The sequence below is a fragment of the Anabaena azotica FACHB-119 genome (genome assembly GCF_014697625.1).
In the GTDB taxonomy this organism is placed as follows: domain Bacteria; phylum Cyanobacteriota; class Cyanobacteriia; order Cyanobacteriales; family Nostocaceae; genus Trichormus; species Trichormus azoticus_A.
In genome coordinates, this window is sequence record NZ_JACJSG010000018.1 from 1 (window position 1) to 57671 (window position 57671).

Consider the following 57671-nt stretch of genomic DNA (forward strand, 5'->3'; position numbering starts at 1 on the left):
GGATTTGTGATGGATAGAGATTAGAACGCAGCGATTAACATTCTGAAACTAGCCTTGGGTACTACGGGTCACGTAGGAACCTGGATCTATGATCCGAACGCTTCAGGAGATTCGACCTCTACTCATGCTGGAGAAATCTTGTGTGAGCAAGTTGGGTCTATGAATGAAGAATCTCCGCACTTATAGGGCGGAGAGTGTCAACATCTTGAGATTCAATCGCCACAACAGAACCTTCTAGGGTTTCTGCTTCTTCAATTTGCACCAAATCATCAGACCGGACATCACCATAAGCTACGTGATATGTCAAAATCTTTTTTAACTTGGGGATGTCTTGCAGAAGAGAGTCGAGAGTTCCCTCTGGTAACTTTGCAAAAGCCTCATCACTAGGTGCAAACAAAGTAAAAATTTCATTACCCTTAAGAACATCTAAGATTTGTGCTGCTTGTGCCGCCTGCACCAAATTCTTGAATTTTCCTGCATTAACAGCCGTTTCCACAATGTTAGCCATAATATTTGGTTAATTTCTTAACTTCACAATTACACCCAACTTATAAACAGACAAAAGCATTTAACCTCTATCGAGAGTATCAGTTATCAGTTGACAGTTGACAGTTGACAGTTTTTCTCCCCCATCTCCCCGTTCCCCTCCAAGGAGGGGCTAGGGGTGGGTTACTCCCTCACAAGTGTAGGTTTTTAATATAGCAGTGAGTAAGGACTATAAAACTAACGAGAAAATCATTGTTTCATCCACCCCTACACCCCTACACCCTTACACCCCAAACCAAGGTTTTTGGAACACCAGTAAAAAACCTACACCTGTCAGTGGGTTACTCCCCCATCTCCCCAGTCCCCAGTCCCCAATCCCCAGTCTCAATGAGTACTGCTAAACTAGGGTATGTCCATATGAACCCATTACTATGCTTAAGCGTTCTAAGTTCGAGACAACCCAAACTCAGATTATGCACCGTGCTGAGGATTTAATTAGTGCAGCTTCAAATCGCTACCGCATTACGGTTCAGGTGGCAAATCGTGCTAAACGTCGGCGTTATGAAGAATTTGAAAGTGCTGAAGATGCGATGATGAAGCCAGTACTTAGGGCAATTATTGAAATGTCTGATGAATTGACACAACCAGAAATTATTGGTGAACTTTAAAATACATAGCAGTCGCCACATAGGTTAGGACATTGATGAATCATCAGGTCTTTACTGCAAGAGCTTTCTCTTGCCTATCCCCTGTAACCTATCACCTGTCCCCTGCTATACTGCTGAGTTGAGAGTGCTAAGTGTTAATAACCAATCATATCATGTCCGCTTAATCACCTATCATATCTTCGGGGTTGGTAATTGGTAATTGGTAATTGCTAATGGTAGAAAACAATTACCTATTAGCTATTACCCATTACCGACCAAAACAACCATATTATAAGTAATTAGCCGAACTTGATATCACTTGGCATTTTCTCCTCAAAGTATTTGTTTTATCAAGAACCAGCAATTGCTTTAGTCAACCCTTCAGTTTCTAGTTGTGAAGTTTAAATTAGCGTTAATAACTACCTTTGTGGCGGCGGGTATTTTTGTATTTAGTGCAGGTAATTTGGCAACTATACAACCTGCTGTAGCCCAAAGAATTAGTCCTGGTGAAGTTTGGCAGTTAGTTTATCAGCAATTGCCTGACTTTCCTAAAGAAAATCAGTACGTTAGTAAAGAAACTGGGAAAGTTGCTGAAAACAATACCTTAGCAACTCGCCTAATTAGATATCACATATACGTCAAAGAACGCGCCCCTAGTTATCGCTTAGATTGGAAATTAACTCTAGCCGATTACTTGGATGCCAATGAAATTATGTACGATAATATCTATCCAGGTAATGATACATTAAGGCAAAATCCTTTGGATGGCGATCGCGCTGCTATTTCTCGCCTCACTCGCACTCAACGCAATGCTTTAGTACAAGTTTTAACCAACATCTTTAACTCCAATACCCCCACTCAACCAACTCCACGCCCCAACCCCAAACCCACCCCAACCCCAACCCCACCCCCAACAGGAGGCGCAGAACTTCTAAAATAACCATCACAAAGATTATCCATTGAGACTGGGTGTAAGGGTGTAAGGGTATAGGGGTATCGAAAAGCATAGCTTTTATAGCAGTAACCACATAGATTAGGACATCAACAAATCATAAAACCGTAACTTCAAACCGCTTTCAACCCTGTACCCTGTCCCCTGTTACCTCTCCCCTGTTATACTCACTTGCGCCCCTGTCCAAACCGATATATGTCCCATACCTGAGCAAAATTGTTATGGAACGTCTGATTAAAAGCGGTGCTGGCTGGCGTATTGGCTGGAACCCTAACGCCACAGAATTTAAGGGTTTAGTGGGTACTGATGATTGGGCTATTGAGTTAACTGAAGCTGAGTTAGATGATTTTTGTCGCCTCTTAGCCAAGCTCGTCAATACCATGCAGCAAATAAGCGCCGAATTAATGGATGAAGAAAAGATTGCCTGTGAAGCCGAAAGCGATTTATTATGGATGGAGGTAGAAGGTTATCCCCATGAATACAGTCTGCACTTTATCCTCAATACAGGACGTTGTGCAGAAGGTAAATGGAAACCCTCCGCCTTGCCTGGTCTTGTGCAAGCTGTGGGAATGCTAAAAGTTTTTTAAGCTGACCCCTTGATTCCTCCGAAAGTTTGCGCTAACATAATAATTCTGACCGGGGCGTAGCGCAGCTTGGTAGCGCGCCACTTTGGGGTAGTGGAGGTCGTGGGTTCGAATCCCGCCGCTCCGATTGATGAAAAGCTTGCTATGAGCTACATTCAATCGTTATTTTTGATTTAGCAGATAAGTAAATAGTTCCAGAATTAGCTTTTGACTAATGATGGAATCTGTTTGTAAATATGCACCCATACCAATGATGTTTAGGCGTTGCTGAATTGGAATATGAAATCGCAAAATGACCTTCCTTTTTCTTTGTAACTTAGCGCCTTTGCGCCTTTGCGTGAGACAAATTCATATCTTGATTCAGCAACGCCGATGTTTACGGCATCGATAATTTTAGTGCGGTTGACTAATTGTTGCATGGTTGCAGTATTCATATTGGCTGGAGTAAGTAGAACGACGTGGAAAATGTCATTAAACAATCAAAACTGTGATAAATCTTGCTGCTCATAGCGATCGCGTGATGCTATAACCTCACAAAAGTGTTTTCTTGACCAAGAAGCGATCGCCAGTAACGGATCTATTAGTGTTTCGCCCAAAGACGTTAGCGAGTATTCAATACTTAGAGGCATCTGTGATAAAACTTTACGTTCTATTAGCCCATACCTTTCCAGTTTCCGCAATGTTTGCGTGAGTACCTTTTGTGAAATTCCTTCAATGCGACGCTGGATTTCGTTGTACCGTCGTGAACGGTAGGCTAGACAGTACAGCACAATCACGCTCCACTTATCTGCAATGATATCAAGAATTTGTTGAGTCGGACAATTGAGTGTGAATAATTCCGGTTCTGGAAAGTCGTCTAGCATTTCGCCCACGCACCAAATGGTTCCTTATTGTGTTTGTGCAGCAGTTATTTTAACCTGAAGTAGCAAACCGCTCAAACCATTGTAGATAATCCGAATCACAGGTTTCTCCCAGCCTCAACACACCTAAATTTAATAACTGTACAGTGAGTTAACCATTATGAGTTCAACAATCAATTTGTTTTTACCCATTCAATTAGGTAGATATAAATTACCGAACCGCATTGTGATGGCACCGATGACTCGCCTGCGTGCCGTTGGGTCAATTCCTACCCCTTTAATGGCAGAATATTATGCCCAAAGAGCTACAGCCGGATTAATTGTTACTGAATGTACGATGATTTCACCACTCAGTAACGGATATATCAACTGTCCAGGTATTTACTCACCTGAGCAGGTAGTTGCATGGCGACAAGTGACAGATGCTGTTCATGCTAAGGGAGGTAGAATTTTCCTGCAATTGTGGCATAGTGGACGGGTAGCACATTCATCTCTTCTTAATGGTGAGTTACCTGTTGCTCCCAGTGCCATTGCTGCCACTGGAACAATTCACACTCCTATAGGAAAAGTGACCTTAGAAACACCCCGCGCTCTAGAAACTGAAGAAATTCCCCAGATTGTTGAGCAGTTTCGCCAAAATGCAGAAAATGCTCTGAATGCTGGGTTTGATGGAGTTGAGCTACATGGTGCATTTGGTTATTTAATCGACCAATTTCTGCAAGATGGCTCTAATCAAAGGACAGACCAATATGGGGGAGCCATTGAAAACCGCGCTCGATTCCTTTTAGAAGTGGTAGAGGCAGTTTGCGGGGTGTGGGAGGGAGATCGTGTAGGTATTAAATTATCTCCTAGTAATACATTTTATGGAATGCAAGATTCAAATGCCAAAGATACATTCAGCTATGTGATTGAGCAACTTAATCAATTTCAGCTTGCCTATATTCATTTGATGGAACCGAATGAACAAGATTTAGCAACCCGTGATGTTATTAATCCAGTTATTTCAACTTTTCGTTCCTTCTATCAAGGCTTAATTATCACGAACGGAGGGTATGATAAATCCCAAGGCAATCAAATTCTAGCTACAGGTGAAGCGGATCTAGTTTCCTTTGGCAAGCTTTTCATCGCTAACCCTGATTTACCTGAGCGTTTTGCAATTGATGCCCCGTTAAACTCCCCAAATCTTGCAACATTTTACGGCAGAGAAGGTCAGGACTTAGATAAAGGTTACACCGATTATCCATCTCTGGAACTGCAAGTGAGCTAGGTAGATGTCGCGGTTATAAAGCTCAAGAAAATTAGTAAGGGTGCAAGGCAAGAGCGCCCTTACTGGTATCTTGCATTCTTTTTTCAAATTGGTATTAACTTTGCGATTTCAGGTGTTGCTAATATAGCAGGGGACAGGGGACAGGTGACAGGGTACAGGCAAGGGAAGCTTGTTAATATAAGGGTTTTACGATTTACCTATGTCCTAACCTATGTGGCTACTGCTATAAAATCCCATATAGCAATAGCCAAGACAGTTAGGACATCACAAAATGAGAAAACTTATACAGTAAAAGGTTTTTAACTCTGTCACCTGTGCCCTACTATATCTCCCAAAAATATCGGACTGAAAAACTCACCAAAACTTTTGGCACAGTCACCTTTTCTTTTTTTCAACCAGCCCTAGATAATTTTTAATTCCCAATTAAAACCGGAGAAAATACATTAATTGTGCGATCGCTTCCCCGGAAAGCTGCAATCTTTGCTGAAAATCAACTAAATTACGATAAGGCCCATAGGATACACGATTCTGTACTACTGTTTGAGCTAGTGAGATATCGATATATGGGGTTTGCGCTAACTCTTCAACTGAGGCGGTGTTGGGATTGATTAAATTTGTCGAACTGACTAAAGATTCTTGATCATGGTAAGTAAAATTTAATACTGGTTTTAATGGTTCTAGTCTTAATGGTGGTAGCCCCAAAGCCGCAGCAACATCTTCAATACAATAAAATTTAACACCAGAACGGGAAAGTTCTACGAGCGATCGCGCTTGGTGAATTGACAAACCCGGTAAGCGCAACCAATCATCAACAGTTGCTTGGTTAGCATCAATACGCATACCCAATTGTGCCGCAATTTGAATCTCCTCTCCAGACTGTAATCGATAGTAGGGATCATTCAGCAGCTTGGCACGCAATTTCTGTAAGTTAGAGTTCCAAGGAAGCCAGTTAGTCATTAGTCAGTTGACAGTTGACAGTTGACAGTTATCAGTTATCAGTTATCAGTTGACAGTTATCAGTTATCAGTTATCAGTTATCAGTTATCAGTTATCAGTTGACAGTTATCAGTTATCAGTTGACAGTTATCAGTTATCAGTTATCAGTTGTTCTCCCTCATCTCCCTATTCCCCTCCTGGGAGGGGTTAGGGGTGGGTTACTCCCTCATCTCTCTCATCTCCCTCATCTCCCTCATCTCCCTCATCTCCCTCATCTCCCGACTCCCCAGTTCCATCAAGAAATCTGATCTAACAACTGACGACGTTTTTGTTCAAATTCGTACTCGGAAATTAAACCATCTTGACGTAGATTATCTAATTCACGTAAAGCATTGGCGATCGCACCCACATGATTACCAGCATACTGTGATTTTTTAACTACGGGCTGACCTAAGTTAAAATTTTGATCAAAAGCTTCTTCATCTTGGCTTAAGTACCAAACTGCCTCCATTGCACTGGCTACCTTGGGAATCGGTGTCCAAGAGAGTAAAACATAGAACAAGCCCCAAATATACTGTCCTAAATAAAACTTATGCCATCCAGAGATCGGTGATACCGTCCCAGCCAAAGCTAAAATAGCGGCAACACTGCGACTTTTACGCTTAGTTAACATATCGCCCATGAATCTACTACCATTACCACAGTTTTATCATGGGCAAAGGGTAAAGGGTTAAACTAACAAATTCTTTGCTTTCATCTTTCCGTTTTTCCCCTCTGACCCAGTACCCACTCCCCACTGCCTGATGTTATCTTAAAGTTTTCATCTGCCAACTTTAGTAAAATGTCACAGACTTCCTTCTTTGCAGAACCACTTAAACTACTCTCTGATCCCTACGCTGTGTTAGGGGTGGCTGTGACTGCTGATGAACGTCAAATTCTTAATCGTTACCACTTTTTAGCGAAACAGCTACATCCAGATCGCTACACCAGCAGTAATAATTTAGAGAAAAAATTAGCAACAGAAATTTTTACCCGTATAATTAACCCTGCCTACGAGCAGTTGAAGCACAAGCAGCACCGTCATAGTATTTTAGAGTCACTGAGGGCAGAGGCGATCGCCTGGAAAAAGCAGGCTAAGGCTGTACAAAGTTCTGTAGCCGAGCAAATGCTGACAATGTCTGCAAGAGAAGCCGATTTATTCTATCAAGAGGCGATCGCTTCTTATGCACAAGCCCAATATAAATCTCTGCAAAAAGCGCATCAAATAACCCGACAAATATTTATATTAAATGTAGTTTACCTGAGCTTGCACAGAACTGAACCCATGATTTTGCAAGTCAGTCCGCCTGTAAAACCACAGGAAAAACCTCAACCAGCGCAGGTGCAGGTACAAGAAATTACACCCACCGAGAAAACTAATGTCAAGCCCGCAGTCATCAACTATGCTCAAAAACATTATCAGCGTGCTATTGAGTATGCTAAACAAAGCCAATGGACTATAGCAGTCCAAGAATTACGGGATGCGATTAAAATAGAGCCGAATAACGGCGATTATTATGCCTTATTAGGCTTTGTGCATCTACGACAAAATCTGCCAGGGATGGCAAAAGTTTATATCCGCCAAGCATTAAAACTTAATCCCCAGCAGCAACTAGCTTTAAAATATGCTAACTATTTAAACATTAACAGCATAGATCACGTTAATCCGCCATCACTGGCTAAAGCTTTAGGTATTGCAGCTTTATTAGGCAAATTTGTCACCAAAATAGAGACTGATATCAGTCAAGTGTTGAAATTTCGGTAAAAAACCGTACTTAAACGAAGTTTTATATATAAGATTAATCGCCTAAACTAGAATAAAAATAGAGGCAAAACTATAAGCTGCTGAGTGATATTACTCAGCCCAGTAGAGACACATGGGATTCTTTGACTCTGAGATAGTTCAGCAAGAAGCAAAGCAGTTGTTTGAAGATTATCAAGCACTGATTAAACTAGGCAACAACTACGGCAAATTTGACCGTGAGGGTAAAAAGTTATTTATTGAGCAAATGGAAGCGATGATGGATCGCTATCGTATCTTTATGAAGCGATTCGAGCTTTCAGAAGATTTTATGGCACAAATGACCGTAGAGCAACTCAAAACCCAATTAGACCAGTTTGGTATCACTCCCCAACAGATGTTCGATCAGATGAATTTTACTCTCCAGCGTATGAAAGCTGAGTTAGAAAAACAGCCTTAAAAGGGACTGGGGACTGGGTATTAGGGACTGGGGACTGGGTAAGCTAATTGTCATTGACTTTTCCAGACTAATTCGCTTGTAGTAAGGGCTACCCTACGGGAACGCTGCGCGAACAGCCCTGGTTTTATTTAGGGATTGGGGACTAGGAAATAGACGAGATATAGGGCTAGCTTTGCTGAGGAGGCTTAAGCCTACCCAGAAGGTAGAAAACGTAGAAATCAAGGAAATAGGTAGACAAAAAAGTTAAGAATATTTTTTCCTGTCTCCCTAATCCCCAGTCCCCAGTCCCCAGTCCCTAATTAGACTTAGGACGAGTAAATTGAGAAGGTGGCTTGAAGTTTTCAACTGGTACACCCTTGAGCGCCCTAGTCATAAAATCGCGCCAGATGGGAGCCACCTTACCGCCACCAGTTGCACCACTGGCTAATTGTCGGTTGTCATCTCTACCGATCCAGACAGCCGTTGTTAATTGTGGCACAGTACCCACATACCAGATATCTTTTTCCGATGAAGTTGTACCGGTTTTACCAGCAGATGGGCGATCGATAGCAGCAGCTTTACCAGTACCTTCCGTAACTACTGAACGCATCACATCGATAGTGGCTGCTGATGCCCAAGGATCTAAGACTAGCTGGGGTTTGGGAGTATTATCTAGTATGACATTACCACTGCTATCGGTAATCCGGGCAATAACTGTTGGTGGTGATTGCCAACCATAATTGGCAAAAGTAGCATAAGCACTAGCCATTTCTAGCGGCGTGACACCAATAGCACCGAGTGGAAGAGAAGTTACAGGTTCCATCGGACTCATAATTCCTAAAGTGCGGCAAGTTTCCACAACTTTATTCATACCGACGGTTTTACCCAGTTTAATTACAGGGATGTTACGTGATTGCGCTAAAGCTCTGCGAATTGACATCGCACCGCTAAAGCCACCATCGTAGTTTCTCGGAGTGTACCAATTATCACCATCACGATATCTAACTGGGGAATCTATTACCGTACTATCTGGCCCAAATTTCCCAGTTGCAAAGGCAGCATAATATACAAATGGTTTAAAGGAAGACCCTGGTTGGCGTAGAGCTTGGGTAGCGCGGTTAAACTCACTTGCTTTAGAGTCTACACCACCTACTAGAGCTTTAACAAAATGAGTCCTGGGGTCAATTGACACCAGCGCCATTTGATTTCTACCTAAACCTTCACCCAGTAGAGTTTTGTGCCACTTTTTCACAGTCTCTTCTGCCATGATTTGGAAATCGGCATCAATTGTGGTTTGTACGCGCATACCGCCCTTAAGCAGGGTATCACGCCCAAACTTTTTAGCTAATTCCTGTGCCACGGTGTTAGTGATATATGGCAGCGCGCTACCTTGGAATGACCTAATCCTCCCCAGTTTGATTTCTTCGGTGAGGGCATCATCATATTCTTTTTGGGTAATCCAGTTCAACTCCAGCATCCGCCCCAAAACTTCCCTTTGTTTTTGTTTTGCTAGCTTCATGCTGGCAAATGGGCTAAATTCCTCCGGCGCTTGGATTAAGCCCGCCATCATCGCGGATTCCGCTATAGTTAAATTCTCGGCTGACTTATTAAAGTAACTACGTGCTGCTGTTTGCACACCATAATTATTATGTCCCCAATACACCTGATTGAGGTACATTTCTAAAATTTGGTCTTTAGTGAGAATTTGTTCTAAGCGAATTGCCAAAACTGCCTCGGCTAGCTTACGAGTAAAAGCACGCCTACGGGTCAAAAAGAGGTTTTTTACCAACTGCATGGTAATAGTAGAGCCACCCTCTTTGACACCACCAGCCGCTAAGTTAGTGACGACAGCACGACCCACACCAGTAGGATTAATACCGTGGTGATAGTAGAAATGACCATCTTCACTGGCTAGTACAGCCCGTTTCAGGTTGGGGGAAATACGATCTAAAGGTACGACTTCGCGGTTTGCCTCCCCGTGGACACTAGCGAGTAGTTTGCCCTTAATGTCATAGATATATGTTGTTTCTGACGGGAAGAAATTGCGTAACTGTCTGACATCTGGTAAATTGCGGAAACTGATTGCTAAACCAACCAGCCCTCCGGCTACAATGGAACTTGTCAACATCGTCAGTGATAAGAGAGTCCCGCCAGCTACCTGGCCTACTCCTTTGAAAAACTCAAATCCGGGCGAAGTACGACGTTGAGCTTGCTTTTGGTCAAAAGTCCTAGACGACACGGTGATTTCACTTCCTCACTTGTAAATAGTACTGTAATTCATTCTTTAAAGCAGGGCGGTTAATTTTTTGCAATTATATTAGTTTGGCGGATGAAATAGCGGACAATTTGTCTGTAAACATCATTAACCCAATTTCTCTAGTAAAAACGTAGTAATGCGCGAATCTTCTAGTATGGCGGATAATTTTTCTTGGCTGCATCGGGGAATAGCGGAAGTTTTTCCACAACCTACTGATGCTGAAAGCGACATTGAGAGTCTAGAGAAACGCCTAGCAACTACGGATCGACCTCTACGGGTCAAATATGGTATAGACCCAACAGGAGCCGATATTCATCTTGGTCATAGCATACCAATGCGTAAACTGCGAGCGTTTCAAGATGCTGGTCATACGGCAGTATTAATTATCGGTGATTTTACGGCACGCATCGGCGATCCTACAGGTAAGTCGGAGGTACGTCGCCAACTGACCGAAGCAGATGTAAAACAAAATGCTCAAACCTACCTCGACCAAGTGCGTCCTATTTTGGATTTTGACACACCTGGGAGATTAGAGGTGCTTTATAACTCGGAATGGCTTTCCCAACTTGATTTGGGGAAAATTACTGAGTTACTGGCGACGATGACTGTGGGGCAAATGTTAGCTAAAGAGGGCTTTGCCGATCGCTATAAAAAAGAGAATCCGATTTTCCTGCATGAGTTCCTTTATCCTTTGATGCAGGGGTATGATTCGGTGGCTATTGAGGCAGATGTGGAATTGGGCGGTACAGACCAAAAGTTTAACATTGCTGTGGGTCGTGATTTACAGCGTCACTTTGGTCAAAAGCCCCAGTTTGGCTTGCTGTTACCAATTTTAATTGGTACGGATGGGGTGCAGAAGATGTCCAAGTCTTTAGGTAATTACGTGAGTTTGTCGGAACACCCTGGACAAAAATATCAAAAGTTACAAGGTGTGCCAGATACAATGCTGGAAGAGTATTTTGAACTGCTGACAGATTTACCCATAGACAAGTTACCAGACAATCCCCGCGATCGCCAACTTTTACTCGCTTGGGAAGTCGTCAGACAATACCACGGCGAACAAGCAGCTAATGAAGCCAAGGAAGCAGCTAAAAGTGGCGGTAAGGAAGGTGCAGTTCCAGAGTTCTCCCTGGCTGGTGTGTCCCAATTCCCTGTGAAATTATCTTACTTACTCAACGCCACTGGTTTGTGTAAAAGCACCGGGGAAGGTAAGCGAAAAATTCAAGAAGGTGGAGTCCGCTTAGACGGCGAGAAAATTACCGATGCGGATACTACCTACCAAAACCCTGATGAACTCCAAGGGCGAGTTTTGCAAGTGGGGAAAAATAAGTTTGTTCGCTTAGTTCCTTGATTAGAGACAGTGAACAGTTATCAGTGAACAGTGAACAGTGGAAATAACCTGATAACTGATAACTGATAACTGATAACTGATGACTGATAACTGATAACTGATAACTGATGACTGACAAAATAATTGTGGCTTTGGATGTGGGGGATGAGGAAAGTGCGATCGCTCTAATTGATAGGTTGGAGTCGGTGACTTTCTGGAAGGTTGGGCTGGAATTGTTTACTAGTGCGGGGCCGAGAATTTTGCAGGTGCTGAAATCTCGGCAAAAGCAGATTTTTCTCGATTTAAAGTTTCATGATATCCCCAATACTGTGGCTGGAGCTTGTCGCAGTGCAGCCCGTTATGGGGTGGATTTGATGACAATTCATGCTACCTCTGGTAAAGATGCCCTGAAGGCGGCGAAGGAGGCGGTAGAGGAGGGGGCGGCACAAGCTGGGGTCAAACCAACCAAGTTAATTGCTGTGACGGTGCTAACGAGTATTTCTGCTAGACAGTTGGCAATGGATTTGAAAGTGCCTGTAGAATTGCCTGAGTATGCCTTGGATATGGCATTGATGGCGCAAGAGGCGGGGTTAGATGGGGCTGTATGTTCACCCCAAGAGGTGACGCAGTTACGGCAAACTTGCGGCGATGACTTTGTGCTGGTATGTCCGGGGGTACGTCCGACTTGGGCGGAACAGGGCGACCAAAAGCGATCGCTCACACCAGCCCAAGCCATCCAAGCTGGGGCAGATTATTTAGTCATCGGTCGCCCAATTACGGCTGCTGCTGACCCTGAGTTAGCCTGGCAACGCATTTCTCAAGAATTAGCGACGGTGACATGAAGGTGGATATAAGAAGGCAGAGGAAGAAGGAAGCAAGGAAGCACAAGCACTTTCTGTTTTCAGTGGCTGATCGTTGGCTGATAGCATTGGGATTGTGGCTGATTGTCATCAGTAGCTTTGAAACAATGGCATTCTCACAAACTCCCTCTCCTCAACCCTCCTTACGTACTGAAAAAAAGTTTATTTGTAGAGAACAAAGTTTAGAAACATTAATCACTCAACTATTGCGCGATTTACCGAGTTATGCTAATCGTGCCACTCAACGCGGTCGCCGCCTCCGCCGAAGTAGTGATATTTTTAGCTATATGTTAATAGCGGGTAGACCTGAATTTCAGCCCTTACCCCTAAAAGTTGATGGTTCCAACAGTGATGAACAAAAAACCACGGCATCAGATGTAGAACAAGTATTTTTTACTACTTTAGAAAGACAGTATATAGATAAAAAAGCGGTAGAGTTAGAGGAATTTCATTGGTTGTTGTTGACAAAAACTGGTAATGATTGGCGTTTCGTTATGATGTTTAGCCAAATTGGTACTTATCCCCTACAACAGCCACCATCACCGCCACGGGATAGTAGTAGCGGTAGTGTTGCTCAAGGTATCAAAGCTTGGTTACGCGACTGTCAGGCGGGAAGTGTGCTTGTGCGATGACAGTTGTAATTTGTTAACTGTTGACTGTTAACTAACATGATGAGCGCATCGATAATTGAATCATAGTAGATTCCTCAATCTCATTGACCTACCTCTGAAGTTATGATTTTTAAGTGATTTCAATAATTACAGCCTTTCTCATCTAGCTGAGAACTAACCTCCCCTAGTCTCTAGCCTTTATGACTGAGTGAAAAACGCTGTATTAAATGATTTCTCTCAACATTTGTTAGGTTAATGAAATGACTTTTGAGAAAAAGCGCTGGGTTCAAATAGCTTTTCAATTTAGAGGTTCAGTTATTAGCACAATTTATCAACGTGTTATTTGCTGTGGCATATTTGGATTGTTTGTTACTTTACTTTATCAACTCAAAGTTCCTGTATCTCAACCTATCTTAGGTACTGTAATTCCTAGTATCGTGTTAGGTTTATTGCTGGTTTTTCGGACGAATACCGCTTATGAGCGATTTTGGGAAGGGAGGAAATGTTGGGGTTCTATAGTTAATAATACACGTAATATAGCTAGACAAATTTGGGTATCAATAGAGGAAGTATCACCAAAAGACAGAGAAGCTAAAATAGCAGTTTTAAATTTACTAGTAGCCTTTGCTGTCGCTACTAAATTACATTTGCGCGGAGAAACTGTAAATCAGGAATTAGAAGAGTTAATATCAACTTCTCGATATTACACACTCAAGAATATGAATCACCCTCCTTTAGAAATTGCTTTTTGGATTGGAGATTATTTACAATACCAACATCATCGTAATTGCTTAAACAGTTATCAATTAACGTCTATACAAGAATTATTAAACAATTTGGTAGATAATTTAGGAGCTTGTGAACGAATTCTCAGAACGCCTATGCCTTTGGCTTATTCGATTCATCTCAAGCAATTATTATTACTGTATTGTTTCCTCCTCCCTTTTCAGATGGTAGAGAGTTTAGGTTGGTGGACAGGTTTAATTGTAGGATTAGTGAGTTTTACTTTATTTGGTATCGAAGCTATTGGCTTAGAGATAGAAAATCCTTTTGGTTATGATGCTAACGATTTACCTTTGGATGCCATCTGTAAGACAATGAAGCGAAATATTGACGATTTAACTAGTTTATCTCCCAATGTACGCTCTCAAGAGTTGAATGATATGCCGAATATTAGCAGTATATTGGGAGGAAATAGGGAATAGGCTCTAAGTTAGCCTGGGCGAAAAGAGACGTTAGAAGCTCAACATCTAAAAATTGTTTCAATGGCTAGAGGATGAGAGACAATTGATAAAGTAAGTGTTAAGTTTGTAGGAGTAGAGAAATTGTCACTTAAATGACTATTTAGCTAATTTAATTAGCCAATCTTACCAATTCAGATTAGTTGTTAATTTTAGCTAGTTAATTTGGGAGAAAATAACACTTTAGCTACAAAATATACAAAATATTATTGAGGAATTAGGTTATGTTCATGTATCTTACCGCAGGGTTTTTCTAAACTAAATCTCTAATCAGATAAACATAGATTTAAATTTCATGTTGATTGATTAGTGTAAAATCCCCATGTTCTTTATTTTCAGCTGGAGTCTACAAACAGTAACTAAACCCTATAACAACAATTAGCGTTCCTAGAATTATGTGGATTCATATATAGCATTTTTAACTGTATTGAGGTAAATACCCAAGGCTTGAGCCTCTTGTTTCAGGAAAATATACCTCAATCCTACAAGAAACGCTATATAATATTAGCGAGTTTAGCAAACAATTTGACAACAACTTGGTTAACAACACTATGGATCAGCAAGTACAAGTTATTAAACTCAGTGGCATTATCAATACGGCAAACTCACAAGATGTACGAGAAAATATTACTCATCTTCTCAAGAGTGGTACAAAAATCGTTTTGGTTGACTGTGAGGATGTCACTTTTATGGATAGTTCTGCTTTGGGCGCTTTAGTATTAGCTTTTAAAACCTTGAGGGCATCAGGTACAAAACTATTCTTATGTTCGATTAATGAACAAGTGAGAATTTTATTTGAATTAACTGGTATGGATAAAGTATTTGAGATTTTTAAAAGTCAAGATGAGTTTAATCAAGTAATACTTGCTAGGAATTAATCAAATTTAATTAGTACAATTGATAAATCATCTTCAAAGGTATCTTTGGAGTTTAAAGCGGTGAGATAATTCAATACCTGCTCTAGTTGATAATCTTCATGATGATGTACGCTAGCGAGTATTTGAATAAAGGCATCCAAACTCCAAAGTTTGCCATCTGATTTAGTTATTTCATAAGCGCCATCACTGAAGATATATAGACTACTCAACTGTTCAACATGGCAACAGTTATCAACATATTGCGCTTCAGGAAACATACCAACTGGCATTCCGGGAGTTCTTAAAATTTGTATTTCTGTATTAGTTGGTGATGAACCAGAGATTAAAATTGCTGGTGGATGTCCTGCACTAGCATAGGTAAGTCGGCGTTGAATACGGTTGTAAACTCCATACCAGATAGTAAAGTATTTATCATTTTGATAATTCATCTGGAAGGTTTCATTTAAACTTTTAAGTACTTCGCTTGGCTGGTAGTAATTGAGATTTTTGAGGGCGCGGGAACGCAGTAAATTTAAAACCGAAATTGAAGGAAGTGCAGCTTTTAGCCCATGTCCGGCTGTATCTAAGAGATATATTGCCAAGCAATCTTCATCTAACCAATAATAATCAAAACAATCGCCGCCGAGTTGGCGTGAGGGGATGAATCGAGAGGTGATACTGATAGGTTTATCTACGGGTTCAGGTAGAAGCGATCGCATATATTCTGCTGCTTCGGCTAGTTCTTCTTCTAAACGCAGCTTTTGAGTCCGCAAATCTTGACTTAATTGATGTAGCCTTAATCCGGCTCTTACCCTGGCTTTTAGCTCGTTTTGCTCAATCGGTTTGGTGATAAAATCATCAGCACCAGCATCTAGTCCTTTGACGCGATCGGCTACAGAATCCAAAGAAGTTAATAATATAAAAAATGTAGTGGATAAATCTGGGTCTGTTTTAATGTGATGACAGACTTCCAGTCCGTTTAAACCTGGCATGATCCAGTCACAAATAATTAGCGCCGGACAACAAGCTATTGCTTGAGATATTCCTTCTTCACCATTACTAGCAGTGACTATTTGATAACCTTGTTTTTGTAAAATTCTCTTTAATAATATTTGAATTGATAAATCATCATCAATTATCAGGATTTGAAACATAGTTATTGGTCATTGGTCATAAGTCATTAGTCCATAGTCAACAGTCCATAGTCAACAGTCCATAATTCAAAGTTATTATTTCTCACTTTCACCCTGCGGGTTCGCGTAGCATCTGTTTACGACAGGCTTCACTACGTGAGGCTACGCCAACGCTTTCGCGTAGCGTCCTGTAGGGAACGTAACAGAAGCAAGCTACATCTCCCTCATCTCCCTCATCTCCCCTACTCCCCCACCTGCTTACGGTGGTGAAAGAGGATTCAACCACAAAAGTATGGCACGGTTTAGCTGATTTAGGTCACGATATACTTCTTGTTTGAACCATTGTCCTAAAGCATCTAAGGGGGTGAATGATGACCCTGTTTGCCATTTGACATCTTGACTTAAGGGTGTGGTATGCGTTCCTGGTAAGGTCTGGGCTGTGACCATTTCTGGAAAACGTACTTGTAAGATTTTGGTTAAGGCTGCTGACTGGTCAAGAGTATCGTTATTAAATTTAATCAATAAGTTGCGGCGGACGTTATAGCCTTCCTGTACGAGTTTGTTTGTTTCCTGGGGTGAAGGAGTAAATTCGATCGCAAAAGTATTGTTTAACTGCTCCACTAAGGGTATAGCATCTTTAGCTGCATAGTTGTTATAGGAGATTAAGATATTACCTGCCCGTTCTACAGGGAAAAGGCTACCAATGAGTAAATGCAATTTACAGCCCATACTATGCCCAATACCGTAAGTGGGCAGATATAGCTTGCGTAATGTACCAGAGTCATGCAATCGTTCTACTGTACGCTCAAAGTTCAATAGTACAGTTTTGGCGATCGCTATATGATCCAAAGTATTCACAAAAGGCGTGGCGATAACTACATACCCTTTATTTCCTAACTCTTCTAGTAACGAACGGTAAGTCAGATGGGGTGCAGTGGCTACAAATGCACCGCCTAGAAAATGAATGATCCCGACTGGTTTTTGGGGAACCAACACCCAATTACCTCTAATTTCTTTCCAATCCATGCCTGTAAGCGATCGCTTATTTTACACTTCTTTATATTAGACCTTGGATTCGTAATTAGGTGTTGAGGCTGCTGATTATCTTACAAGATAGGAAGCAGTGCTTCTCCTGTGCAAGGGCTTGCGCCATTACACATAGTATCTGTAACATTCTTTTTTCTAATTGATATCATGTGGAATTTACTTAATGACAATCTTGAGAATGGCGTGTTAGAACGATTAATGAATGTGTAACTAATATTACATTAAATTAGCGATCGCCTTTGATCTGATTTTTAGCCACTAAGCCAACTCTGACAAATTATTACCAGCAATGTCTATACAAACAGATTTGCAACCATTGGAATCCCAAGATGTTAAAGTTCAACTGCTGTTAGTTGGAGGACATCAATATACTCTTTATTTAAAGTCAGATGCACCCATCTTAAATAGCCTGATAACTACAATTGTGACTCGTGCTGCTAAACAAGAATCAGCTAGTCATTGTGTATTTCAAATTCCTATAAATGAAGGTCGTTCTGCTTTATGTTTTTCCAGTGAGCAACTTGTTGGCCTAGTTACAGAACCCCCTATATGGGTACAACAAGTAGAAAATATCCAACCTGTAGCCACCAATATTTTAAATTCTCATTATATTCAAATAGATAATTTTCTCTCTTCTGAAGAGCATGAGCGATTAATTAAATACGTACTAGCAAAAGAATCAGCGTTTACACCAACTAATACTTCCACTAATGATAAAAATTACCGTCGTTCAATGGTTCTCTACTCGTTCCCTGAATTTTCTGAGCTAATTGTGAATAAAATTCAGAAAATGTTTCCCGACATCATTAGTAAATTAGACATACCATCATTCAATATATCGCAAATAGAAAGTCAACTCACGGCACATAATGATGGTAATTTTTACAAAATTCATAATGATAATGGCAGCAAAGAAACTGCTACAAGAGAACTCACATATGTTTATTACTTTTATCGAGAACCTAAAAAGTTTTCCGGCGGAGAGTTACTCATCTACGATAGTAAAGTAGAAAATAACTTTTATGTAAGTGCTGAATCTTTCAAAACTGTTGAACCGCGTAATAACAGTATTGTGTTTTTCCTCAGCCGATATATGCACGAAGTTCTAAGAGTGAATTGTCCCTCGAAATCTTTTGCAGATAGTCGCTTTACCATCAATGGCTGGGTACGTAGAACAGAAGTTTAAGTATCACTGCATTAAACGAATTATTGCAATATATTTTTATTGTAAAGAAGGCGCTCCTCAGTGTCTTCTTTTTGTGTTTATGTTTTTAATAAAAACTACTGTTATCTTTATATAATTCATCAATATAAGTAATTGTTATATTTTACGCAAATATACATAAAATGTTTAGGTAAGTTTTTCAAAACTTGAAAATATTTGCATAAAAATAGTGAATTTTCTCTCTAGTTGAAAATACTTAATGTTTATATAAGCACATAGATTATTTTTATTTCATCTTAGAAAATAAAGTTACTATAAAAATCTAAATAAACTATAGACTGTATAGAACTTGCTGTGGCAAATTATATCTACTGATACTTAAAAAATAAAAGCTTCAGAAATTGCTATTAAGTGCATCCCCAGTTAAAGTCCCTACAGAGTTGAAATGGCGGTAACAAGGTAAGTGAGTAAAACACTGATACTTAACTCACACAGATAAGCTGACTTTTTAATAAAAAAATAAACTCATTGTGTGACTGCTTCAAAGTTTTATTTTGAAGGGATTTTTGCAGCTGAAATGTGATTTATCTGAAGCTTTTGACAATCAAAAGGAGTGTATAAGTAAGTGGCTCAAATGAATACACAGCAACTAATAGGTTATTTAACCTGTGGTTTGTCGTCATTAGCTGTAGTTATGGCTGGGCAAATCTCCCAAGCAAATGCAGCTTCAATGAGTTTTGACATTACTAATTTTACTGGCGATCCGTTACAAGCTAAATTTACGCTCGATGACACAATAGCGGGTGCTGGAAAAGTTCAGTTTACAGTAGCAATTGCGCCTAACTCAACCTATAACAATATCGGCGATATACGGGGAATTTTCTTCGATATTAAGGACAACAATCTGTTATCAGGTCTGAGCGTCACAGCTATAGCTCCTACAATTATTACAGGAAAACCTGAATATAGCCTGAGCGATCAACTTGTCAAAGTTGGTAATGCTAATCTAGCGGGTGGTGGAAATACCCGTAGTTTTGAATTTGGTATAGAAATTGGTGAGAATGGTTTAAAAGGTGGAAAAGATGACTTTCAAGTAGCAACCTTTGTGCTATCTCACAGTTCATTACCTTTAACTTTAGAGCAGTTTTATGGTCAAGAGTTCGGTTTGCGTGTAACGAGTGTAGGGGTTGGCTCTAATCGTGAAGGAAGTAGTAAACTTGCAGGGATAGCCTCACCAGCGCCCACTCCAGCACCAACTCCAGCACCAACTCCAGCGCCAACTCCAGCACCAACTCCAGCACCAACTCCAGCGCCCACACCAGCACCCACACCAGCGCCAACACCCGCACCGACTCCAGCGCCCACACCAGCGCCAACACCCGCACCGACTCCAGCGCCAACTCCAGCGCCAACACCCGCACCAACTCCAACACCAACTCCAGCACCTACGCCTTCACCCGCACCTTACTATAATCCTCCTACTCCAACACCAGAACCTAAGAGAGTACCAGAACCTAGTGCGATCGCAGCTTTAGGATTATTTGCAGCAGGTGCTTTTAAAATTAAAAAGAAAAACAAAAAGAATAACTCACAGCTTTAAACAGCACCATTGAATAATCAACATCAATAGTTTGGGTTGAGGAGTCTATTAAAACTTCTCAGCCCAATTTCTGATTTGGTGAATTGTTTCTCCAGCATGAGAAGATAGCGCTTAAATCACCATAAGACCGAGCAAAGTTCTAAAATTGAGAATTAAGGAGTATGAAAACAAACTGAGGAACTTATGGCAGCTAAAGTAGAAATTTATACTTGGGCAACTTGTCCATTCTGCATCCGAGCTAAAAATTTGCTGAATAAAAAGGGTGTGGAATTTGTAGAATATGGTATTGATGGCGACGAGGAAGCAAGGGCTAAAATGGCTCAGAGAGCTAATGGTAGACGCTCAGTACCCCAGATTTTTATCAACGATCGCCATGTAGGTGGTTGTGATGATATCCATGCTCTGGAAAGTAAAGGTAAACTAGACGAGCTATTAGCGTCTGGATAATCAAGCCACAGAATTAAGCTTTTCCCCCAACAGTAATTGTGAATCTGTCAGGATATCAAGGGATAATTTATCAAAGAAATTCCTGGCGTTGAGGCAAAAGGCGTGAAACTGGCTTTTATTATTGATCCCATCCATCAGCTTGACCCATGTCATGATACTAGCGTGGCGCTGATGGAAGCAGCACAAGCTTTAGGTCATGAAGTTTGGGTAACACAAGCCAATTGGTTGAGTGTGGTAGACAGCAAAGCTTGGGCTATCTTGCAACGGGTGGAACTAGTACCGATACAGTTGGTTGATGGACGTTGGCTAGCAACCAATCCTTGGTACAAGTTAGGCGATCGCCACTTCAATTCTTTGGAAACGATAGATGCCGTATTTATGCGGACAGATCCCCCAGTAAATGATGCTTACCTTTATGCTACCTACGTATTGGATTATATTGACCAAACTAAAACTTTGGTGATTAACAATCCTGATGGTATCCGTAAGGCGAATGAAAAAATGTACGCCCTTCAGTTTACCCAAGCAATTCCCGAAACCATTGTCAGTGCTGATAAACAGTTCATCCGCCAATTTGTGGAAGCTAAAGGCGCTACTGTCCTCAAACCCTTGGGTAACAAAGCTGGGGAAGGGATTTTATTTTTACAAGCAGGCGATCGCAATTTTAACTCCATCGTCGAACTTAGCACCCAACAGGGTCGATTACCCGTCATGGTGCAAACCTATCTACCAGAAGCGAAAGAGGGCGACAAACGGATTATAATCCTCAACGGTGAACCTATCGGCGCTCTCAATCGTTTAGCCAGCAGCAGCGATTTTCGCAACAACATGGCGACAGGCGGAACAGTCGCCAAAACGGAAATTACTCCACGAGAGCAAGAAATTTGTCGCCAAATCGCCCCTAACTTACGTCGAGATGGGTTAATCTTTGTAGGTATTGATGTGATTGGTGGCTATTTAACAGAAGTTAACGTCACTAGCCCCACAGGGATACGCGAAATCGACCGCCTAGATGCAACTCGCTTAGCTCATCAAGTAATTCAATGGGTTGAACAGAATCTATAGCAGAGGAGAGGGAATAGGGTACAGGTGAGTCCAGTCCTGTAGGCTTGTCGCCCACCGTAAGGAACTGGCGAACCCGACGGGGGACAGGCGGGAAAGCCGCTTGTTATCTTTTTCCTGTGAGTTTGCATCCTCATCTATCCAAAGATATAGCAGTAGCCACATAGGTTAAGACACTGAGGAATCACAAAATATTTATAGTCAACGGGTTTTAAACTTATCACCTGTCCCCTGCTATAGTTCCAACCTTTACTCTCTTATTTGCTCTAAAACACATTTGAGTGAAAAAGTCAAGTTGCTTTTGCCCCATTGTATAACCGTCGCCAGATGGATTATAACAATGTTAATCATCAGACTTTGACACTCAAAGGCTTTCCTACTATTTCCTATCCCCTACTGTATTTCTTATAAGAACTTATTTTAAACAGCAACAAGATTTACCAAAGATCGCAAACGTACCTCTGGTGAAACTTGAAAATAGCAGTTTTTATACAGCATTTAGCCTGACTAGAGACTACAAACTTTAAATAATCTCAAATCGCCAACCGCTTAATTTTTTGGTGGTCGCCGTCTTTGGAGAAAATCAGGAATATCTAGCCCAGATTTTTCTTTCGGTTCGGGGGTAACGACTGGGGGAGTTGTTGGTGTTTGTGGTGCAGTGCGTTTTGGCGGAACAGATACCACCCGTGAATTGACAGCATTTTGTGGAGGTGCGGCTTGTACTTCTCCAGTAAATCCAGTCGCAATGACGGTAATTCTCACCTCTCCTTGCAACCTGTCATCAATCACTGCACCAAAAATAATATTGGCGTTGGGATCAACCACTTCATAGATTGTTTCGGCGGCGGCGTTGACTTCGTGTAGGGTGAGGTCGCTACCACCAGTGATATTGAAAACCACACCTCTAGCACCTTCAATAGAACATTCTAGTAGTGGTGAAGAAATAGCAGCGATCGCCGCCTCTCTCGCTCTTGATTTACCTGAACTCACGCCAATACCCATCAACGCCGATCCTGCATCAGCCATCACCGCCCGCACATCAGCAAAGTCAACGTTTACCAAACCGGGAATCGTGATAATGTCCGAAATGCCTTGTACCCCTTGACGTAGTACATCATCAGCATAACGAAAAGCTTCTTGCACTGGCGTTTGTTCGGGAATCACTTCCAGCAACTTATTATTAGGAATAATAATCAAGGTATCAACTCTACTTTTTAATCCCTCAATACCTTGTTCAGCCTGACTGGTGCGACGACGACCTTCAAACACAAACGGACGTGTCACCACACCCACCGTCAAAGCGCCCATTTCTTTAGCTACTTCCGCCACAATTGGGGCTGCACCTGTACCAGTTCCGCCTCCCATCCCCGCAGTAATGAAGACTAAATCCGCACCTTCCAATGCTGTAGCAATCTCATCGCGTGATTCCTCAGCCGCCTTTTGACCAATCGCAGGATTACCACCTGCACCTAAACCGCGTGTCAGTTTCTGCCCGATTTGTAACCGACTAGGAGCGCCCGCCAGAGTTAGAGCTTGAGCATCAGTATTAATTGACCAAAACTCTACACCAGAAACATCCGACTCAATCATGCGGTTAACAGCATTACCACCACCACCACCAACACCAATCACTTTGATGTTGGCTACTCTTCCAGGCACAATCTCACCAATGCGGCTACTTTCCACTGTTATCTTTTTGCTGTCGTTGTTTTGTCCAAAATTCAGTCCTGAGTGATTGAAGGGATTGCTTGAGTTTACTGCCAGTGATAAACTCGGCTGTCCCATCGATTGGGAGTTTCTATAGGTAAGCTCTTGGTTATTATCAATTGTCATTGGATTTGTGAAAGGTAGATAAACGACTTTTTTAGGTGTTACGCATTTAGGAGTCAACTATAAGTTTAACGGTGCTGTTTTTCGCACTGTTCTCTATTTTTATCACTACTGCCAACCTTAAGAAGATTGTAAGTGTGAAAATCTGCTACGAGACAAGCCATCAATATAAGTGAGTGCTTCCGTCCTTACCTTGGGTGATGGCGTAGCGCCCCCTTAGTGCAGATCCTTCCTTTGGGAAGCGTAGCAAAGAGAAGGAAACGTAGAGATGGCGTTTTGCTCACCAAAGGTGAACGCACAGCTAATTCTAGAGAAGTATACATACATTTACCTAAAATTGATCTGTATAGCTTCCAGAAGTTATTAATATTGTCTCCACATTGCAGTTTTTGCCTAGTATACCTTTGGTATATAGAATACTCTGCTAACAATTCTCTTAAGAGTTTTAGTTGGTAGTTAATTTGACCCACAATAGTATTCGTTTTCCTAGCAATAGCAGCAAATACTGATAACATTTTGTATAGTATGCTATTTTTATCTGTAAAATAATACCGAATATACGCTGTATTTCCTCTGGGATAATTAGTTTTAACCGCTAACTCTAGGCAATTAAACATACACTTAATAAAGATACAAGTAATAACATAACTCAAGGTTGTCAGCCGATCACTTCATCTGTAAACATACGCTACAGCAAGTGTTCACTGCCTTAATAATATAGTTGATAGGTTTCACAATTGGGGATAATTCCCACATTAACCACAAAATCAGGCTGTGTTATTTTTCCTCAGACTTCAGAGATAATCGAGACAGGACTCACGCAACTGGCACTTGGGGTAGGGTGCGTCAGATGTGGAAAATCCTTGAATCTGTACGAAATTATTGGGGCTAACGCACCCTACAGTTAGTTTGATGATGACAATTGCGTAAGTCCTACAAGAAAAACCTCAAGTCTCGGTTAGTTTGTTACTTTTTGTGACTAAATAAAATTTTAGTGACAACGTTATATAAGCCTATCAAGCTTTTCAGTCATTAAGTTAGAAGATTTTAATATTGTCTCAGGACTTAAGATTCGCCTCTGAATCATAGCCTTACGGTGATAACAAGTTGCAAATGTTTCTTGTATTACCTAAGTAATGAACGCATAAATAGAGACTTTGCACAAGCATTCTGTAAAGGCATAAAGCAAACAACAAGATTTAGTTATGAAAATAAAATTTATTAATATATGAGGAATTTTTGACACATTGCTAGGGAGTTGGCGTTTTAGGTGGCTCTGCCTTTTGGATCATATGTACTAAAGGAGAGTCAGGGTTTTTGAGATCGATGTAGTCTATTTCCGCAGGATTTAATTTTGTATTGATGTGGCGCAATTGGGCTAGTAAATTAATCTGGTCAGGTAATTGACTAGTGATAGCACCAAGAGAAACTTTGCCTAATTCGGTTTTGAGAATTAAATTATTTGGGTCTCGGTAATCAACTTCCGTAATTTTCACAGAACTTGTACTTAGATAAGGATATACTTTACTCCAGTACCGAGCGTATTGTTCTGGTGTGCCGATTACTTTTAGGCTAGGCAGTTTGATCTGGGGATTGACCAATTTATATTTGTCCAATGGTATCCATACTCCATTGGCATCGATCAGACCTGTAGTGGACTGTTTATTGCCACTATTATTAGACTGGGCTTGTGTCCTTTGCGCTACTGCTACAGGTACTCTTTCTGCGACTTCGATAATTAGCCCTGGTGGAAAAAGACGACGGCTGACGGTAGCTTGGGAAATGGTTGGTTGTTTCTTTAAAGCATCTGCGATCGCACCAGGTTGAATCCGCCATAAAGACTGAGGATAAGATAAATTTAGCAGAGACTTCATCGCTTCTTGTGACAGTGGTTGATTGCCAGATTTCATCAGCACTTGGTCAGGAGTCTTCAGCACCCATATCGGTTGCAGCGCCACCCACAATAAACCACCAGCCAAACCAGTAACCGCCAAAGTGCGCCAAATAGCCTGAATAATTTTCATCTGGCGTTGTCTACGTAGTTTTTTCCGCCTTTGGGCTAATTCCTTTTGGCTAACCGAAACGATATCTGGCATCAATACCTCTTTTTGCTTTCAGTCTAAATTCCTTAACTAGGCTTGGGCGATTTGATAACTTCACAGCGACCACATGAGAATCATGGCATAAGTTCCTTGTACCTGCCAGCAAAACCTGAAAACAGTTTCAGTTATCAGTTATCAGTCCTGACGGATAAAGAAGCGTGAGATTTAGGTGATGTGGAAAATTCCTGTGCAGTCAGGCGGATATCTCAACCATGACCAACTTTGTACGCCAAAGTTAGTCATAGCTGTACTAGCGTTAAGAGCGATCGCCTCGTAACAAATCTACACTGCCATCCTGTTGGTTGTTTTCTTCCGTTGCTGCTGGTAGTAAATTTCTTAAAAAAGCTTGCAATCTCATACGTTCAATGTATGGCCAACCTCCCTCCGCTTCAATATCTTTCAGCAAAGCGTAGAGTTGCTGGCGATTATTAGGCAAACTCTCTTGAAATGTGCCATCACGAATCTCTCTGTGTAATAGCTCTAACTGACGCAGCAATTGTAAAAGAGCCGTGGTATTTCCTTGGCAACTTTCAGCCACATCCTGCACTACAGTTGTAATTTTGTGTAACTGCTCAGATAATTGCCCTGATTCTGTAATACCGTTGTTGCTCATGCAACCCTCTCTGTTTAGATGAAGTTTACTTAAATTTACCGAATATAGCTATCTTTTCTGTTCCAATACAAATTTACAGATATATTCGCCTGTTTTTCCCAATCCCCAATCCCCAATCCCCAATCCCTTTAATACTAAATTGGCGCAGTGACGTTTCACACAGACTCAAAACAAGCCTGACGGGATCAACGGCAGCTACTCAAGATTAGAGTGCTTTGATTTTGCGTTAAAAAAAATCGTATGATCTGGCTGATTTCCCTAATAAAGCGATCGGCTGTATTTAGTGGTAACACATACATAATACAGAACGACTTGGGCGACCCTGCCGATACCTGCGGCAATCGCACAGTGCGAAGAGAAAATAAATCTTCGTGTTATTTGAGGTAAGTAGTGATGCCACTTTAGCGCAAAATGTACTTATCCCTATGCCCAAATCCTTTATATATCGATTTTTGACATTGAGGTTGATCATGAGGTATCGCGCTTTAATTGTTGCATTCTTGGCTGTGTGCTTGGGGCTACTCACTGCTTGTAGTGATGCTCCATCTGCTAGTAGTAAAGATGTATTGACTTACGAACAAATTCGTGGCACTGGTTTGGCAAACAAATGTCCCCAGCTGACAGAAACAAGCCGTGGCTCAATTCCTTTGGATTCCAGCCAGTCCTACGTCATCAAAGAACTGTGCTTGGAACCAACTAGTTTCTTCGTCAAAGAAGAACCTGCTAACAAACGCCAAACAGCAGAATTTGTGGCTGGTAAATTGTTAACTAGATACACATCCACCATTGATCAAGTGTCAGGTGATCTCAAGTTCAACGATGATAACAGCTTGACCTTTGAAGAAACTGATGGTCTTGACTTCCAAGCCATTACCGTGCAACTACCTGGTGGCGAGCGAGTACCTTTCCTCTTTACCATCAAAAACTTAGTTGCTCAAACACAACCTGGCTTAACCAGTCTCAACACCTCCACAGACTTTGAAGGCACATTCAAAGTACCTTCTTATCGTGGTGCGGCGTTCTTAGATCCTAAAGGTCGTGGTGTTACTAGCGGCTACGATAATGCCGTGGCTCTTCCAGCTCAAGCCGATGATGAAGACCTTACCCGTACCAACATTAAGCGTGCGGAAATTCTCAAAGGCAAAATTTCTCTTCAAGTAGCTAAAGTTGATAGCGCTAGTGGTGAAATTGCTGGTACTTTCGAGAGCGAACAGCCTTCTGATACCGATTTAGGGGCTGATGAACCCAAAGAAGTGAAAATTCGCGGTATATTCTACGCTCGTGTTGAAAACCGTGCTTAAATCCTCTTGATTTACTCAAACCATTCTTTGTTTATCGAAAATTTGGGTTGAAAAGCCCGTCGTCAAACGAGGGCTTTTAGCCCTTTTTTTATTGGGTTTGTCTCTTATAGCAATAGCCAAGACAGTTAGGACATCAGAAAATGAGAAAACTTATACAGTAAAAGGTTTTTAACTCTCTCACCCTCCGGGTTCGCCAGTTCCCAGGGCGGGGGAAACCCCTCCGGGTACTCTTCGAGAACGCCAAGGGCGAACGGCAGTCCACCCGGCGGCTGAGCCGCACGTGTGGCTGCACTCACCGCCTACAGGACTGGACTCACCTGTCACCTGTCACCTGTCCCCTGCTGTATCTTAAAAATTATTAATAATAATGTATAAACTTTCTTACTGAGATGTCAGTAATTATGATTTTTTGAAATGTTACTCTAACTACACTTAACTTTTTTCAAAATTTCTCATAAATATTATTATTTACATTTTATTACTGGACAGTTTTTAAATCTACATAAATTTTTCTAGTCAATACTAGTAATTTCACTGAAAAATAGATGTTGTTACAGCCAAAAATAGACTATAAATTCTACTTAAAAACTTCTTAGCAAAGTTAGGTACAATCTCGGTTTGAAATTTAACTGAAAATTCTATATTTTGTCTGTATGTAGCTTCAACAAAGCTACACAAAATACCAAAACCTATAACAATAAAAAACTTTTTTCCTTCAGTTAATTACTACTTAGTTGCTTGATACTTAGCATCTTGATTATAAAACCTGTGACTTCACCAAATTTTCACAGTGTCAATGGTATGAAATTTGTCTCAGTTTCCAGCTTCTATCAAAGATGGTGTCATGTTGCATCCCAGGCTCAATTAAGAGCGCTTAACCAAATAATTATCTCCCTAATAATGCAGTGCTATGCCTACAACAGCTACCAACGAACTAAAGTACGAAATTTGGCAGTTGTTACGAGAATATCAGCAATCTCGCTCAGAAAATATTCGTAATCAACTGGTACAACTTAATTTTGGGTTAGTCAGGAAAGAAGCCCACTACTGGATGAATCAATGCCGGGAAAGCTACGATGATTTAGTTCAGGTTGGTTGTTTGGGTTTAATTAGAGCTATTGAAAGATTTGAAATTTCCAAAGGTCACGCTTTTAGCTCTTTTGCTATTCCTTATATTCGCGGCGAGATTCAACACTATCTCCGCGATAAGGGTGTGACAGTCAGAATTCCTCGGCGTTACTTGGCAATACAACAACGGGCTATCGGCGTTTCCCGTTCTTTGCGAGAATTGTATAATCGTCAACCAACTGATGCAGAACTAGCATCAGCTTTGGAAATTTCTCCAGATGAATGGCAAGAAATCAAATTAGCTTGGGTAAACCGCGCTCCCTTGAGTTTGGATGTGCCGGTGCTGGATGGGGACGAGGGAGCTACTAGCCTGGGAGAATTGGTTCCTGACAATCACTACCGCAGTTTTCAATTAGCGCAAGAAGACCAAATTCGTTTACAACAAGCATTGTTTCAACTAGAACAACGCACCCGTGAAGTTTTAGAGTGTGTATTTTTGCAGGACTTGACACAAAAACAAGTAGCAGAACATTTGGGGATCAGCGTAGTTACAGTTTCTAGAAGAGTCAAAAAAGGGCTGGACTTGTTGAAAAATCTCATGTGTACGATGGATGATTAAGTTTCAGTTAAGTCATCAGCATTTATTCTGAATTATTAGTGCTAAAAACAACCCTTGAATTTCCCAAAATTAGGTTATAAAGGAAACGACAACAATGCCTGAATCACAAACAGGCATTTTTGATTTCCATCAACCGCAGTTTCCTCTAGTTTTTGAGAACGGCTAATGGGCAGAAAATTTAAAATTTTACTTGCAGCTCTTGTGACAGTGGCGATCGCCGGATGTGCCTCTGAGGACACACAACAAGCTGCTAATCCAACCCCCTCTCCACCAACTGCTGCGCCTGTAGCGAATGCGCCAGCTAAGGCTGAATCCTTTAATAATCCTGTCGTGCCTGCCAAAGCGCCTGTAAGAGTTGCCTCGACAGCTCCTAGTTTAATTCAACTAACTAATAGTAACGAGCGGGTAAATATAGTCACAAAAGGACGAAATGACCCGTTTGCCGGCATTGTTGGACAGCCAGTTGCCCAAATTTCAGCAAATGTACCTACTAAAGTAGTTCCTTCATTACCTCCTCTACCCCCTGCTGCTAAACCGCAAAAGGTAAAGCCGAAAACTACAATTGCCAACACAAACAAGAAAATATTGGCAGTAAAACCACGTCCTACTTTGATGCCGGTTTTACCTAAAGTCTTACCTCAAGTCGTTCCCAATCCGACTTTAGTCTCAGTATTACCACCACCAGCACAACCAGAATTAGCTAGAGCAGTCATGGTAACTGGTGTAGTTCTCATTGGTAGAGAACCCCAAGCCATTATTAAGATACCTAATGAAACTGGCAGTCGTTATGTGCAAGCAGGACAAAGATTAGCAAATGGTCTGTTGGTGAAACGAATTGAAATGAATGCTCCTTCCAATCCGATCGTAATTCTGGAACAATATGGTATTGAAGTTGCCAGAACAGTAGGTGAAGCACCTGTCGGATCAACACCAGGAAATACAAACCCTGCTGCTACTCCAGTTTCAGTGGAAACACCTACGAACAATATTCCTGCTGTTGGAGCCTCATAAGGATGGAGATAAAAGAAAAAATTGCATTTACTGGTTTACCGTTAGCAGTATATCGAGAGATAGCGGCACATCTACGCCAAGTCGAAGGCGTAGATGTGAGTTTCATCCCTCAATCATCCTCACAGTTTGATTACTATCAAAGTCAAATTGATAGTATATCTCTGTGTTGGACGGAAAACGCTAACTCCGAGAGTCGACAACTTGTAGAGCAAATTTTGACATACTATAAAAATCTTTATGGTGTTGCTTGATTTGGTTTGATGAGCCATATCTACAACACCAGATTGTTCATTTTTTTATGGATGATGATCCTTGTGGTAAATATTAGATGGCTTGAATCCATTCTTTAACAGAATATTCAGTCCAGATACCATTTTGCCAGTAGGGATCATTTTCAATTAACTGACGTACAATAGCTTCATCTTCGGCTTCGTAGATACCAAAGACTTTGGTGACATCTTTAGTGGGGCCGATGGTGATGAGTACACCCGATTCTTTTTGTTTTGCTAATCCATCTAAATGTGCTTGACGGTAAGGTGTGCGCTTTTCTAAAACGTCGTCGCAGTAGGTTCCCCACACAATATATTTAGGCATAGTTATACAATTCAAAATTCAAAATACCCTACGGGAAGGCTTACGCCTACAAAATTCAAAATTAATAAAGCCAGACATCATAAGGGTTTATGAGTTTGGCGTTATTGCTGAATTTTGAGGAATTGGTTTAAGACAAATTCAATTCCTAGACTCATATTAGTGAAGAGATGAGTGAAATATCAACTCATCTCTTCAGTTATCAGTTAACAGTCAACAGTTAACTCCTCAAATTCACACCGAATTTTTCTACTAAGGCTTCACGGACTTTGTTGTGTACTGGTTCGACTTCGGTATCTGTGAGGGTGCGATCGCTCGCCCGATATACTAGTCTAAATGCCAAACTCCGTTGTCCTTGAGGGACGTTTTCGCCGCGATATTCATCGAATAACTCTACTGACTCTAGTAGACCTTTACCAGCCTTGTTAATAGCTTTTTCGATTTCCGAGACGGAAACCTTGACGGGTGCGAAAAAGGCGATATCGCGATCGCTTGCGGGATAGGTGGAGTAAGGTTTGAATGCTGGTACAAGTATTTCATCTTGGTCTAAGGCATCCAATAATACATCCAAATCAAGCTGGAACAGGTAGACTGATTCGGGTAAACCTTTGTCGCGCCGCAGTTGGGGATGGAGTTGTCCAAAGACACCTAAGTGATTACCCCCAATCCATAATGAGGCGGTGCGTCCAGGGTGTAAGCGTGGGTCACGACAATCAGGTTGATATTCTACCACAATACCTAATTGCTGAAACACACTTTCTAAAATACCTTTGGCTTCAAACCAAGTCAGGGGTTGTTCACGTCCGCCTTTTGACCATTTGCCAATGGTGGTATCGCCTCCTATGATACCGGCGATCGCATCTTTTTCTTGCAAGCCGTCTTCTTCTTGCCAGAAAATCCGCCCAATTTCAAAACCATTGAGGGAACCGTTACCTTGTTCGAGGTTATATTGGAAAGCGTCTATTAACCCTGTGAGTAAATCGGTACGTAATGCGGAATATTCGACAAATAAGGGGTTACTCAAGACTATCTGTCTATCTTCCCCTGGCTTAACTAAGGAGTAGTGGATTAATTCTGTCAAACCTTCCGCCCGCAGAGAAGCCCGTAATTTCCGCAGCAATTCCTGGTCTACGGGTAAATAACCAGCTTCTGCTTTGTCTGGCAAGGTATCACAGAAATTATCGTAACCGTAGAGACGGGCGATTTCTTCAATTAAATCAATTTCCCTTTCCAAGTCGCGGTAACGATAGGGGGGGACAGTAACATTCCAAGTTCCTTCGCCGGCTGGAGTTAGCTGACAACCCAATGCAGTCAGGATGCGTTCTACATCCTGTGCTTCTACTTCGCCAGTTTCCCCAAAATTGACTGGCCCCAGTACCTCATTTACCCGGTCTAAACGCAATATAATTGAATGGCTCCAAGTTGAGCGATCGGGACGAGTATCAGAGATTTCCTGATGGACAATTACGCCACTAGCCAATTCACTAATTAGGGATAAGGCGCGACGGTTAGCTGTCTCTAACTCTGCACGGTTCACGCCACGTTCATATCTCCCAGAGGCTTCACTACGTAACCCCACGCTACGAGAGGAACGGCGAATGGCGACAGAATCAAATAATGCGGCTTCTAAAACTAAGCTTTGCGTCCCGTCATGAACTTCGGTTTCTTCACCACCCATAACACCCGCTAAAGCTACGGGTTTATCGTTAGCTGTGATTAATAAGTTTTGTGTTGATAGGTTGCGAGTTTGCCCATCTAGGGTTTTCAGTGTTTCCCCTTGATTGGCAAAACGCACACCGATAGTTAAATTATCAGCGCTAGCAACAGATTTTAATCGCTCTTGGTCGAAGGCGTGTAATGGTTGTCCCCATTCCAACAATACATAGTTAGTAATATCAACTACATTGCTAATTGGACGTACCCCTGCCGAACGTAAACGCTGCTGCAACCATTCAGGAGAGGGGGCAATTTTTATCTGTTCAATTACTGTACCAATATAAGCAGGGCAGGCTTGGGTGTCGGCAATTTTTAAGGCTAACTTTCCGCTATTACTGGATATCGATACTTCTCCAGGTTCGGGGATACTTAATTTTCCGCCTGTTAAAGCTGCGACTTCCCGCGCTATCCCTACCATACTTAAGGCATCTGCACGGTTAGCGGTGGCGGTGACATCTAAAATTACATCATCCAAACCCAACAATGGGCGCACATCACTACCCAAGGTGAGGTTTTCTTGAGGGAAGATATGAATACCATCTACGTCGGTGGGTAAACCGAGTTCTTTTAAGGAACAGATCATGCCCTGAGAAGGCACACCGCGCAGTTTTGCGGGTTTGATTTTCAAATCAATGTTGGGCAAATAAGCGCCGACGGTGGCGACGGGTACATAAATATCCGCCCGGACATTAGCAGCGCCACAGACTATATTTAAAGTCTCGGCTGCACCGACATCTACTTGGCAAACACTCAACTTATCAGCGTTGGGGTGGGGTTGACGTTCAAGCACTTTCCCCACAACAACGCCATTAGCCCAAGTGCGTCGGTCTTCTATATCTTCAACTTCAAACCCAGCCATTGTGAGGGTTTGGGCTAGTTCTTCTGGGTTAAGTTTGATTTCTACTAGTTCGCGCAGCCAGTTTAAAGAAATACGCATCGGATTGTGCTTGTTTGAGGAATCGTCTTTGCTCTAATTTTAGGTTGCCTAACTGTGAATGAGTCACTATGCTAGGCTTACCTGAACAATCCTACTACGTTCAACGGGCAGAACGAAAAATATGTTTATGTCATACCCGTTTAAACACTTATCATATCGTGGGGTTTGGTAATGGGTAATGGGTAATAGGTCATAGTAGAGAACAATTCCCAATTCACTATTACCCATGAGCAACCAAACCAAGCATATCTGAAGTAATTAGCTGGATTTGAGATGAGTAGTTCACGCCTGTCCAACATTTAATACTTGTGCTGCTGTTAAATCTAGCATGGGAATAATGGTTGAGTTGATAGAATCTGTTCCTTGAAATACTGTTTCTTCGTACAGTCCATCTACTAGAGTTAGTAAGGTGATTTTGGCTTTATCTGGGTCAACAATCCAGTATTCAGAAATACCGCGTGCTGCATATTCAGAGCGTTTATAGCGGTAGTCTCTATCTTCGTTGACCTTTCCTGGGGAAACTACCTCTACTACCAATGCTGGGGAAGGCATATCAGGTGTTATTGTAGCTCGTCCACCAGCGATCGCTTCTAATAATTCCTGAGTCAATATCATTAAATCTGGTAGCCGCACACGAGTTCTACTCCCTGTAACTACCAGTTCTGTATCTTTATGGCGGATGAGTTGAATTGGCACAAACCTGAGAAACTGGGACAGCAAATAGAGAGAGATTAAGTTATTTCTATCAGTTTCTGGCGGCATTTCCACCAATTCTCCATCCACAAGTTCGTAGCGAATATCTGTCCCATCATCATGGGCAAGATATTCTTCTAAATTGAGTTTTTTGACTGTTGTGGTCATAAACTCTATTTTTTAATCTCCACTGTGAACATAATTGTATCAAGAAAGGCAGAGGGTTGTATTCTTTCTGCCTTCTGTCTGCTTCAAGTTCTTCTTACAGGTGCATTTGCATAGGTTGTATTGCTGTTTGTAGGTTCTTGAGGTGTTAACAATTCCCGAATTAGACGGGCTGTGGCTTTTTGTAGTAGTTGATTAACTACTTGCTGTCCTAAACGTTGCACGCCTGGGTTAAATAGCAATTGGGTAATTTGGGGTGCAATTTGGGCTGGGTCAAAACCACGGGTTTCTTGCAAAATATTGACGATGTTTTTGATGTGCTGTAGGGTCTGTTGTTGTTCTACCGTCGCGGCTGGGGTCTGGTTGACGGCGGTAATACCTACTTGTTCTCTTAATAGGTAGGTGAAGTTATGTAGGACATTTTTACCTAAAGCATTAATCCCGGTTAAAAACTCATCTACTAACTTGTCGCGAATGAATGCGCCGCGTTCAGATGAGAGAAAATCAACACCTTGATTTAGGGCTAAACTGAGGTCGTAGTCTTGACTTTTCCGGGCGTTGCGTAATAAATTTTCTAAACGATTCCACCGAAATCTACCATCTTTAAAAAGTAAGTCTTTGAGTGATGTTCTTAATTCTGGTGCGGGGTCGGTTAATAAGCGTTTAGCAACGTAAGGATAAGCTTCACTCAACACTTTGAAGTTGGGATCTATATAGATAGCAATTCCTTCTAAGGTGACGAGGGAGCGAATGATTAAAGCATAGTATGGTGGTACGCGGAAAGGATACTCATACATCAATTCTGATAGGTCATCAGTGATGCTTTTAATATTAAATTCCGCGACACTCGCGCCTTGGGCGTTGGCGAAAACTTTGGCAAAGGCGGGGATAATTGGAGTTAAATCTGTTTCTGGGGATAAGAAGTCTAGTTTTACGTAGTCTTGGGCTAACCCTTCAAAGTCACGGTTAACTACATGGACGATCGCCTCAATTAAGCCATAACGTTGTGGTGGTTTCACCTCGCTCATCATACCAAAGTCAAGGTAAGCTAATTTACCATCTGTTGTGGCTAATAAGTTACCTGGATGGGGGTCGGCGTGGAAAAATCCATGTTCTAATAGTTGTCGCAAAGAACACTGCACACCCACTTCAATCAGATAACGCGCATCTATGCCTTGGGCGCTAATCTCTGCTGTTTGAGTAAGTTTTGTGCCGTTGATCCATTCCATCGTTAAGACACGACGGTTAGTATATTCCCAGTATATTTTCGGTACGTAAATGTCTTGAATATGACCATATAGTTGGAAGAAGCGCTCGGCATTTTGACCTTCGTGGATGTAGTCCATTTCTTCAAAAATGCGATCGCCTAATTCATCCAAAATCCCAACTAAGTCACTCCTTACCCGTTTGACTTTCTTCTGTACCCAACCAGCCAATCCTCGCAATATATATAAGTCAATTGTAATTTTTTCTCTTAAGTCGGGGCGTTGAACCTTAACAGCTACTTCTTCGCCTGTTTTCAGTCTACCTTTATAAACCTGTCCCAAAGATGCCGCCGCAATTGGTTGGGCGGAAAGTTCTGTGTAAATCTCTTCTGGCGACTGTCCTAGTTCTTCCTGAATGAATTGGTAGGCAATTTCGTTAGGGAAAGCTGGTAATTGGTCTTGTAGCCTGGTAAATTCTTCTAAATATACCGGGGGAACCAAATCTGGCCTTGTCGATAAGGCTTGTCCAATTTTGATATAAGCTGGCCCCAGTTTGGTTAGTAATTCTCTTAACTGAATCGCTCGACGGCGGTCATTTTTGACGACTATTCCCCGTCTACTATCCCACCACAACCCAAAGACAAAGGTGATAGTAGGTCTGAGTACAGCAAAAATCCTATTGAGAACTTGCAGTGGTCGATTACGATAATGCTCTGCTACCGCCACAGGGTCATAAACTATTGTCTCAGATGTAGGATTTGTAGTTACAAATACCTGGGGTCTTTCAGTTGTGACGATCTCTGGTGAGCGGACAACCAAGGCTTGTGTATCCTTTAGCTGTAGTTCGCCCTCAGTCGGTCGGGAATTTGGCGGAATTGTCTTAACAGTCATGAATAAAGCCACCGGTGGGATTGAACTTGTTAAGTATTGTAACAATATTGGGGACTGGGGATTGGGGAAGGGGGAAGAAGAGGGGGAAAGGGGAAGCTTTCAAGGGCAGGTTTTTTACACTTCGACCCAAAAACACTGATTTTAGGGTGTAGGGGTATAAGGGTGTAGGGGTGTAGGGGTAGATGAAAGTCTGATAATTTACTGAATCTTATAGTCCTCACTGATTACTTTATGAAAAACCTGCCCTTAAGAGGAAAGGGGAAGGGGGAAGGGGGAAAGGGGAAAACTGTCTGTTCTGCCTCTTTTACCTCCTGATAACTGATAACTGTCAACTGATAACTGACATTTGTTACACTTGGATGTGCCTGCTATTTCAATGTTAGTAGGTATCGCTGGTTGCCGAAAGTGGGAAATATCCGGCATCTGCCCTTGTAGGAGATTTGGTTTGATGTTGCTGTGCCTACGGATTGAGAATTTTGCCCTGATTGATCAACTAGAACTGGATTTCGGCGCGGGACTGAATGTTTTAACAGGCGAAACCGGTGCGGGAAAATCAATTATTTTGGATGCGATTGATGCTGTTTTGGGTGGTAAAGTCTCTAGTCGGGTAATTCGGACTGGGACTGTAAGAGCAATGGTGGAAGGAAATTTCACTGCGACACCCCCGTTAGCGGCTTGGTTGACGGAACAAGAAATAGATTTGATTGATGATAATTCTATAGTGATTAGTCGAGAAATTACCTCGACTAGTAGTAATATCCGCAGCCGATCGCGGGTGAATGGGGTTTTAGTGAATCGCCAAGTGATGGTAGCATTGCGCGATCGCTTGGTGGAAATTACAGCCCAAGGTCAAACTGTACAAGTAGGGGAATCCGCACAAGTCCGTGATTGGCTGGATATGTACGCTGGGGATGCGTCGCTGCAACAGCGTCAAGTCATTGCTACGGCTTTTAGTGCATATCAACAAGCTCATACAAGTTTAGAAAAGCGCCGGACTTCGGAACGGGAACGGCTGCAACAACTGGATTTATTGACTTACCAAGTTCAGGAATTATCTACAGCCAACCTCAGCGATCCCCAGGAATTAGAACTACTCCAACAAGAACGGGAACGCCTCAATCATGTGGTTGATTTACAACAGATGAGTTACAAAGTCTATCAGGCTTTGTATCAAAGCGAAGATGATGCGCCATCTGCATCGGATTTGTTGGGGGATAGTGAAGCCGCCTTAAATGATATGGTGGAATATGATTGTGGGCTGCAACCATTATTAGATTTAATTCGGGATGCACAAACAGCATTAACGGAAGTTGCTAGGCAAATTAACACTTATGGGGAAAGTTTAGAAGCTGATCCCCAGCGTTTGGAAGAGGTAGAAGAACGGATACGAGAGTTAAAACAAATCTGTCGCAAGTATGGGCCTTCTTTAACAGAAGCGATCGCCTACTACGAAAAAATTCAAGCGGAATTAGCAGCCCTCAATGATCACGAACAATCTATAGAAAGTTTAGAACAGCAAGAAAAAGCCTGTTTTGATAAACTAACTCAAGCTTGTCATAAATTAACCCAATTACGCAAGAAAACCGCCGCTACTTTAGAATCGCGGTTGATAGCTGAACTTAAACCTTTGGCGATGGAAAAGGTAAAATTCCAAGTCGAAATTGCCCCAATTCCCCCAACTGCAATGGGTGCGGATAAGATTACCTTTATGTTTAGTCCCAACCCCGGCGAACCATTGCAACCATTAACTCAAATCGCCTCTGGTGGGGAAATGAGCCGCTTTTTACTGGCGCTGAAATCTTGCTTTACTCAAACTGATGCGGCGGGAACGCTGGTATTTGATGAAATCGATGTGGGAGTTTCGGGAAGGGTTGCACAGGCGATCGCTGAAAAATTACACCAGTTAAGTAACTACCATCAGGTATTATGTGTTACACACCAGCCTTTGGTTGCAGCGATGGCTGATAGGCATTTCCGGGTAGATAAGCAAATTATTACCCAAGGCAAAGGTAAAAAGGCTGACAATGGCAGTACCGAACAGCGTACTGTTGTCCGGGTGACTAGCTTGGATGACTTAACCAAACGCCGGGAAGAACTAGCACAACTAGCTGGGGGAAAATCAGCAAATGATGCGATCGCTTTTGCAGAATCTCTCTTACTACAAGCCGCTAATCATCGTCATAGCCAGCAAAGTTAATTAGTTAAGTAAACAGACTTAATAAAACATAAGTTCGTAGTAAGGACTTTAGTCCTTTCAAGCCCAACAACACAGCCATAAACCCCACGAATAACAACACATTTTACATTTAATTATCTCTACCTACTTAGCAGCATCAAAAATCTGCTGTGCGGTTAAATTTAATTGAGGAAAAGTTGGGGATACGATGACAGTATTTTCTTGAAACGCTGTCATCTGATATTCCCCATCTACTAATTCGCAGACAAAAATAGTAGGTTGTTTAGGATTACCAATGAACTTTCTTGCACCCAATGCAGCATAATCAGCAATCCAATATTCAGGAATACCCATCTCCTCATAATCTCTCAACTTATTATAGTAATCGTCACGCCAATTAGTTGATACAACCTCAACCACCAAAGGAACAGATGCAGCTTGGCTTACTGTTGACTGCTTTTGAAAAAGCGGTTCATTGTCGAGATTATCAAAGTTTAACAGCAGCACATCAGGCGAATAAGCAGATTCGGCAGAGGGAGTCTTGACGAGTGCAGTTTTGGGAATACCATAGGGTAAATTCAGACGATCAAACTCTACAGTTAGTTTACGTGACAAAAACGCGATAACTTTTTCATGCTGTCCGGTTGGGAGTGGCATTTCAACAATTACTCCCCTGTGCAATTCATAGCGTTTACCATCATTAGGATACCATTCAATAAATTCATTGAAGGTTACTAATTTGGGCAAGGCTTGGGTCATAATCTTACCTCTACATATCGCTGATTATACATTTGTATAGATGAAATATCTATTATTAATTAGGCATGATATAGAAATCCTATTTGAATTTTGAAAAAAAATCTGTATCAGTAGGCCGATGCACTGCCCACCAAGACCATGATATGGTGGGCTAAATTTAGGGTGCGTCAGCCACAATAATTTCGTACATATTAAAGGATTTTCGACATCTGACGCACCCTACCCCAAATGCCAGTTGCGTAAGTCCTGATCTATTATCAATTAGGCATGATATCATCAAGTTTCAGTTTTAAATTTGGGAATAGATAAGAATAAATAGTATCTCCTAAACGATATTGTTGTTGTTCATAAACACCGTTTACTAAATGGCAAGCAGTGAATGTAGGTTGTTTTGGATTGCCGATAAATTGCCAACCACCTAAACCCCGAAAGTCTACAATCCAATATTCGGGAATATTTAAAAAAGCGTATTCTTCTACTTTTCTGGCGTAATCATCCTGCCAATTTGTACTCACAACTTCCGCAACAAGTTTGATGGTACTACCGTTACAAATTACAGGTTGTTTTTGCCAAAGTGGTTCTTTACTCAGTTCTATTTTATCTAAAACTATGACATCAGGACGTAATGCTGTGGCTTCAGCCGCAGGTGGTTTAATTAGACAAGTTTTAGGAACTAACCAATTAAAATTTTCATTAAATATTTGCACATAGATTCTACCTGCAATACTCCCAGCCACAGCTTCATGGGGGCCTGTAGGTTCCATGTCTCTTAATTCCCCATCGATGAGTTCGTAGCGATTATTATCACCATACTGGGCGATAAATTCCTCAAAGGTGAGTATTTTCGGTGGAGTGTAGGTCATCTAATTTTGTGACGACTAATTAGTTTTTTGCAGCACTCAATAAGAACAAAATATATTGATTCAGACTGACACCTTCTCGTTCAGCCGTCTCTGCTAAACGACGATGTAAAGATTTGGGCATTCGCACCAATAATTTACCACTATAACTATCATCACTACTAGGTAAAGGAATATCATCACCAGCTTCATAAGCTGTTTCCATCCACAATTCCCGCGCCTCATTAATATTTGTCATTGTTTCTTCTAAAGTTTCACCTTGGGTAAGACATCCAGGTAATTCTTTAATTTGCGCTACATATCCACCTTCTGGATCGGGATAAAATGTTATGGGATATTGAAGATTTAGGTAGTATTCTAGAGGCTGCTTTTTATTCTGCTTGTTCTTCTGGTTCAGTGTCTTCAGAGAGCGATAGTATCATATATAGTATCACATAAAATTCAGCGATCGCACTTGTGACAACCCAGCGAGCAAATTAATAAATTGGTTTTGTTATTGAAGTTTCAAAAATTTATCCAAAGCAGCCACCAAACTCGGAGGCCAGCGACGCACATTTTTCACCCAGTCCATATCTTTATAACGACTATCTAAACCATAAGCCGCAACCCAATTACTTTCTGCTTCTCCCTTCTGTCCATTCACCCAATAAATAGCGGTCAAAGCCGCACGGACATCAGCAAAATTAGGATATTTGCGAAGAATATTCCGCATTTCATGAATTGCCTCGTCTTTTTGCCCAATTTCGTACAAGGCAATGGCATAATTAGCACGGGCAAAAGCAAAGTTAGGGGCTATGTCAAAGGATTTTTTATAATCAGCGATCGCATCTTCCCACTTCCCTAAACCAGCTTTAGCATTTCCCCGATTGTTATAGGCCATTGCATCGTTAGGGTCGAGTTCTAAGACATGATTATAATCGGCGATCGCATCTTCCCATTTGCCCAAACCTTCCAAAGCTGTACCGCGATTCAAATAAGGATCAGTGACATTCGGCGCTAATTCTATCGCTTTGTTATAATCTGTCAGCGCCGCTTCTAGTTTATTTTGACTCACCCGCGAATTACCTCGGTTACTCCAAGCGCCTGGGTTCGTGGGGAAGTTGTCAATTATCTTTGTCCAATATTTTTCTGCTGTGACAAAATCACCCTTATTTGTCGCCGCAAAAGCCTGATTTTTCCATTCCTCACCTTGTTCTATTTGTTCCTGAGTGAAATATGGTTGAGATTCTGCCATGACTGGTTTAACCCAGCCAAATACAAGTAACAAACACAGAACAATACTAATTAACTTCATCATCATTCGGGATTGGGGACTGGGGACTGGGGATTGGGGATTGGGGATTGGGGACTGGGGACTGGGGATTGGGGACTGGGGATTGGGTACTAGGTATGTTGGAAGAAAGGGAGAAGCCTTTGTCCTTTACCCTTTCTATCGACCAATTACCAATTACCAATTACCAATTACCAATAACTACAGTAAAGACAACTGTTCATTAGGTGGTGTAAAACCCATGTGTTTGTATGCGGCTTTTGTGGCTATGCGACCGCGCGGGGTTCTACTTAAATAGCCAATTTGCATCAGGTAGGGTTCGTATACTTCCTCGATGGTTTGACTATCTTCACCTGTGGCGGCGGCTATTGTTTCTAAGCCTACGGGGCCGCCGTTAAATTGTTCAATAATCACACTTAGCATTCGGCGGTCTGTCCAATCTAGTCCACATGGGTCTACTTGGAATAACTGTAATGCTTCGGCGGCGATGCTTTGGGTGATTTCGGAACAGGATTTGACTTCGGCGTAATCACGGACACGTTTGAGTAAACGATTGGCAATTCTTGGTGTTCCCCGCGATCGCTTGGCGATTTCTGTTGCACCATCCTCGCTGACGTTGGTTTGCAGTAGTTGAGAGCTACGCAACACTATTTTACTGAGTTCGTCCACTTCGTAAAAGCGCAGTTTCTGAATTAAGCCGAAGCGATCGCGCAATGGTGAAGTCAACGCACCGACGCGGGTTGTCGCCCCCACTAAGGTAAACTTGGACAAGGGTATGCTGCGAATCCGGGCGCTAGAACCTTTACCCACAGTAATATCTAAGCGACAGTCCTCCATTGCTGGGTAGAGAATTTCTTCTGTCATGCGCGATAGTCTATGGATTTCATCAATAAATAGAATATCACCAGGTTTTAAGTTCACCAGTAACCCGACAATATCTCTTGGACGTTCTAAAGCTGGGGCGCTGGTGATTTTGTAATTGACTCCCATCTCCGAAGCTAATATCATTGCCATTGTTGTTTTACCCAATCCAGGCGGGCCATACAGTAGCAAGTGATCCAAAACTTCACCCCTTGACTTGGCTGCTTTTATGGCGATGTCCAGTACATCTTTAAGGTCTTTTTGCCCAATGTAGTCGGCGAATTTCTGAGGACGGATGCTTTCTTCTTGCTTACCTTGTTCATCAATAGCCGCTTCTTTTTGCAAAACATTTTCTTTGGGGGCTGCTGGTGCTGACTCCCGGCGTTTGCGTGGTTGTCCGTTTGGTTCTGGAGGCTGTTTTTTTGAGGAGATTATCGCCATAATTTAGCTTGCAACTTGAAGTTTATCACTGTTTATGCTTAATCCCCGCCGTATTAGGACTAGTAGAAACTGGGGCGAAGATTTTGGTGAGGAAATACACAGGTCAATTTAAAATTTAAATTCCGGACAATTACTCAAACGTAAAAAAATAATTATGTTATCTAAAAGAATCTTACCTTGTTTAGATGTGAAGGCGGGACGGGTTGTTAAAGGAGTTAACTTTGTTAACCTTAAGGATGCTGGCGATCCGGTGGAATTGGCGAAGGTTTACAACGAAGCTGGGGCGGATGAGTTAGTGTTTCTTGATATTACAGCTACTCATGAAGACCGGGATATCATCATTGATGTGGTTTACCGCACTGCGGAACAAGTTTTTATTCCCCTGACTGTGGGCGGTGGGATTCAATCCTTAGAAAATGTTAAAGCTTTGTTACGTGCCGGGGCAGATAAGGTTAGTATTAACTCTGCGGCAGTACGTGACCCAGACTTGATAAATCGGGCAAGCGATCGCTTTGGTAATCAGTGCATTGTTGTTGCCATTGATGCCAGGCGCAGAGTAGACCCCAACAATCCGGGATGGGATGTGTACGTGCGTGGCGGTAGGGAAAATACTGGCTTAGATGCCTTATTATGGGCGAAAGAAGTCGCCAAACGTGGTGCAGGGGAGTTATTAGTAACCAGTATGGATGCGGATGGTACTCAGGCTGGTTACGATATTGAATTAACAAGAGCAATTGCTGAGTCTGTGGAAATACCAGTGATTGCTTCTGGTGGTGCGGGAAACTGTGAACATATCCATACCGCCTTAACCGAAGGCAAAGCGGAAGCAGCTTTATTGGCATCGCTTCTACATTATGGTCAACTCAGTGTGGGAGAAATCAAGAATTATTTGGGCGATCGCCAAGTTCCCGTCCGATTAACTGCTTAATTCTGAAGACATTATTGAAATACAAGCACATCTATCTAAGGTTGGATACAGTTCTACAAAATGATGTTAAGATAAATTTATAAGTATGAAATAATATTAAGAAATATGTTGATACCTATATTATTATTTGATGTAGCACTGGTGGCATGGTCACTGCACCTGATGGAGAAGGCTGTAGAGAACAAAGAATTTTCTCTCATGTTGGCGGGTACGCTAGTTGCGCTAGCGGCTGCGGCTATGCTAGTAGTTTATTTCCTCATGGGGCATTGCATGAGCTATTTGTTACAAGTGAGGTAAATTATAGTTATAAGTGAATACTATCACTTAATTTTAGTGAAAAAGTTGACAGTAGATAAATTATAAACTAATATAGTTAAGGACTATAAGGGGTTATAGCTCAGTTGGTAGAGCACTTCAATGGCATTGAAGGGGTCAGCGGTTCGAATCCGCTTAACTCCATTTATTTAATTAACATCTTGGGTTCCCAGTCTGACTTGAAGAAGAATTTGGATAAGTTGTTCAACTTTACCTTCCAAGACGGAAAAAGTGCCTAATTAGTGAAAACGGATGAAGGGCTAATATTGCACTGAAATGTTGAGGTGTTCGTCAAGCATTTATCCACTTGTTAAGCTAGGGGCTTGATAGACTAAGCAACTACATTTTTCACCGCCACTGCCAAATTACGGTTTTCTTCAGTGACATTTGCCAAGGCTGCTTTGAATGCGCCTAGTATAGAATCTGAAGGTTTGGCGTTGAAAAAATTATGTCACGTTTGAACAGAGCGATCGTATCAGTCAGACATCAAACCATCCTTCGCCTCAACAGAATTGATCAACGATATCCGTATTCCCAAGGTACAGCAATTTGAGATGATGTATTAACAACATCTCAAATACGGATAATTACTCAATGTCAAAGCCGAATACTAAAGCCCAAAAGACTCAAATCATTGAAGTTCTGACAAGGGATTATTTTCCGATGATCCCTCAACTTCAGATAAATTACACACAAGAACAACATGAGAAAAATCGTTTGAGTCGTTCTTTGGCTGCATTTGCGATCGCAAATCTTGCTAATATTACACCTGCTCAAGCTGCTCACTCAATTATCAATGGAGGTAATGATAATGGTATTGATGCAGTTTATTTTGATCGGGTTAATAACCTGCTTTGGTTAGTACAGGCTAAAGCGGGAAAAGCCCCAGACATGGGTGAAAATAAAAAATTTTGTGATGGAATTAGGGATCTTGTCCATAAACGGTTTCAAAAATTTAATTCGAGTTTGTCTCGCTTGCAGCAAGATGTTGAGGATGCTTTAGACAAAAATGGAGTCATAATAGTTGGCTGTAATATATATCTGGATGAAAGCTTAGGAACTCATGTAGTTAATGATCTCAATCAATTAAAAAATGAACTAAATAAGTTTGATTCGCGTTTTAAATGGCAGGATCTGCATCTTGAAAATATTTATAGATGGTTGACAGCAAAACAAGAGAATGTCCCTGTTGATGTTGAATTGACTTTAGAAAACTGGCATTGTTTGGAACAACCCAGAAAAGCTTTTTATGGATTAGTTAATGCTGCTGAACTTGCAGCTTTATATAACCAGCATAATAAATTGTTATTTGAGAAAAACATTCGTTATTATCTGGGAACACAGGATGTTAACTTAGAAATTACTAAAACGGTAAAAGAACAACCATCAGAACTTTTTTATCTCAATAATGGATTGACAATTACTTGTAAAAAAGTTAATTTACCATCTGGGCATAACCAAGAATCAGCACGATTTACTTTAGAAGGATTTTCTGTAGTAAATGGAGCGCAAACAGTAGGTTCTATTGCCTCTGTATTTAATACCAATGGCTCAATATCTGCTGAGGCAAAGTTATTAGTGACAATCATTGAATTAGGAACAGAATCTGATAAAATAGGTGTAGAAATTACTAAGGCGAGAAATACACAAAATGCAGTCCGTGATATTTATTTTGCAGCCTTAGATTCTAATCAAGAAAGGTTGCGGCAAGAATGTATGGTATCAAATATTGTCTATCAATATCGACCATCAGCAGATAATCAAGATGCTATCACCATTGAGAAAGCAGCAATAGCACTTGCTTGTTTTAGCGGTAATACTGAAATAATTGTGGCAGCTAGGAAAGATATTAACCAGTTGTATAAGCGTTATTATTCAACACTTTTTACTCAGGAGCTTTCAGGTATTATACTTTGTCGCTATGTGCGTATATTTGAATATCTTGATCAGATTTTTGAAAGTTCTCGAAACGCAGAAACAGAAACTCGGAGAAAAAATTTCTATCAACATGGGAGATTTTTTATATTAGACATTTTATCAAGACGTTATAAATCTTTAATTAATAAGCCGGAAGTAAATTTATCGCAAGCTGACAAGACTGAGCTTTCCAGAATGGGTATAGAAATTGCTGAGTTAATTTATACTCTTGCTGAATCTCAGTTTTTAAGTGATGAGAAAGGATATCTTGCTATTTTTAGAAACTTGACAGATGTTAAAAGTTTAACGAGTGTCGTTATGCAAGAATTGGCTAAAAAAGACAATCAAGCTTAAAATCCTAATTTACCTATAGTTTAATTTTTGATATTGAATTTTTGCATAAAAGCTAAACTAATTATGACTAAAAAGCCGAGACTTGAATTAACATGGATTGGTAAAGAAAATCGCCCAAAATTAGAGCCGCGAATTTTGTTAGAAGATGTTGATAAATCTTATCATGCTACACATCTTGTCAGCGATAATGATATTTTTGATAACCGCTTAATTTTTGGTGATAACTTGTTAGCTCTCAAGGCTTTAGAGCAGGAATTTACAGGAAAGATTAAATGTATTTTTATTGATCCTCCTTATAACACAGGTTCAGCTTTTGAACATTACGATGATGGAGTTGAGCATTCTATCTGGCTTTCTTTAATGAGGGATCGTTTAGAAATTATCCGTAATTTATTATCAGAAGATGGTTCTTTGTGGATGACGATTGATGATAATGAAGCGCATTATTTAAAAGTAATGTGTGATGAAATTTTTGGACGTGCAAATTTTGTTGCAAATGTTGTTTGGCAAAAAAAATATGCCGCATCAAATGATTCATTATGGTTCAGTAATGATCATGATCACATTTTGATTTATGCAAAAGTTAAAGCGTCTTGGAAACTTAATAGACTTCCTCGGACTGACAAATCAAACTCAGCATACAAAAATCCTGATAATGACCCCCGTGGTGTTTGGCAATCCGACAATTATACCTGTAATAAATCTATTGATGAGCGACCTAATTTGTATTACCCAATCGTTAATCCGAATACGGGTGAAACTATTTTTCCCAAGAAAACGGCAGTATGGAGATATTCTCGTGAAAAACATGAGGAAAATGAACGACAAGGCTTAGTGTATTGGGGAGTAGAAGGAAAGAACTCTGTCCCTCGCTTCAAGAGATTTTTAAGCAAAGTCTCTGAAAAAGGGGGAGTACCACAAACAATATGGAGGTGGGAAGAAGTTGGACATAATCAAGACGCTAAAAGAGAGCAGTTACAACTTAATTCAGAAGAGCCTTTTTCAACCCCTAAACCCGAAAAACTTTTAGAACGTATTCTTCAACTTGCAACAAATCCAGGTGATCTAGTTCTCGATTCCTTTGCAGGTTCAGGAACAACAGGTGCAGTAGCGCACAAGATGGGAAGACGCTGGATCATGATTGAACTAGGGGAACATTGTCATACCCATATCATTCCCAGACTCAAAAAAGTGATTGATGGTGAAGACAAAGGCGGTATTACACAAGCTGTTAACTGGAAAGGTGGCGGAGGCTTTCGTTACTATCGTCTTGCGCCATCACTGTTAGAAAAAGATAAATGGGGTAACTGGATTATTAACAAAGAATATAACCCCGCCATGTTAGCCGAAGCACTTTGCAAAATTGAAGGCTTCACTTATGCACCATCAGATACATTTTATTGGCAACATGGTTATTCTACAGAACGAGATTTTATCTATGTAACTACTCAAAATCTCAGTCACGAACAACTATCTAAACTGTCTGATGAAGTAGGACAGGAACGCACTTTACTTATTTTATGTAGCGCCTTTCGTTGCACAGCAGATATATTTCCAAACCTGACAATCAAGAAAATTCCTCAACAAATACTTTCACGTTGTGAATGGGGACACGATGATTACAGCCTAAAAATTGAAAATCTGCCTAAAGCACCTCCAAAAAGTGAACAATCATCATTAGCAAAACCTCTAGAATTACCCATACAAAAATCACTATTTGATATAAATAAATTATGATAAATCATTTTGTAAATAATATTTCTAATCGTCTGAGTTTGCGTCCCCCTCAAAGACAATCATTAGAAATTCTCAATCGGATTTGTGAACTTTTGCCTATTAATGGTCAAGCAGATATAGAAACAAGTTTAGCGAAAATTAACCAAGAATTTCCCACAGTTACTAATTTTGAGCGTGAATTTCCATCTCTTTGTTTTGCACTAGCAACAGGTGTAGGTAAAACGAGACTCATGGGGGCTTTTATTAGTTACCTAAACCTAGCACATAATATAAAAAATTTCTTCGTCTTAGCACCCAACCTGACTATTTATAACAAACTGATTCATGATTTTACACCCAATACTCCAAAATATGTATTTACAGGAATATCTGAATTTGCGGTTCAGTTACCCATTATTATCACAGGTGACAATTATGAAACCAATGCCAGAACAATTTTAGACCCACTAATTCCATGTAAAATCAATATTTTCAATATCTCAAAAATTAACTCAGAAGTTCGCGGTGGCAAAAGTCCTAAAATTAAACGACTATCTGAATATATTGGTGAAAGTTATTTTGATTATCTTTCCCAGTTACAAGACCTTGTAATTTTAATGGATGAATCGCACCGATATCGAGCTACTGCCGGACTTCGTGCTATTAATGAATTAAAACCATTAATGGGTTTAGAACTCACAGCTACACCCTCTGTAGAAACCAGCAGAGGAACTATACCTTTTAAAAATGTCATTTATAATTATCCACTGGGGCGGGCAATTACGGATCGTTTTGTTAAAGATCCTGCTGTTGTTACTCGTAAAAACTTTAATCCTGCTAGCTTATCACCAGAAGCAATTGAACGTATCAAATTAGAAGATGGAATTTATTTACACGAAAATATTAAAGCTGAATTAAAAGTTTATTCTCTGCAAACAGGAAAGTCAATTGTTAAGCCATTTATGCTTGTTATTGCCCGTGATACTAACCATGCTACACAAATTTTAGAACTGATTCAATCTGATGAATTTGCCAAAGGCTATTACAAAGATAAAGTTATTCAAGTTGATTCTAGTAAAACAGGCGCACAAGAAGATGAAATGGTAGAAAGATTGCTAAAGGTAGAACATCCAGATGAACCAACAGAAATAGTTATTCATGTGAATATGTTAAAAGAAGGGTGGGATGTTACCAACCTATATACAATTGTACCATTAAGAGCCGCCAATTCTGAAATTTTGATTAAACAATCTATTGGTCGGGGATTACGTTTACCTTATGGAAGACGCACAGGTATAGATATTGTAGACCGTTTAAATATTGTTGCCCATGACAAATTCCAAGAAATTGTGGAAGAAGCAAAACGTCCTGAATCAGAAATTAGATTGCAGCAAATTATCCTCAAACCAGAAGATTTACAAGAAAGAACAAAAACAGTTATTTCACATTCTAAACTTGCCCATAATTTAGGAATTACTACAGAACCAACTGTTGAACAAAATATAAATTTGCAAGAGACAGAAATAAAAGATATTACAAATTCTATATTTACATCAACAATAGAACAAAAAATTGCAAATCTGGCTTACCAAGAAATTCAAAAGTTAGAGAATTATCCTGAACAAGTACCAACTACATCATATCTGTCAACACCAAGAGTTCAAGCAATGGTACGGGAAGCTGTAGCTAGAGAATATCAGCCAGAACAGTTGGAATTTGAAGGTGTAACTATACCACCAAATATTGAGGCAATTGTTGCTAAAACAACTAATCTAGTAGTTCAGCAAACTATTGATATTCCTAAAATTCTCATAGTTCCTAAAGGAGAGGTGAAATCAGGTTTTAGGTCTTTTGCTTTAAATGTAACAGAATTAAATTATACGGTTCCCTCTAAAAAGGAATTACATATTCAATCTTTAGCTACTTATGATTATACATCTTTAGAAATCGCTTTAGTCACTTTTACAGAATCTCGATTAGAAAACTATATTGTCAATAATTTAGTCAAATTTGATGATATTTCTTATGACGAAAATGCAGATTTGCTTTATGATTTAGCTGGACAAGTGGTTAGTCATTTTCTCAGTTATTTATCGGTAGAAGATACTCAGAAAGTTTTATATTATTACCAAAGCGAAATCGCTAATTATGTCCATAATCAGATGAAAAAGCATTTCTGGGAAGATGATCAAGTTGAATATAAATACGAAATTAGCAAAGGTTTTACCACCTTAAAAGAGAGTGTATATACGACTAAAGCGAAAAATTATTTAAATTATAGAACTTCTCCCCCAGATAAAAGCAATATGTCCGAATATCTTTTTACAGGTTTTTCTAAATGCCTGTATACAGAACAAAAATTTCAATCAGAAGCTGAGAGGATATTATCGATAGTTTTAGAACGGGATGCAATTAAATGGTTTAAACCAGCAAGAGGACAATTTCAGATTTATTACAAATGGGAGGGAGATTATTTAGAATATCAACCTGATTTTGTGGCAGAAACAGCAGAAATTATATATATGCTTGAACCTAAAAATCGAGATGAAATAGATAAGCCTCAAGTGCTGGCTAAGAAGGATGTAGCAGTTAAATGGTGTGAATATGCTTCTGAATATATGCTCAAGCATAAGGGTAAACCTTGGGTTTATGTGTTGATACCCCATGATGCGATCGCCGAAAATATGACAATAAAAGGACTAGCTGATCGCTTCAACACTAACGGTTATGCTACTGGTAACTGATTACACTTGCTCTTTTGCAGGTGGTACAATTCGGGTTTTAGATAAACCGCTATCGATTTCTTGCAGAAGTTGAAAGTCTTTTGTTGGTAAGGGATAGCTGCTACTACTGAAAACACCCGCCGTAGGCTGCTTTTCTAAAAAAGAGAAAGCTTGGCGGAATTGATGGGGTTCGGCTTTGATTGGCGCATCAAAATGACAGGGAATAATCCAATGAAAGCCCCAACTGGCTACTTTATCAGCCCAGTTAATGGTTTCTTTGGGTGCGCGGTTGAGAATCAAAGTCTGTAAAACTGGGGCGACAAATAAACGCCCATCCCCACGCAATGCGGTAAACGATCGCTCCCAATCTGGTTGCCATTTAAAGGGAAATAAGCCAAAATAAGCTCTATAAGAGCGTTCTGGCGCTTTTAAGGCTTCCTTGAATACATCCACCCAACTGGGTACATCTAAGGCGCTGGGACGGAAATATAGAGCAAATAGGGTGATGCGTTCCCATCCTTTGCGGCGGTTGGCTTGATTATCTGCAACGATATCCGAGGCTTGATCTTTGGCGTGGAATAGTAAAGGATAGGGGTCTAACTGGACGATCGCTGGTGGATCGGCTGGCACAGAAACGATAGAATCGGTAACAAGGAGAGTATGCGATCGCTTGTGGAAAAATGCTACCTCAGCAAACTTACCGGGGCCAAGGTCGATTGTATCTAAGATTGCATAGTCAAACTCATCAGCAAAGGGAACTTGGCTACTATCTTCTGGGAGTATATGAGTACGTCTACTAGGTAAACCCAGCCAACTCAGGGGAAGATTGAGAGGGAAACTCCACTGGTTAGGGGCGACATATACCTGGGCTTGGGGAAAACATCTGGCGAAAGGGCCGACAAATACCTTATGTTCCAATCCCGAAATCGTGGGCAGAATAATATATTTTACATCTCCGTGTTCCGCCACTAATTCCTTGACCAAGCGAATACATTCAGGGGTGGGTGCGACTGGTGCATATACCAGTAGTCCTCCCTGCTCCAGTTTGACTACAGTCATGCGAATAGGGACAACCACGTAAAAAATTCCCTGCATCTGGTCAAAAGTCCAGATGGTATCTTTAATCACTTCCTGCCTGAGCGTCCGCCGCTTACCGTATGGGTACAGTGGTAAAGTAAACCAGTAAAACCATGACCAGTCTCTAGGATTAATTTGTCCTAAAATTTCATCACGCACCACTGCAACACCCCTAAATGAGCCTTGTTCACAATAATTTTATCTGCACCCCGAAACATGGAGTTTAGCAAATTGTGGTAACAACAGGCTAGTGGCGTGGCAAGGCTAAAGTGCATTAACGAAAAATCCCTCATCTTGCCCATCTGCGTTTATCTGCGTGCATCTGCGTTCAAATTTTTTGTCAATCTATTGCCACATTTTCATCTTGCCACACCAATAATAATCTAAGATACTGATTCAGTATAGCCTCAACCAACAAGCAGCCTTAACAGCCTCAACAACAAATTTTTACTTGCGTCAGCTTGAGGTTTAAGTATTGTTTATTTTCCTAACAAATTTGGCAAATTCTGGTGAAAGAATTAGTATCTAAATATGTGTCATAACGTTCAAACTAAAACCTAAGAACAAAAACTGATTTTACTTCTAGATGCTAGACAGTTTTTGCTAGGGTTAAAGAATATGCAAGTTAATTTTCTAAAACCAAAACAAATTTTGACAGTAGGTTTATTTTCTTCTGTCATCTTTATTTGTCCTCTTTCTAGCCTGGCTTTGACTGTTAAAGAAGTCCCTAATCCCAGACAACGCGGTGTTTGGGTTACTGATATGGCGGGGATTCTCAGCAATGAAACAGAAAGCCAAATCAATCAAATGATTTCTCAACTTGAGGCAAAAAACGGCACAGAAATGGCAGTGGTAACTGTGCCAAAAACTGCGCCGGCGGATAGTCCCAAAAAATTTGCTACCGAACTTTTTAATTATTGGGGAGTTGGTAAAAAAGGAAAAGATAATGGGGTATTGTTCTTAATTTCTGTTGGCGATCGCCGTGTCGAAATTGAGACTGGTTATGGTGTGGAAGCAATTTTACCTGATGCGAAAGTAGGCGATATTATTGATAGTCAAATTATCCCGCAATTCAAAAAAGGCGATTTTGCAGGTGGGACAGTGGCGGGAACTAAAGCCTTAGTAGTTATTTTACAATCTGAGCGATCGCCAACGGCGGACAAAACGCCATTACCTGTAACTTCCAACCCAGAAATCTCTCAGCCTGAAAATAATCACCCTTGGGGACTGGTAGCAGTAACAGGCATATCTATACTAGGAATTGGCGGTGCATCTGCTTATTTGGGACGTAAAAAGAAACTTCTCATTCCCCCTTCAGGACGCACACGTAGAAAACAAGGCAATTACATTTTTTGTTGTGAAAACTGTCAACAACCAATGGTAAAAGTAGACAAAGCTACAGTCGAGGAACATCTGAACAAAGTAGAAAAAACTGCACAGAACTTAGGTAGTGTCCGCTTTGAAGGATGGAAATGTCCTAATTGCAGCGATATCACAGACACAGGTTTTAATATAGTCGCTCTGGAGTCCCATTTTGCTCGATTTAGGCGATGTCCTCATTGTAACGAACTGACAGTTACCCGCAAGGAAAAAACTGTCACTCCAGCCACAGTAGGAAATTTTGGCAGACGATTAATTATCGATGAATGTCATAGCTGTTCCTACCACAAAAAGACAGAAGAATTAATCCCACCCCTACCACCGCCACCGCCTCCTAATTCTGGAAGCTGGGGTGGTTCTAGTGGCGGTGGAAGTAGTGGTGGCGGAAGTAGCAGTGGTGGTAGCTTCGGTGGCGGAAGTAGCGGTGGTGGTGGTGCTGGTGGTAATTGGTAAGTAAAGATGATGAATAATGCAGATAAAAGAATCCCCGAAGAGATAGCCCCAGAGGTGCTAGAATTAGCCTCACGCTACTACGCCCAGCAAAGTCAAAGTTATTCACCTGATGAATTGATCACAGCCGGAAAAGAAGTTAATATTCCTGCTGAGTTGATTCAACAAGCCATTCAAGAAGTCCAAGCAAAACATCAGCAACAAGTTGAGAAACAACAGCAATTAGCCCATCTACGCCAAAGACTACTCATCTTTGGTGCGGGCATAGTTGCCGCATTAACAGTCTGGACTGCTTGGACTTATAATTCTCTACAGAATAGTAGTACCAGAGTAGCAGCCGCCTGGGCGCAAGTAGAAAATCAACTCCAGCGCCGTGCTGACTTGATACCTAACTTAGTCAATGTGACACAAGCTTATGCCAAACAGGAAAAAGAGCTAATCTCTTTGTTGGTACAATCACGACAGGCTTATGTACAAGCAGCGACACCAGAACAAAAAGCTGGTGCGATCGCACAAATTAATCAAGCAATTGGCAGTTTTCAAAACTATGCTGCTGCTAATAATCAATTACGTTCCAGTCAATTATTTATCAATCTGCAATATGAATTAGCAGGTACTGAAAATCGCATAGCTGTAGAACGGATGCGTTACAACCAAGCAGTACAAGCATATAATCGAGAAATTCAAAGCTTCCCTAACTCACTTGTAGCTAATACTTTCGGGTTTGAGAAGCAGAAATTTTTCCAAGCTAATAATACCCAAGTTCCTAAAGTCTTGCCGTATTGACACTCTCTCAGTTTAAAAATTCCCATTGTCTACAGGGCGCAAGACCTTATCTTAATTAAAAATCTTGTAACTCCTTGATCAGAATATGGTGTGTAATGGGCTGAAAAGCTAATTATTTCACATCTTGCACCTTCTCAATAAGCAGGTGCCGATGCACTGCCCACCCTACGAAATAATAAGGGTTTCGGGCTTCGATTTTCGCAATAAGGTAATGGTGCAAGATATAATATCAAGTTCGGCTAATTACTTATAATATGGTTGTTTTGGTCGGTAATGGGTAATAGCTAATAGGTAATTGTTTTCTACCATTAGCAATTACCAATTACCAATTACCAACCCCGAAGATATGATAAGTGATTAAGCGGACATGATATAAGTTATAGCAGATTGCAACCGGATAAAATACAGATTCATCTGCGTACCCTGCGGGTTCGCGTTAGCGTTGCGTAGCAAAGGCTTCGCCAACATCTGCGTTCATCTGCGTTCAATTATTTTTTCTGTACCTCACTGACTTGAAAACCGCTATATTTCGTAGGGTGGGGAGTGCATCGCCATGTACTTATTGAGAAAGTGCAAGTTGAGAGATAATTTTATTTCGTCTGGAAAATATTTTGCACCATTTTTTTATCAGAACTAGCAGCAGCTTGATCTAACTCAGCGACTTCTCCCGCATCTAATAGCCAACCCAAAGCGCCGATATTCTCCTGCGCCTGTTGCACAGATTTTGCACCGGGGATGGGAATGGTTCCTTTGGCAATACACCAGTTCAGCGCTACTTGCGACATGGTTTTATTTCGGGATGCTGCCACTTCTCGTAAACATTGTAGGAGCGATCGCACCCCAGGCAACAACTGTCTGAACAACAAACCCCTCACCCCAGGCGGAAAAGGCCCTTTCTCTGAATATTTGCCAGTCAATATCCCCAAAGCTAAAGGGCTGTAAGCAATTAGTTGTATACCCAATTCATCACAAACCTGTTTCAATCCCAACTCAGTCACGGGATATGTAGATAATAATGAATACTGTACTTGCAACGTCTTAATCGGTACGCCTCGCTCAGAAAACTTTTGATGCACCCTTTGCAGTCTTTTAGTACCGTAATTAGACAACCCTACACCCTTAACTAAACCTTGTTCATACAAGTCAGCTAAACCATCCAATAACCCTTCTTCTTGCCAAGGTGCATAATTGGCAGTTGACCAGTGCATTTGTACTAAATCAACATTTCTTCCCAAGCGTTGAGCAGAAGACTTACAAGCATTTATCATAGACTGACTTGTCCATCGCCAAGGGTAAGCAGCCAGCTTAGTGGCAATGCAAATCTTTTCTTGGTTGACACCTTGATACTCTTGAGAAAATCTCCCCAGCAGCGACTCACTGCGCCCGTTCAATCTTCCTGTGCCGTAAGAGTCACCCGTATCAAACAAGGTAACACCGTTGCTCACACAGAGGTTAAAGACGGCTTGTAATTGCCCGTCCATGCTTTCGTTATATCCCCAAAGCAGTTGGTTTCCCCATGCCCAAGTTCCACAACCCATCTTGGGGAGTGATAATTCTTGGTTAGTTTGCATTGTTACCCTCTAATGTCTTTTTCAGTGATCAGTTATCAGTTATCAGTTATCAGTTATCAGTTATCAATTGACTAATGACTAATGACTTACGCCTTCATTTTGGCAAAAAACGATTCATATTGTTTTGTGGCTTCTGGCGGTAAGGGAAGTAAAAATTCACCTTTGGCGAATACTTCTTGACTATTGAGTAATAAACTACTAAATGATTCTTGGATGTCAGAAGCTTGAATATCAGTAGTAATTGGTGAATTAGCTTTGGTGAACAAAGAAATTTCCTTGGCACTTTTCGGCTGTAGACAAAAATCAATCCATTGTGATGATAGGGCATCCTTTGCAGTTTCTTTAGGGCTTACCCACAAGTCTGCCCAGATAGCTGTCCCTGAACGGGGGATAGCTACCCTCAGTTGGGGATAACGTGCCAAGACTGATATTACATCACTTGACCAACCAACAGCTAGCCAAGTATCGCCAATAATTAGGGGTTCTAGGTAAGTGTTGGAACTGTAGAGTTTTACTTGTTGGTTTAATGTTTGCAGTTCTTTTTCTAACTCTGGGACTGTGGCTAGGTTTTCTGTGTTGTATGATCTTCCTAGTTTCTTTAAGACTAAACCAATTACTTCTCTTGGTTGGTCTAGTAAAGAAATACGCGATCGCACTTCACTACGCCACAAATCACTCCAATCTTGCGGTGTCCATCCCAACTCCTTAAACTTATCGCGATTATAGATAATTACTGTCGTACCCCAACGATAAGGTGCAGCCCAAATTTTCCCCTGTGGATCTGGGATACCTTGTTCGTTACGCTTCACTAAGTTCTGCCATCTAGAATCTAAACTAGACCACTGTTGTAACTGTGCTACTTCTAATGGTTTAATCAGTTTCCTTTGAATTGCCGTTGTTAACCAATAATCTCCCAATGTGATCAAGTCAGCCACAGCCACAGTTTGTGAATTTCTCAACGGAATAAAGCGAGTCCATACTGGCTCATCTGTGGCTTTTGGGTTTTCCTGCCAACTTAACAATCGTTTATATAACTCTTCTATGCGTCCGACTGGCGCAAACTTTAATTCTACCTTTTCTTTGAGACTGCGGTTAAATCGATTAACTACCTGACTAGGAATAGAGCCTTTCAATAATTGCACGTTAAGTTTTGGCTGATTATTACCAGCACAGCCTACAAGTAGCTGTGATAACGTCATACCACCCAGACTTAACAAAAAAGACCGACGATTCATTGCTTTAAGTTTATACATAATAGATTAAAAGAATATAGTAAACAATAAACTGGTGAAAATGGCTTTATTTTGACAAATTATAGTGATACACAGCCAAAGGTATGTTTTTTATAAGATTACTTGTATTAACTACAGTTAGTTAGCATAGACGCATAGTTACTTATTGTCTGTCCTGATTTTTCATTCCTTGAATATCCAGCCATTACTCATCTTTCAAGCTGTTTATAAAAATCCAATTACTAGCAAACTGAACATTGTTATGGTTTCCTCATAGCTCAACTTTCTCATCAATAACATTAAGTATTCATTAATACAGTTTCAGTAATGTAAATCATAATTTTTTAGTATATATGATGATTTATTTAAGCTTTTGAGATTGAGCTTGTTATATTAGATAGGTGTGAACCCTTACACAGAAAGGCTTTTCAGACAAAACATATATTTGGTTAATGTTTTTTAGTTAAAAAATGAGCAATCACTATATTAATTGTTGAAATTTGTTAACAAATGACTAACTATATTTCATTTTCCAAAGGAAGATTTGAAACA

At 40.9% G+C, this 57671-nt stretch carries 52 protein-coding genes and 2 tRNA genes; 29 read left to right on the top strand and 25 right to left on the bottom strand.

Going from position 1 to position 57671, the window contains the following annotated elements:
- Positions 1–157 precede the first annotated feature (157 nt).
- A complete protein-coding gene (locus H6G83_RS14570; RefSeq protein WP_190473408.1) occupies positions 158–508 on the bottom strand; it encodes a fasciclin domain-containing protein in 351 nt (116 codons plus the stop codon).
- Between the two features lie 409 nt (positions 509–917).
- Here H6G83_RS14570 and H6G83_RS14575 point away from each other — a divergent pair, with 409 nt between their 5' ends.
- From H6G83_RS14575 to H6G83_RS14590, 4 genes are all read left to right on the top strand, one after another.
- Positions 918–1154, top strand: a complete 237-nt coding sequence (locus H6G83_RS14575) for a DNA-directed RNA polymerase subunit omega (RefSeq protein ID WP_067773783.1) — start codon at positions 918–920, stop codon at positions 1152–1154.
- Positions 1155–1527: 373 nt separating this feature from the next.
- Positions 1528–2073: a hypothetical protein gene (locus H6G83_RS14580; RefSeq protein WP_190473410.1), complete on the top strand. Its 546-nt coding sequence runs from the start codon at positions 1528–1530 to the stop codon at positions 2071–2073.
- A gap of 233 nt (positions 2074–2306) precedes the next feature.
- A complete protein-coding gene (locus tag H6G83_RS14585; protein ID WP_190473412.1) occupies positions 2307–2672 on the top strand; it encodes a DUF1818 family protein in 366 nt (121 codons plus the stop codon).
- Positions 2673–2722: 50 nt separating this feature from the next.
- Positions 2723–2796 (top strand) — tRNA-Pro (locus tag H6G83_RS14590).
- 35 nt (positions 2797–2831) lie between these two features.
- On the opposite strand, the gene H6G83_RS35935 is transcribed toward H6G83_RS14590, so the two are convergent.
- Together H6G83_RS35935 and H6G83_RS14595 are read right to left on the bottom strand one after the other, a co-directional pair.
- Positions 2832–2960 carry a hypothetical protein gene (locus H6G83_RS35935; RefSeq protein WP_277876344.1) on the bottom strand — a complete coding sequence of 43 codons (129 nt, stop codon included), beginning with the start codon at positions 2958–2960 and terminating at the stop codon, positions 2832–2834.
- A 188-nt stretch (positions 2961–3148) separates the two neighbouring features.
- Complete coding sequence (locus tag H6G83_RS14595) at positions 3149–3532, bottom strand: winged helix-turn-helix transcriptional regulator (RefSeq protein WP_190473414.1); 384 nt, start codon at positions 3530–3532, stop codon at positions 3149–3151.
- A gap of 157 nt (positions 3533–3689) precedes the next feature.
- Here H6G83_RS14595 and H6G83_RS14600 point away from each other — a divergent pair, with 157 nt between their 5' ends.
- Entirely contained in the window at positions 3690–4796 is a 1107-nt protein-coding gene (locus tag H6G83_RS14600) for an alkene reductase (RefSeq protein WP_190473417.1), read from the top strand.
- A gap of 423 nt (positions 4797–5219) precedes the next feature.
- Here H6G83_RS14600 and H6G83_RS14605 read toward each other — a convergent pair whose 3' ends face one another.
- The gene (locus H6G83_RS14605; protein ID WP_190473420.1) at positions 5220–5753 is read right to left on the bottom strand and encodes a helix-hairpin-helix domain-containing protein; all 534 of its coding nucleotides are present in this window, start codon (positions 5751–5753) and stop codon (positions 5220–5222) included.
- 274 nt (positions 5754–6027) lie between these two features.
- The gene (locus H6G83_RS14610) at positions 6028–6405 is read right to left on the bottom strand and encodes an SHOCT domain-containing protein (protein ID WP_190473654.1); all 378 of its coding nucleotides are present in this window, start codon (positions 6403–6405) and stop codon (positions 6028–6030) included.
- A gap of 168 nt (positions 6406–6573) precedes the next feature.
- Here H6G83_RS14610 and H6G83_RS14615 point away from each other — a divergent pair, with 168 nt between their 5' ends.
- Together H6G83_RS14615 and H6G83_RS14620 are read left to right on the top strand one after the other, a co-directional pair.
- Positions 6574–7536: a J domain-containing protein gene (locus H6G83_RS14615; RefSeq protein WP_190473423.1), complete on the top strand. Its 963-nt coding sequence runs from the start codon at positions 6574–6576 to the stop codon at positions 7534–7536.
- A gap of 112 nt (positions 7537–7648) precedes the next feature.
- A complete protein-coding gene (locus tag H6G83_RS14620; RefSeq protein ID WP_190473426.1) occupies positions 7649–7972 on the top strand; it encodes a DUF1825 family protein in 324 nt (107 codons plus the stop codon).
- 295 nt (positions 7973–8267) lie between these two features.
- Here H6G83_RS14620 and H6G83_RS14625 read toward each other — a convergent pair whose 3' ends face one another.
- Positions 8268–10190, bottom strand: coding sequence for a transglycosylase domain-containing protein (locus H6G83_RS14625; protein ID WP_190473429.1), 1923 nt, complete (start codon positions 10188–10190; stop codon positions 8268–8270).
- Positions 10191–10362: 172 nt separating this feature from the next.
- Here H6G83_RS14625 and tyrS point away from each other — a divergent pair, with 172 nt between their 5' ends.
- From tyrS to H6G83_RS14650, 5 genes are all read left to right on the top strand, one after another.
- Entirely contained in the window at positions 10363–11559 is a 1197-nt protein-coding gene (gene tyrS / locus H6G83_RS14630) for a tyrosine--tRNA ligase (RefSeq protein ID WP_190473656.1), read from the top strand.
- A 104-nt stretch (positions 11560–11663) separates the two neighbouring features.
- The gene (pyrF, locus tag H6G83_RS14635; RefSeq protein ID WP_190473658.1) at positions 11664–12380 is read left to right on the top strand and encodes an orotidine-5'-phosphate decarboxylase; all 717 of its coding nucleotides are present in this window, start codon (positions 11664–11666) and stop codon (positions 12378–12380) included.
- Between the two features lie 62 nt (positions 12381–12442).
- A complete protein-coding gene (locus H6G83_RS14640; protein ID WP_313936147.1) occupies positions 12443–13030 on the top strand; it encodes a hypothetical protein in 588 nt (195 codons plus the stop codon).
- Positions 13031–13269: 239 nt separating this feature from the next.
- Positions 13270–14214: a bestrophin family protein gene (locus H6G83_RS14645; RefSeq protein ID WP_190473432.1), complete on the top strand. Its 945-nt coding sequence runs from the start codon at positions 13270–13272 to the stop codon at positions 14212–14214.
- Positions 14215–14801: 587 nt separating this feature from the next.
- A complete protein-coding gene (locus H6G83_RS14650; RefSeq protein ID WP_190473436.1) occupies positions 14802–15128 on the top strand; it encodes an STAS domain-containing protein in 327 nt (108 codons plus the stop codon).
- Here the strand turns inward: H6G83_RS14650 and H6G83_RS14655 are convergent.
- The 3 genes from H6G83_RS14655 to H6G83_RS14665 form a co-directional block, all read right to left on the bottom strand.
- The gene (locus tag H6G83_RS14655; RefSeq protein WP_190473439.1) at positions 15125–16261 is read right to left on the bottom strand and encodes a SpoIIE family protein phosphatase; all 1137 of its coding nucleotides are present in this window, start codon (positions 16259–16261) and stop codon (positions 15125–15127) included. The two genes, H6G83_RS14650 and H6G83_RS14655, sit on opposite strands and share 4 nt — an antisense overlap.
- A gap of 88 nt (positions 16262–16349) precedes the next feature.
- Entirely contained in the window at positions 16350–16526 is a 177-nt protein-coding gene (locus H6G83_RS14660) for a hypothetical protein (protein WP_190473442.1), read from the bottom strand.
- On the bottom strand, positions 16499–17266 hold the full coding sequence (locus H6G83_RS14665) for a DUF1350 family protein (RefSeq protein WP_190473445.1): 768 nt from the start codon (positions 17264–17266) through the stop codon (positions 16499–16501). Before H6G83_RS14665 ends, H6G83_RS14660 begins: the two co-directional genes overlap by 28 nt.
- A 310-nt stretch (positions 17267–17576) precedes the next feature.
- Here H6G83_RS14665 and H6G83_RS14670 point away from each other — a divergent pair, with 310 nt between their 5' ends.
- The 4 genes from H6G83_RS14670 (at position 17577) to gshB (ending at position 21564) form a co-directional block, all read left to right on the top strand.
- Complete coding sequence (locus tag H6G83_RS14670; protein ID WP_199328440.1) at positions 17577–18473, top strand: 2OG-Fe(II) oxygenase; 897 nt, start codon at positions 17577–17579, stop codon at positions 18471–18473.
- A gap of 613 nt (positions 18474–19086) precedes the next feature.
- Positions 19087–20052, top strand: a complete 966-nt coding sequence (locus H6G83_RS35360) for a PEP-CTERM sorting domain-containing protein (protein WP_242044596.1) — start codon at positions 19087–19089, stop codon at positions 20050–20052.
- Positions 20053–20235: 183 nt separating this feature from the next.
- Positions 20236–20499, top strand: coding sequence for a glutaredoxin 3 (gene grxC / locus H6G83_RS14680; RefSeq protein ID WP_190473448.1), 264 nt, complete (start codon positions 20236–20238; stop codon positions 20497–20499).
- A 102-nt stretch (positions 20500–20601) separates the two neighbouring features.
- On the top strand, positions 20602–21564 hold the full coding sequence (gene gshB, locus H6G83_RS14685) for a glutathione synthase (RefSeq protein ID WP_190473451.1): 963 nt from the start codon (positions 20602–20604) through the stop codon (positions 21562–21564).
- Here the strand turns inward: gshB and H6G83_RS14690 are convergent.
- The 4 genes from H6G83_RS14690 to H6G83_RS14705 form a co-directional block, all read right to left on the bottom strand.
- Positions 21559–21726, bottom strand: a complete 168-nt coding sequence (locus tag H6G83_RS14690) for a hypothetical protein (RefSeq protein WP_190473454.1) — start codon at positions 21724–21726, stop codon at positions 21559–21561. The genes gshB and H6G83_RS14690 overlap by 6 nt on opposite strands.
- Before the next feature lie 384 nt (positions 21727–22110).
- The gene (gene ftsZ, locus H6G83_RS14695) at positions 22111–23394 is read right to left on the bottom strand and encodes a cell division protein FtsZ (protein ID WP_190473457.1); all 1284 of its coding nucleotides are present in this window, start codon (positions 23392–23394) and stop codon (positions 22111–22113) included.
- A gap of 1247 nt (positions 23395–24641) precedes the next feature.
- A complete protein-coding gene (locus H6G83_RS14700) occupies positions 24642–25487 on the bottom strand; it encodes a cell division protein FtsQ/DivIB (RefSeq protein WP_190473460.1) in 846 nt (281 codons plus the stop codon).
- Between the two features lie 262 nt (positions 25488–25749).
- Positions 25750–26106, bottom strand: a complete 357-nt coding sequence (locus H6G83_RS14705; RefSeq protein WP_190473463.1) for a hypothetical protein — start codon at positions 26104–26106, stop codon at positions 25750–25752.
- A gap of 470 nt (positions 26107–26576) precedes the next feature.
- Between H6G83_RS14705 and psbO the strand changes: the two genes are divergently transcribed.
- The 4 genes from psbO (at position 26577) to H6G83_RS14725 (ending at position 30356) form a co-directional block, all read left to right on the top strand.
- Positions 26577–27407 (top strand): photosystem II manganese-stabilizing polypeptide, encoded by an 831-nt coding sequence (psbO, locus tag H6G83_RS14710; RefSeq protein WP_190473466.1) that lies wholly within the window; start codon positions 26577–26579, stop codon positions 27405–27407.
- Positions 27408–28317: 910 nt separating this feature from the next.
- On the top strand, positions 28318–29094 hold the full coding sequence (locus tag H6G83_RS14715; RefSeq protein WP_190473469.1) for an RNA polymerase sigma factor SigF: 777 nt from the start codon (positions 28318–28320) through the stop codon (positions 29092–29094).
- Positions 29095–29259: 165 nt separating this feature from the next.
- Positions 29260–30105, top strand: coding sequence for a hypothetical protein (locus H6G83_RS14720; protein WP_190473472.1), 846 nt, complete (start codon positions 29260–29262; stop codon positions 30103–30105).
- 2 nt (positions 30106–30107) lie between these two features.
- Positions 30108–30356, top strand: coding sequence for a hypothetical protein (locus H6G83_RS14725; RefSeq protein WP_190473476.1), 249 nt, complete (start codon positions 30108–30110; stop codon positions 30354–30356).
- A 73-nt stretch (positions 30357–30429) separates the two neighbouring features.
- Here H6G83_RS14725 and H6G83_RS14730 read toward each other — a convergent pair whose 3' ends face one another.
- The 4 genes from H6G83_RS14730 to H6G83_RS14745 all read right to left on the bottom strand — a co-directional run bounded on the left by H6G83_RS14730 (position 30430) and on the right by H6G83_RS14745 (position 36303).
- Positions 30430–30699: a YciI family protein gene (locus H6G83_RS14730; protein WP_190473479.1), complete on the bottom strand. Its 270-nt coding sequence runs from the start codon at positions 30697–30699 to the stop codon at positions 30430–30432.
- Between the two features lie 217 nt (positions 30700–30916).
- Positions 30917–33349 carry a phenylalanine--tRNA ligase subunit beta gene (gene pheT, locus H6G83_RS14735; RefSeq protein WP_190473482.1) on the bottom strand — a complete coding sequence of 811 codons (2433 nt, stop codon included), beginning with the start codon at positions 33347–33349 and terminating at the stop codon, positions 30917–30919.
- Positions 33350–33631: 282 nt separating this feature from the next.
- Positions 33632–34210, bottom strand: a complete 579-nt coding sequence (locus H6G83_RS14740) for a Uma2 family endonuclease (RefSeq protein WP_190473484.1) — start codon at positions 34208–34210, stop codon at positions 33632–33634.
- A gap of 83 nt (positions 34211–34293) precedes the next feature.
- Positions 34294–36303, bottom strand: a complete 2010-nt coding sequence (locus tag H6G83_RS14745; protein WP_190473487.1) for an ABC1 kinase family protein — start codon at positions 36301–36303, stop codon at positions 34294–34296.
- A 448-nt stretch (positions 36304–36751) separates the two neighbouring features.
- Between H6G83_RS14745 and recN the strand changes: the two genes are divergently transcribed.
- Complete coding sequence (gene recN, locus H6G83_RS14750; protein WP_190473668.1) at positions 36752–38500, top strand: DNA repair protein RecN; 1749 nt, start codon at positions 36752–36754, stop codon at positions 38498–38500.
- Positions 38501–38623: 123 nt separating this feature from the next.
- Here the strand turns inward: recN and H6G83_RS14755 are convergent, their stop codons facing one another.
- From H6G83_RS14755 to ruvB, 5 genes are all read right to left on the bottom strand, one after another.
- Complete coding sequence (locus H6G83_RS14755) at positions 38624–39238, bottom strand: Uma2 family endonuclease (protein ID WP_190473491.1); 615 nt, start codon at positions 39236–39238, stop codon at positions 38624–38626.
- Positions 39239–39495: 257 nt separating this feature from the next.
- Entirely contained in the window at positions 39496–40101 is a 606-nt protein-coding gene (locus H6G83_RS14760) for a Uma2 family endonuclease (RefSeq protein ID WP_190473494.1), read from the bottom strand.
- A 19-nt stretch (positions 40102–40120) separates the two neighbouring features.
- Positions 40121–40504, bottom strand: coding sequence for a type II toxin-antitoxin system HicB family antitoxin (locus H6G83_RS14765; RefSeq protein WP_190473670.1), 384 nt, complete (start codon positions 40502–40504; stop codon positions 40121–40123).
- 87 nt (positions 40505–40591) lie between these two features.
- A complete protein-coding gene (locus tag H6G83_RS14770) occupies positions 40592–41395 on the bottom strand; it encodes a tetratricopeptide repeat protein (RefSeq protein ID WP_190473497.1) in 804 nt (267 codons plus the stop codon).
- A 174-nt stretch (positions 41396–41569) separates the two neighbouring features.
- Positions 41570–42670 (bottom strand): Holliday junction branch migration DNA helicase RuvB, encoded by a 1101-nt coding sequence (ruvB, locus tag H6G83_RS14775; RefSeq protein WP_190473500.1) that lies wholly within the window; start codon positions 42668–42670, stop codon positions 41570–41572.
- A 154-nt stretch (positions 42671–42824) separates the two neighbouring features.
- On the opposite strand from ruvB, the gene hisF reads away from it, so the two are divergent.
- The 6 genes from hisF to H6G83_RS14805 all read left to right on the top strand — a co-directional run bounded on the left by hisF (position 42825) and on the right by H6G83_RS14805 (position 50644).
- Positions 42825–43598: an imidazole glycerol phosphate synthase subunit HisF gene (hisF, locus tag H6G83_RS14780; RefSeq protein WP_190473504.1), complete on the top strand. Its 774-nt coding sequence runs from the start codon at positions 42825–42827 to the stop codon at positions 43596–43598.
- A gap of 105 nt (positions 43599–43703) precedes the next feature.
- Positions 43704–43895, top strand: a complete 192-nt coding sequence (locus H6G83_RS14785; protein ID WP_190407256.1) for a hypothetical protein — start codon at positions 43704–43706, stop codon at positions 43893–43895.
- Between the two features lie 89 nt (positions 43896–43984).
- Positions 43985–44057: transfer RNA gene (locus H6G83_RS14790), tRNA-Ala, on the top strand.
- Between the two features lie 450 nt (positions 44058–44507).
- Positions 44508–46184: an AIPR family protein gene (locus tag H6G83_RS14795; protein ID WP_190473506.1), complete on the top strand. Its 1677-nt coding sequence runs from the start codon at positions 44508–44510 to the stop codon at positions 46182–46184.
- A gap of 63 nt (positions 46185–46247) precedes the next feature.
- A complete protein-coding gene (locus tag H6G83_RS14800; protein WP_190473509.1) occupies positions 46248–47921 on the top strand; it encodes a site-specific DNA-methyltransferase in 1674 nt (557 codons plus the stop codon).
- On the top strand, positions 47918–50644 hold the full coding sequence (locus H6G83_RS14805) for a DEAD/DEAH box helicase (RefSeq protein ID WP_190473512.1): 2727 nt from the start codon (positions 47918–47920) through the stop codon (positions 50642–50644). The genes H6G83_RS14800 and H6G83_RS14805 overlap by 4 nt, the downstream gene beginning before the upstream one ends.
- On the opposite strand, the gene H6G83_RS14810 is transcribed toward H6G83_RS14805, so the two are convergent.
- Positions 50645–51859, bottom strand: a complete 1215-nt coding sequence (locus H6G83_RS14810; protein WP_390822009.1) for a DUF4336 domain-containing protein — start codon at positions 51857–51859, stop codon at positions 50645–50647.
- Positions 51860–52318: 459 nt separating this feature from the next.
- Here H6G83_RS14810 and H6G83_RS14815 point away from each other — a divergent pair, with 459 nt between their 5' ends.
- Positions 52319–53533, top strand: a complete 1215-nt coding sequence (locus H6G83_RS14815) for a TPM domain-containing protein (protein WP_190473519.1) — start codon at positions 52319–52321, stop codon at positions 53531–53533.
- A 6-nt stretch (positions 53534–53539) separates the two neighbouring features.
- Positions 53540–54316: a LemA family protein gene (locus H6G83_RS14820; RefSeq protein ID WP_242044597.1), complete on the top strand. Its 777-nt coding sequence runs from the start codon at positions 53540–53542 to the stop codon at positions 54314–54316.
- 590 nt (positions 54317–54906) lie between these two features.
- On the opposite strand, the gene H6G83_RS14825 is transcribed toward H6G83_RS14820, so the two are convergent.
- Together H6G83_RS14825 and H6G83_RS14830 are read right to left on the bottom strand one after the other, a co-directional pair.
- Positions 54907–55887, bottom strand: a complete 981-nt coding sequence (locus H6G83_RS14825; protein WP_190473522.1) for an aldo/keto reductase — start codon at positions 55885–55887, stop codon at positions 54907–54909.
- Positions 55888–55973: 86 nt separating this feature from the next.
- The gene (locus tag H6G83_RS14830; protein WP_242044598.1) at positions 55974–57140 is read right to left on the bottom strand and encodes an extracellular solute-binding protein; all 1167 of its coding nucleotides are present in this window, start codon (positions 57138–57140) and stop codon (positions 55974–55976) included.
- Positions 57141–57671 lie beyond the last annotated feature (531 nt).

What these genes read in the sequence shown, in the direction of transcription:
- pheT (WP_190473482.1), bottom strand. Translation starts at nt 33,349, where the DNA reads ATGCGTATTTCTTTAAACTGGCTGCGCGAACTAGTAGAAATCAAACTT.
- H6G83_RS14820 (WP_242044597.1), top strand. Translation starts at nt 53,540, where the DNA reads ATGATGAATAATGCAGATAAAAGAATCCCCGAAGAGATAGCCCCAGAG.
- H6G83_RS14745 (WP_190473487.1), bottom strand. Translation starts at nt 36,303, where the DNA reads ATGACTGTTAAGACAATTCCGCCAAATTCCCGACCGACTGAGGGCGAA.
- H6G83_RS14650 (WP_190473436.1), top strand. Translation starts at nt 14,802, where the DNA reads ATGGATCAGCAAGTACAAGTTATTAAACTCAGTGGCATTATCAATACG.
- H6G83_RS14570 (WP_190473408.1), bottom strand. Translation starts at nt 508, where the DNA reads ATGGCTAACATTGTGGAAACGGCTGTTAATGCAGGAAAATTCAAGAAT.
- H6G83_RS14760 (WP_190473494.1), bottom strand. Translation starts at nt 40,101, where the DNA reads ATGACCTACACTCCACCGAAAATACTCACCTTTGAGGAATTTATCGCC.
- H6G83_RS14830 (WP_242044598.1), bottom strand. Translation starts at nt 57,140, where the DNA reads ATGTATAAACTTAAAGCAATGAATCGTCGGTCTTTTTTGTTAAGTCTG.
- H6G83_RS14740 (WP_190473484.1), bottom strand. Translation starts at nt 34,210, where the DNA reads ATGACCACAACAGTCAAAAAACTCAATTTAGAAGAATATCTTGCCCAT.
- H6G83_RS14610 (WP_190473654.1), bottom strand. Translation starts at nt 6,405, where the DNA reads ATGTTAACTAAGCGTAAAAGTCGCAGTGTTGCCGCTATTTTAGCTTTG.
- H6G83_RS14600 (WP_190473417.1), top strand. Translation starts at nt 3,690, where the DNA reads ATGAGTTCAACAATCAATTTGTTTTTACCCATTCAATTAGGTAGATAT.
- H6G83_RS14805 (WP_190473512.1), top strand. Translation starts at nt 47,918, where the DNA reads ATGATAAATCATTTTGTAAATAATATTTCTAATCGTCTGAGTTTGCGT.
- H6G83_RS14795 (WP_190473506.1), top strand. Translation starts at nt 44,508, where the DNA reads ATGTCAAAGCCGAATACTAAAGCCCAAAAGACTCAAATCATTGAAGTT.
- H6G83_RS14690 (WP_190473454.1), bottom strand. Translation starts at nt 21,726, where the DNA reads ATGTGGCTACTGCTATATCTTTGGATAGATGAGGATGCAAACTCACAG.
- tyrS (WP_190473656.1), top strand. Translation starts at nt 10,363, where the DNA reads ATGGCGGATAATTTTTCTTGGCTGCATCGGGGAATAGCGGAAGTTTTT.
- H6G83_RS14825 (WP_190473522.1), bottom strand. Translation starts at nt 55,887, where the DNA reads ATGCAAACTAACCAAGAATTATCACTCCCCAAGATGGGTTGTGGAACT.
- H6G83_RS14605 (WP_190473420.1), bottom strand. Translation starts at nt 5,753, where the DNA reads ATGACTAACTGGCTTCCTTGGAACTCTAACTTACAGAAATTGCGTGCC.
- H6G83_RS14665 (WP_190473445.1), bottom strand. Translation starts at nt 17,266, where the DNA reads ATGGATTGGAAAGAAATTAGAGGTAATTGGGTGTTGGTTCCCCAAAAA.
- recN (WP_190473668.1), top strand. Translation starts at nt 36,752, where the DNA reads ATGTTGCTGTGCCTACGGATTGAGAATTTTGCCCTGATTGATCAACTA.
- H6G83_RS14720 (WP_190473472.1), top strand. Translation starts at nt 29,260, where the DNA reads ATGGGCAGAAAATTTAAAATTTTACTTGCAGCTCTTGTGACAGTGGCG.
- H6G83_RS14705 (WP_190473463.1), bottom strand. Translation starts at nt 26,106, where the DNA reads ATGAGCAACAACGGTATTACAGAATCAGGGCAATTATCTGAGCAGTTA.
- grxC (WP_190473448.1), top strand. Translation starts at nt 20,236, where the DNA reads ATGGCAGCTAAAGTAGAAATTTATACTTGGGCAACTTGTCCATTCTGC.
- H6G83_RS14715 (WP_190473469.1), top strand. Translation starts at nt 28,318, where the DNA reads ATGCCTACAACAGCTACCAACGAACTAAAGTACGAAATTTGGCAGTTG.
- H6G83_RS14620 (WP_190473426.1), top strand. Translation starts at nt 7,649, where the DNA reads ATGGGATTCTTTGACTCTGAGATAGTTCAGCAAGAAGCAAAGCAGTTG.
- psbO (WP_190473466.1), top strand. Translation starts at nt 26,577, where the DNA reads ATGAGGTATCGCGCTTTAATTGTTGCATTCTTGGCTGTGTGCTTGGGG.
- H6G83_RS14670 (WP_199328440.1), top strand. Translation starts at nt 17,577, where the DNA reads ATGTCTATACAAACAGATTTGCAACCATTGGAATCCCAAGATGTTAAA.
- H6G83_RS14655 (WP_190473439.1), bottom strand. Translation starts at nt 16,261, where the DNA reads ATGTTTCAAATCCTGATAATTGATGATGATTTATCAATTCAAATATTA.
- H6G83_RS14770 (WP_190473497.1), bottom strand. Translation starts at nt 41,395, where the DNA reads ATGATGAAGTTAATTAGTATTGTTCTGTGTTTGTTACTTGTATTTGGC.
- H6G83_RS14595 (WP_190473414.1), bottom strand. Translation starts at nt 3,532, where the DNA reads ATGCTAGACGACTTTCCAGAACCGGAATTATTCACACTCAATTGTCCG.
- H6G83_RS14730 (WP_190473479.1), bottom strand. Translation starts at nt 30,699, where the DNA reads ATGCCTAAATATATTGTGTGGGGAACCTACTGCGACGACGTTTTAGAA.
- H6G83_RS14645 (WP_190473432.1), top strand. Translation starts at nt 13,270, where the DNA reads ATGACTTTTGAGAAAAAGCGCTGGGTTCAAATAGCTTTTCAATTTAGA.
- H6G83_RS14585 (WP_190473412.1), top strand. Translation starts at nt 2,307, where the DNA reads ATGGAACGTCTGATTAAAAGCGGTGCTGGCTGGCGTATTGGCTGGAAC.
- H6G83_RS14800 (WP_190473509.1), top strand. Translation starts at nt 46,248, where the DNA reads ATGACTAAAAAGCCGAGACTTGAATTAACATGGATTGGTAAAGAAAAT.
- H6G83_RS14575 (WP_067773783.1), top strand. Translation starts at nt 918, where the DNA reads ATGCTTAAGCGTTCTAAGTTCGAGACAACCCAAACTCAGATTATGCAC.
- H6G83_RS14785 (WP_190407256.1), top strand. Translation starts at nt 43,704, where the DNA reads ATGTTGATACCTATATTATTATTTGATGTAGCACTGGTGGCATGGTCA.
- ruvB (WP_190473500.1), bottom strand. Translation starts at nt 42,670, where the DNA reads ATGGCGATAATCTCCTCAAAAAAACAGCCTCCAGAACCAAACGGACAA.
- H6G83_RS14700 (WP_190473460.1), bottom strand. Translation starts at nt 25,487, where the DNA reads ATGCCAGATATCGTTTCGGTTAGCCAAAAGGAATTAGCCCAAAGGCGG.
- H6G83_RS14815 (WP_190473519.1), top strand. Translation starts at nt 52,319, where the DNA reads ATGCAAGTTAATTTTCTAAAACCAAAACAAATTTTGACAGTAGGTTTA.
- H6G83_RS14615 (WP_190473423.1), top strand. Translation starts at nt 6,574, where the DNA reads ATGTCACAGACTTCCTTCTTTGCAGAACCACTTAAACTACTCTCTGAT.
- H6G83_RS14725 (WP_190473476.1), top strand. Translation starts at nt 30,108, where the DNA reads ATGGAGATAAAAGAAAAAATTGCATTTACTGGTTTACCGTTAGCAGTA.
- H6G83_RS35360 (WP_242044596.1), top strand. Translation starts at nt 19,087, where the DNA reads ATGAATACACAGCAACTAATAGGTTATTTAACCTGTGGTTTGTCGTCA.
- H6G83_RS14755 (WP_190473491.1), bottom strand. Translation starts at nt 39,238, where the DNA reads ATGACCCAAGCCTTGCCCAAATTAGTAACCTTCAATGAATTTATTGAA.
- hisF (WP_190473504.1), top strand. Translation starts at nt 42,825, where the DNA reads ATGTTATCTAAAAGAATCTTACCTTGTTTAGATGTGAAGGCGGGACGG.
- ftsZ (WP_190473457.1), bottom strand. Translation starts at nt 23,394, where the DNA reads ATGACAATTGATAATAACCAAGAGCTTACCTATAGAAACTCCCAATCG.